Raw genomic sequence first — 55,101 nt, 5'->3', positions numbered from 1 at the left:
GGCCGTCGGCCAGCAGGAAGATCGCATTGCCGTTGTCGAAGATGTACTTGTCGACCTGCGGCTTGATGTTGATCTTCTGCACGCCGGCCAGCGCGTTCAGCGCATCGACCTGGATCTCGTTGTCGAAGTGGCCGATGTTGCAGACGATGGCCTGGTCCTTCATCGCGCTCAGGTGCTCGATGCGGATGATGTCCTTGTTGCCGGTGGTGGTGACGTAGATGTCGCCACGGCCCAGGGTGGATTCCAGGGTGTTGACCTCGAAGCCTTCCATCGCGGCCTGCAGGGCGCAGATCGGATCGATCTCGGTGACCACGACGCGCGCGCCGTAAGCGCGCAGCGAAGCGGCGCAGCCCTTGCCCACGTCACCGTAGCCGCAGACCACGGCGACCTTGCCGGCCAGCATCACGTCCATCGCGCGCTTGAGGCCATCGGCCAGCGACTCGCGGCAGCCGTACAGGTTGTCGAACTTGCTCTTGGTGACCGAGTCGTTGACGTTGATCGCCGGGATCAGCAGGGTGCCGGCCTGGGCCAGCTGGTACAGGCGGTGCACGCCGGTGGTGGTCTCTTCGGAGACGCCCTTCCAGTCCTTGACCACACGGGCCCAGTAACCCGGACGCTCCTTGGCTACGCGCTTGAGCAGGTTCTTGATGACCTGCTCTTCGTGCGAGGCGGCCTTTTCATCGACCCAGGTGCTGCCGTTTTCGAGCTCATAGCCCTTGTGGATCAGCAGGGTCACGTCGCCGCCGTCGTCCACCACCAGCTCCGGGCCGGTCAGGGTGCCGTCGGGCAGGGTGAAGGTCAGCGCGTCCAAGGTGCAGTCCCAGTACTCTTCCAGGGTCTCGCCCTTCCAGGCGAACACCGGGGTGCCCGAGGCGGCGATCGCCGCAGCCGCGTGGTCCTGGGTCGAGAAGATGTTGCACGAGGCCCAGCGCACGTCGGCGCCGATGTCCTTCAGGGTCTCGATCAGCACCGCAGTCTGGATGGTCATGTGCAGCGAGCCGGTCACGCGAACGCCCTTCAGCGGCAGGGTGGCGGCGTGCTTGCGACGGATCGACATCAGGCCCGGCATCTCATGCTCGGCGATGTCCAGCTCCTTGCGGCCCCAATCGGCCAGGGAGATATCGGCAATCTTGTAATCGCCTTCGGTGGAGAAGGTCTTGGCAACAGCGTTCATTCAAAGCTCCGGTGTAATGACGAGTCGATACTCGTGTTCGCCGGGCGCCGTTGGAACCAATCCTGGCCACCGAGCCTGGCCGCCCCCGGACAAGGTCCGGCACGGTCGCAGCGCCCCTCGGTGGAGGGTCACCCATTATATCGCGGCCGGTTGCATTGGCATGAATCGGTTCCTGCCCCCAACCATCGGCAGGGGGGCGATCGGCGCGCGGCTGTTAAGGTCGGGGGTTCGTATCAGCACAGGCACAGAACATGACACGCACCCCCGGTCGACGCGCTCCACAGTGGCGCCATACCTTGATCCTCGGCCTGGCCCTGCTGGCGGTGCCGCCGTTGGCGCTGGCCGCGGCGCCGGCCGTGAAGACCACTGCGCCGACCGCAGCCGCCGCCAAGGGCGATCAGGGCGGCTACCAGCTGCCTTCGCCGGCCCTGCAGGCTGTGGTCGATGCACCGCGTGCGCCGACGCTGAGCCTGTCCCCGCGCCGTGACCTGGCCGCGCTGCTGCAGACGCCGCCGCTGCCGTCGATCAACGACGTTGCCCAGCCCGAACTGAAGCTGGCCGGCCTGCGCATCAACCCGGCCACGCATTCGGCCAGCCGCTTCAGCTTCGCCGACAAGCTGTGGCTGATGAGCGTGGCCGATGGCAAGGAGCGCCAGATCAGCGGGCTGCCGCAGCCGTTGTCGATCGCCACCTTTGCCTGGTCGCCGGACCAGAAGTACATCGCCTTCAATCAGGTGCACGCGGCCACCCACACCAATGAACTGTGGATCGTCGATGTCGACGCCGGTTCGGCGCGCCGCTTGGTCGGTGATCTGAACACGGTGATGGGCGATGGCTACAGCTGGCAGCCCGACAGCCGTGGCCTGCTGGTGATGCAGCAGCTCAAGGGCCAGGGTGCGGCACCGGCCGCTGGCGGCATTCCGACCGGCCCGGCGATCCAGCAGACCGAGGCCGACGCCGGTGTGCGCACGATCCGCACCTACCAGGACATGCTCAAGAACGAGGCCGATGCCCGCCTCTTCGACTACTACGCCAGCGCGCAGCCGGCCAAGGTCGCGCTCAACGGGGTGACCACGCCGCTGTCCACCGGTGGGGTGTACTGGGATGTCACCCTCTCCCCGGATGGCCGTTACCTGCTGAGCGAGCGGGTGGTGCGTCCGTACTCCTACCTGGTGCCGGCCAGCGCGTTCGCGCGTCGCATCGAAGTGCTGTCCGCGGTGGACGGCAAGCTCGAACACACCGTCGCCGACCTGCCGCTGAAGGAAGGCCTGCCGACCGGCAACGATGCGGTGGCCACCGGCGTGCGCCGGATCGACTGGCGCGCCGATGCCCCGGCGACCCTGGTCTGGGCCGAAGCGCAGGATGGCGGCGACCCGAACCGCGAGGCCAAGGTGCGCGACGCGGTGCTGATGCAGGCGGCCCCGTTCGATAAGCCGCCGGTCACGCTGGCGCAGCTGGGCAGCCGTTATGCGGGCATCCAGTGGGGCCGTGGCGATCTGGCGCTGCTCAACGAATCGTGGTGGAAGAACCGCGAGGTCAAGCAGTGGCGGATCGCGCCTGACCAGCCGGAGAAGGCGGCCGAGCTGTTGTCGGCGCGTTCCTCGCAGGACCGCTACAACGACCCGGGCCGCCCGGGCCTGGTGCGCGACGTCAACGGTCGCTCGCGCCTGCAGGTCAGCGCAGATGGCCGCAGCATCTTCCTGTACGGGCTGGGCGCCTCGCCGGAAGGCGACCGTCCGTTCGTGGATCGCCTTGATCTGGACAGCAAGCAGACCACCCGCCTGTTCCACTCGCAGGCGCCGTCCTACGCCGCGCCGGTGGCGCTGCTCGACCAGGAAGGCACCTCGCTGCTGTTGACCCGCGAGTCGCCCGATGAGCCGGCCAACTTCTACGTGCAGTCGCTGGCCGATGCCACCGCCGCCCCGACGGCGTTGACCCACTTCCAGCACCCGCTGCCGCAGCTGCGTGGGGTGAGCAAGGAGCAGATCCGCTACAAGCGCAACGATGGCGTCGACCTGACCGCCACGCTGATGCTGCCGCCGGGCTACAACGCGAAGAAGGACGGTCCGTTGCCGCTGCTGATGTGGGCCTACCCGGGCGAGTTCAAGACCGCCGAAGCGGCCAGCCAGGTCACCGATTCCCCGTACCGCTTCAACGCGATCAGCTACTGGGGCCCGCAGGCGTTCCTGGCCAAGGGCTACGCGGTGCTGGTCAGCCCCTCGATGCCGATCATCGGCGAGGGTGACAAGGAGCCGAACGACACCTACCTGCCGCAGCTGATCGCCAATGCCGAGGCGGCCGTGAATGAAGTGGTGCGGCGTGGCGTGACCGACCGTGAGCACATCGCGATCGGCGGCCACTCCTACGGTGCGTTCATGACCGCCAACCTGCTCGCGCATACCCGCCTGTTCAAGGCCGGCATCGCGCGCAGCGGTGCGTACAACCGCACGCTGACCCCGTTCGGCTTCCAGGCCGAAGAGCGCAACTACTGGCAGGCGCAGGACGTCTACCAGAAGATGTCGCCGTTCAACTACGCCGACAAGATCAAGGACCCGATCCTCTTCATCCACGGCGTGGACGACAACAACTCCGGCACGTTCCCGATCCAGAGCGAGCGCATGTTCGCCGCGGTGAAGGGGCTGGGCGGTACCTCGCGCCTGGTGATGCTGCCCAATGAATCGCATGCTTACCGTGCACGCGAATCGATCATGACCATGCTGGCCGAGAGCGAGCGCTGGCTGGAGCAGACCGTCGGTCCGGGCAAGCCGATCAAGAAGCAGCGCTGAGGCGGGAGGTACCGGCCGTTGGCCGGTACGGGAAAGGATGGGGAGTGCCGGCCGTTGGCGGCCGGCACTACCAGATGTAACTATTTGCGCGACGCAGCAATGACCCCATTGTGGGTTAGGCTTGAGCGGATTCCGTTCCCGAGGCCAGTGCGTCGCAGATGAACGAGTACCGTAGCAGCATCGTTTTTGCCACTCCCGATATTCCCCTGCGTGACGATGTACGCCGACTCGGCGCACTGGTCGGCGACCTGCTCGCCGAGCAGGTCTCCACGCAGTTTTTCGATGATGTGGAACAGGTGCGTACGCGCGCCATCGCCCGCCGCGAAAGCGACGCCCCGCTGTCCGATCTCAACGACGTCCTGACCGGCCTGCCGCCGGCGCGCGCCGAAGCGATGGTGCGTGCCTTCAGCACCTACTTCCAGGTGGTGAACATCGCCGAGCGCGTGCACCGCATCCGCCGCCGCCGCGACTACCAGCGTGCCGGTACGGCCACGCCGCAGCCGGATGGCCTGCAGGACGCACTGGTCAATCTCAAAGCGCAGGGCGTGACCCTGGCCGAGCTGGCGCAGTGGCTGCCGCGCATCGATATCGAGCCGGTGTTCACCGCGCATCCGACCGAAGCGGTCCGCCGCGCGCTGCTGGAAAAAGAGCAGTTGATGGTCGCCAGCCTGGTCGACAACCTCGACGGCCAGCGCACGCCGGGTGAAGCCGCCGCCGACGCTGCGCGTTTCCGCATGGCCCTGACGGCGTCGTGGCAGACCACCGATTCCTCGCCCGTGCGCCCCACCGTGGATGACGAGCGGGAGCATGTCGGCTTCTATCTGGTGCAGGTGCTGTACCGGGTGATTCCGGTGCTGTACGAATCGCTGCAGCAGGCGCTGCTGGATACCTACGGCGAAGCACTGCCGCTGCCCCGCCTGCTGCGCTTCGGCACGTGGGTGGGCGGCGACATGGACGGCAATCCGAACGTGGATGCCGGCACCATCCGCAACACGCTCGATGCGCAGCGCCAGGCCGTACTCGGTCGCTACCAGAAAGACCTGCTGCAGCTGGCCAGCCTGCTCAGCCAGTCCACCGAGCGGGTGGCGGTCAGCGATGCGCTGCAGGCGCGCGTGGATCATTACAAGGCATTGCTGCCCAAGGTCACCTCGCGGCCGCGTCACGCCGATATGCCCTATCGCCTGCTCAACGACCGCATGCGCGCACGCGTGCAGGCGACGATGGACGATGCGGACGGTGCGTATGCGTCCCCACAGGAGCTGACCGACGACATCGAGCTGATCCTGCGCAGCCTGCACGACAACAAGGGCGACCATGCCGGCGGTTTCGCGGTGCGTCGCCTGTTGTGGCGGGTACGCACCTTCGGCTTCCACCTGGCGAGGTTGGATGTGCGCCAAGAGTCCAGCGTGCACGGCCGGGCGCTGGCCAGCGTGCTGGATGGGCAGGAGGCCTGGGACGGCGCTGATGCGGTCACCCGCGCGGCGCGCCTGGCCCCGTTCGCCAGTGGCGAGCAGGCGCTGCCCGCGAGCAACGAAGAAGGCGGCGAACGCCTCGATGCAGTGTTCGCGGCGCTGGCCGATGCCCGTCACCGGCACGGCGCCGACGCGTTGGGCAGCTACATCATCTCGATGGCGCATGACCGCAGCGATGTGCTCGCCGTGCTTGCACTGGCGCGTCGCGGGGGGCTGGTGGATGACGCCGGCGCGGTGCCGCTGGACATCGCGCCGCTGTTCGAAACGGTGGACGATCTCAAGCGCGGGACCGACACCCTGCGCGATCTGCTGGCCGACCCGGTCTACCGCACCCATCTGGCCTCGCGCGGCGATGTGCAGATGGTGATGCTCGGCTATTCGGACAGTGGCAAGGACGGCGGTATCGCGGCCTCGCGCTGGGGCCTGCAACGTGCCCAGGTGGAACTGCTGGACGTCGCCGCCGAGAACGACATCCGGCTGACCTTCTTCCACGGCCGTGGCGGCTCGATCAGCCGCGGCGGCGGCAAGACCACGCACGCCGTGGATGCCTCGCCGCGTGGCAGCATCGACGGCCGTCTGCGCGTGACCGAGCAGGGCGAAGTGATCCATCGCAAGTACGGCATCCGTGCACTGGCGCTGCGCTCGCTGGAACAGTCCACCGGTGCGGTGCTGCGCTCCAGCCTGCGCCCGCGCGCAGCGGAACCGCGCGAGGAACAGTGGCGCCCGGTGATGGACCTGATCGCGCAGAAGAGTTCGGAGGCGTACCGCGCCTTCGTCGGCCAGAAAGACTTCATGCAGTACTTCCGCCTGGCCACGCCCATCGACGTGATCGAGCGGATGACCTTGGGCTCACGCCCTTCGCGCCGTCTGGGCGAGGATGCCGCACTGACCAACCTGCGCGCGATTCCGTGGGTGTTCGCGTGGAGCCAGGCGCGGGCCGTGATCCCGGGCTGGTATGGCGTCGGCAGTGGCCTGCAGGCGGCGATCGACGCTGGTCACGAAGGCCTCCTGAAAGAGATGGCGCGCGACTGGCCGTTCTTCAGCACCTTCCTGGACGACATCGCGATGGTGCTGTCCAAGGGCGACCTGACCATCGCCGAACAGTTCTCGCAGCTGTCCGGTGCGTTGCATGGCCGCTTCTTCCCGCAGATCCAGGGCGAGCTGGAGCTCACCTCGCAGTGGATCCTGGCGTTGACCGGGCAGGATGAACTGCTGCAGCACGATCAGCGCCTGGCACTGTCGATCCGCCTGCGTAACCCCTACATCGATCCGATCAGCGTGTTGCAGGTGGACCTGCTGCGCCGCTGGCGTGAAAGCGGGGGCGAAGACGATGACGTACTGCGCGCGCTGGTGGCGTGTGTGAACGGTGTTTCTCAGGGCGTACAGAACACCGGGTAGGCCATGACGGGGTAGTGCCGGCCGCTGGCCGGCAGCGCGCGCCATCCGGCAGGCCATGACCGTGGGTCATGGCGCAGGGTTCAGACCTGCTCGACCAGATCGCCCGGTGCGGGCGGATTGGATGCCAGCAGCTCCAGGTGGCGCTGCTCCATCTCCTCGCGCAGCTGGCGGCGGATCAACGCGGCGGCATGCCGGCGGCGTTCGTCGGCAGTTTCCAGCACCAATGGCGGCACCGGGGTCGGCTTGCCGTCGTCGTCTACCGCGACCATGGTGAAGAAGCAGCTGTTGGCGTGGCGCACGCTGCGCTTGAGGATGTCCTCGGCCACCACCTTGACCCCGATTTCCATCGAGGAGGTGCCGGTGTAGTTCACCGAGGCCAGGAAGGTGACCAGCTCGCCGACCGCGATCGGCTGGCGGAACATCACCTGGTCCACCGACAGGGTGACCACGTAGCTGCCGGCATAGCGGCTGGCGCACGCGTAGGCGACCTGGTCGAGCAGGCGCAGCACCGCGCCGCCGTGCACCTTGCCGGAGAAATTGGCCATGTCCGGCGACATCAGCACCGTCATGGACAGCTGGTTGGATTTGAATTCGGGCATGGGTCGATTGTAGCGGGCGATGGCAGGCCCGGTAGTGCCGGCCGCTGGCCGGCAGGCTGAAACGACGACGGGCCGCTGTCGCGGCCCGTCGTTGCTTCTTCGATAGTTGCCGCGCTGCGCGCGGCCAGCCGGCCAGCGGCCGGCACTACCTACAAAGTGAAAGGGCCGCTTTCGCGGCCCTTTCGAGGTCTTACTTCAACTTCGCATCCGCGCGCAGGGCGGCGGCGCGATCGGTCTTCTCCCAGGAGAAGGCGGTCGCGTTGACCTGTTCGCCAGCACCGTTGGTGTAGCTGAACTCCTTGGCCTTGCGGCCGAAGTGGCCGTAGGCCGCGGTCTGCTGGTACATCGGGTGGATCAGGTCCAGCATCTGGATGATGCCGTACGGGCGCAGGTCGAAATGCTTGCGGATCAGCTTCTCGATCTTGTCATCGCTGATCTTGCCGGTGCCGAAGGTGGTGACCGAGATCGAGGTCGGCTCGGCCACGCCGATGGCGTAGGAGACCTGCACTTCGCAACGGTCGGCCAGGCCGGCGGCAACGACGTTCTTGGCGACGTAACGGGCCGCGTAAGCCGCCGAACGGTCGACCTTGGACGGATCCTTGCCCGAGAACGCGCCACCACCGTGACGGGCCCAGCCGCCGTAGGTGTCGACGATGATCTTGCGGCCGGTCAGGCCACAGTCGCCCACCGGGCCGCCGATCTCGAACTTGCCGGTCGGGTTGATGTGGAACTTGGTGCCCTTGTGCAGCCACTTGGCCGGCAGCACCGGCTTGATGATCTCTTCGCGGACGGCCTCGATGAGGTCCTTCTGCTTCACGCCCGGGGCGTGCTGGGTCGACAGCACCACCGCGTCGATGGCCGAGACGGCGCCGTTTTCATAGCGCAGGGTGACCTGGCTCTTGGCATCCGGACGCAGCCAGGACAGCGGCGAGTTCTTCTTCTTGCGGATCTTGGCCTGCTGCTCGACCAGACGGTGCGACAGGTGGATCGCGGCCGGCATGTAGCTGTCGGTCTCGTTGGTGGCATAACCGAACATCAGGCCCTGGTCGCCAGCGCCCATTTCTTCGGGCTTCTTGCGGTCCACGCCCTGGGCGATGTGCGGCGACTGCTTGCCGATCAGGTTCAACACGCCGCAGGTCGCGCCGTCGAAGCCGACGTCGGAGCTGTCGTAGCCGATGTCCAGGATCACCTTGCGGGTCAAGGCTTCCAGGTCGATCCAGGCGCTGGTGGTGATTTCACCGGCGACGATGGCCACGCCAGTCTTGACCATGGTTTCGCAGGCCACGCGCGCACGCTTGTCCTGGGTCAGGATCGCGTCCAGCACCGCATCGGAGATCTGGTCGGCAATCTTGTCCGGATGGCCTTCGGAGACCGATTCGGAGGTGAACAGGTAGCTGGACATCAGGCGTAATATCCTTTGATTCGGATGGAAAGATGGCCGCGAATGATACACGGCAAGTCGCGCACTTGCATTGTGCGTCAGCACGGGTTGCCCGTGGTTAAGCCCGCGTGCCCGTCGCAGGGCCCTGTGTGACGGGATTGGGGCCCAGCGTCGCCGCCCAGTGTTCCACGGGCGTGACAAATGGCCTGCCGCCAATGCCGATGCGCGGGCGCCCGGATGCTGGCGAGGCCGGGGGCGTGTCACCGGCCCGTCGTCAAACCGCCATCGGGCTGTCGCCGGGGCCGTGCAGGCTTCGGCGCATCCGGCCGCCGGACCTGAGGAGCACGCCATGCACGCATTCGAGCAGCGCGACGCGCGGGAGGCCGCCACGCGGCCCGTGACAACCCTGGCGCCCCATCGGCGGGCCGTCTTCCTGTCTGACGTGCACCTGGGCTCACGCCACTGCCATGCCGCCGAACTGGCCCGGTTCCTGGCCGAGCTGCGTTGCGAACGCCTGTATCTGGTGGGCGACATCATCGACCTGTGGTGGATGGCGCACCGCCGGGCCGCCTGGCGGCCGGCCCACAGCGAGGTGATCCAGGCGCTGCACGCGCTGCAGCGCACCGGCACCGAGATCATCTACATCCCGGGCAACCACGATGCCTCGCTGCGCAAGGTCTGCGGGCTGATGCTGCCGGCCATGCAGGTGCGTCGGCGGGCGATCCACGTGACCGCGGACGGGCGCCGGCTGCTGGTCGTGCACGGCGATGACTACGACGGTGTCACCCACTTCGGTGGTCTGCAGGAGAAGTTCGGGGACTGGCTGTACTACCGCATCCTCACCGGCAACCACCTGCTCAACGCCGCGCGACGACGGCTCGGCCAGCGCTACTGGTCGCTCTCCGAATTCCTCAAGAAGCGCAGCGGCGCGGCCGAGCGTTACATCGAACGTTTCGTCCAGGCCGGGCTTGCGGATGTGCGGCGGCGCGGACTGGACGGGATCGTCTGCGGGCATATCCACCGCGCCGCGCTGGTCGAACGCGACGGGCTGATCTATGCCAACGACGGCGACTGGGTGGAAAGCCTGACCGCGTTGGCCGAAGAGCCGGATGGGAGCCTGCGGCTGCTGGATCACACCGGGCAGACCCTGGCGGCGCTTCCCGGCAGCGCCGCACTGGCCAGAGCGGCCTGAGCAGAAGGGCAGAGGCGCAGGGCCAGTCCCGGCTGCTAGCATCGGCCGATGGACTCCTTTACCCAGATCGTTCTCGGCGGCGCGGTCGCCGCCGCCATCGCCCCGGCCGGCCATCGCCGCGCTGCCCTGTTGGCCGGTGCCGCACTCGGCACCCTGCCGGACCTGGATGCGCTGGTCTTGGCCTTCACGGCTGCCGATCCCGTGGCGCTGATGGTCGAACACCGCAGCTACAGTCACTCGCTGCTGGTGCTGCCGTGGGTGGCCGCGCTGATCTGGTGGCTGTTCAAACGGTTCGGTCACGGCCGCGTGGCGCAGGCGCCGGGGCGCTGGTTCTGGGCGATCCTGCTGGCGCTGATCACCCATCCGCTGCTGGATGCCTTCACCGTTTACGGCACCCAGCTGTGGTGGCCGTTCACCCCGCACCCGACGATGTGGGCCAGCGTCTTCATCATCGACCCGCTGTACACCGTGTGGCTGCTGCTCGCCTGCGCAGTGGCGTGGTTCGCGCGGGCGCGCCCGCTGGCGCAGAAGGCGCTGGTGGCCGGGCTGGTGCTCAGCAGTGGCTACCTGGGCTGGTCGTTGCTGGCCAAGCACAGCGTCGATCGCGAAGCCGACCGCGCACTGGCGGCGATGGGGCTGGGCGATGCGCCGCGCTTCTCGGTGGCGATGCCGTTCAACACGCTGCTCTGGCAGGTGGTGGCGATGACGCCCAACGGCTACGTGATCGGCGAGCGTTCGCTGATCGCCGACCACGGCCCGATGACCTTCGAGGGCCATCCCTCCCATGTGCAGGCCCTGCGCCAGGCGGCCGAGCTGCCGGCCGTGCAGCGGCTGAACTGGTTCAACCGCGGCTTCATGCGTGCCCAGGTGGTCGATGGCGAACTGCGGCTCAGCGATCTGCGCATGGGCCTGGAGCCGGAGTACACCTTCACCTTCGCGGTCGCGCGGGCCGAGGGCGAGGGCTGGGCCGCGATCACACCGCGACAGCTGCGCCCGGCGTATGAAGGGGAGCAGGGCAGGACGATGCTGAAGCGCCGGTTCGCGGCCCTGTGGCAGCGCATCTGGCATGCGCCGCCGGGCACCGATGTGATGGCACCGAAGGCAGGTTGGACGGAGGCACCGTGACCGAGCGGTTCGACATGGAAATCAATGGAACGCGCTACACCCGGCTGGCCGATGTGCCGCCGGAGTATCGCGCGCTGCTGCTGGAGCTGGCCCCGGGCCGCTCCGCCGAGCAGCCGGCGGTGCCGTTGCGCGAGATCATGCGCAAGGCCAAGGCGCAGCCGGACCGCGAACGCCAGCAGCAGGTGCTGCTGGACGAGCTGCGCAAGGTCGATCCCGAGCGCGCGCGACGCATGCAGAACAAACTCACCGAGCGCAGCCAGCGGCCGGGCACCGGCACTCTGGAAGTGGGCAACACACCCACCGCACGCCCGCGCGAAGGCGCCCGCAACACCGCCGGTGGCAGCACGGTGGCCCCGGGGGATCGGGGCGGACTGGGTATCTGGGTGTTGCTGGCGGCAGCGGTCGTGGTGACCCTGGTCGCCTGGGCAACGCGCTAGCGCCGCGCCGCGATCAATACACCGTTGCGCGGGCCTGCACGAAGGAGAAGAAGAACACCGCGTTCGGATCGTTCTGGACCAGGCTGAATTCGCGGCGCATGCCGTCCACCGTTTCCTGGTCGACCAGGCCGGCCTCCAGCAGCGGATCGGCGGCCGACAACAGCAGCTGCTCCCAGAACGCGATCATGGTCTTGCGACGGGCCGGTTCGCGGTTGTCCAGGTGGATGGTCTTGATCTCGGTGTGCACATCGCGGAAGCCACCGGCCAGCAGCAGATTGCCGAGCTTGGCGCCGACGAACGGATCGCCACCGTGGTCGTACTGGAAATCGTTGAAGGCCATCCAGTAGCGCCAGATATGCGGCGAGTACGGGTCGAGCAGGAACGAGGCGTTCATCACTTCGGTGACATACACCGGCGAACCCGGCACCAGCACGCGGCGCACTTCGTTGAGCACCCGCGCCGGTGACGGCACATGCTCCAGCACCCAGCACAGGAAGGCCGAATCGAACTCGCGCGCGCCGAACGGCAGGTTGCCGGCATCGGCCTGCAGCAGCGTGTAGCGCTCGCGGCACCACGGCGTCCTGGCCAGGTTGGTGGCGGCGGTGGCCAGCTGCGCCTCGCTCAGGTCCACGCCGGTGACGTGCAGCTCCGGGAACCGCCGCAGCAGGATGTCCGTCTGTGCGCCCACGCCGCTGCCGACTTCCAGCAGGCGCGTGGCACCGCCGTAATCGATGCCGCTGAAGATGCTCGATTCGAACAGGCGCGACTGGGTGACCAGGCGGTGCTGCTCGGTATCGGAGAAGCCGTGGAGATAGGTCGGTGCAGTGATGGGCGGGGTCATGGCGAAGGCTCAGGCAGCGGACGACAACGATTCGCCGGCGGCGAGGGCGTCGAAATATTCGGTGGTCAGGGCGACCTGGCTGGCGGCATCCTCGGCGCGGTTGACCACCGCACGGAAGGCGGCGTTTTCCGGCCGGTCCTTGGCGTACCAGCCCAGGTGCTTGCGTGCGATGCGCACGCCCTGCTGCTCGCCATAGAAATCATGCAGCGCATGCAGGTGGCCCAGCAGCAGATCGCGTACCTCGGCGACCGACGGCGGCGCCAGCAGCGCGCCGGTGGCCAGGTAATGCGCCACCTCGCGGAAGATCCACGGGCGGCCCTGCGCGGCGCGGCCGATCATCACCGCATCCACGCCGGTCTGCTTGAGCACCTGCGCGGCCTTCTGCGGCGAATCGATGTCGCCGTTGGCGATCACCGGAATGCGCAGCGCCGCCTTGATCGCGGCGATGGTCTCGTACTCGGCGGTGCCGGTGTAATGCTGGTCGCGAGTACGGCCGTGCACGGCCAGCGCAGCGATGCCGCTGTCTTCGGCGATGCGGGCGATCCGCGGGCCATTGCGGTGGTCGCAGTCCCAGCCGGTGCGGATCTTCAGGGTGACCGGCACGTCCACCGCGTTGACCACCGCGGTCAGGATGCGCGCGACCAGATCCTCATCGCGCATCAGCGCCGAACCGGCCCAGGCGTTGCACACCTTCTTGGCCGGGCAGCCCATGTTGATGTCGATGATCTGCGCGCCGTGGTCCACGTTGTAGCGCGCCGCCTCGGCCAGCTGCTGCGGCTCGGTACCGGCGATCTGCACGCTGATCGGGTCCGGTTCGCCGGCATGGTCCATGCGGTGGAGCGATTTGCGGGTGTTCCAGAAGCGCGGATCGGAGATGGTCATCTCCGAGGCAGCCAAGCCTGCACCCAGCTGTTTGCACAGCAGGCGGAAGGGCTTGTCGGTGACACCGGCCATCGGCGCCAGCACCACGTTGGGCTGGATGTTGTAGGGGCCAATCTGCATGCGCCCATTGTAGAGCGCTGCGCCGGTGCCGGCCGCCCCCACCGCGCGCCTGTTCAGGCCGATCCGGAAGGGCCTGATGCGCACCGGTCATGAGCATATGCTTGACGATTGCTTCCGTCGTCCCCAGCGGCGGCGGATGCTGGCCGGTTACCGGTAGCGCCGGCCGCTGGCCGGCCATCGCGTGCTCAGGGGCTGCCGGCGGGTACTACCGCGTCAGGGTGCCGGCGACGTACAGGGCGGCCAGCGCCAGGCAGGTCAGGGAACTGGCATACCAGAAGCGCGCACCGTTGTAGCCCGGGCGGACCCGGCCAATGATCAGCCCGGCCAGGCCCCGGCCGCCGAGGATGCCGATGATCCCCAGCAGCACCCAGCGGGTGCCGGGCAGCGGGCGGACCCAGCCGGCGGCCGACAAGGCGTACAGCGTCCAGATGCCCAGCACGAGGGTGATCGCGGCCGTGATCACGGCGGGTTCGGCACGCCCGGCCCGGGCCAGTCGCACCATGCGTTGGCCGGCGCCGAAAAATTCATACCACGGCGCGCCGAAGGCGATGCAGCCAATGTGCAGCAGCACGGCAAGCGCGGTGCCGGTGGCGGCCAGCAGCATCCAGAAGGGGGTGTCGGTCATAACGTGCGTCGTCCGTGAGCGGGGGAGCTCATGGTCGAGTGGCTGCAGCATCGGGGCAATCCAGCCAGCGGCCATTCGCTGGCAATTTCCGGTCGTGGTCGCACGCGGGAAGGCACAGCGACCAACAGTCGATACGCAGCGCAGACGGTCCGGCCACGGCCGTCAACGCTCTCCGCGATTCCGGCGATCGTTCAGGGCGCCGGACCACACGCATAGGCCAACACCGCCAGATGCCGCCGCGGGTCGAGCCCGAGCAGGGCCAGCACGGCGGCATCCTCGAACGAGCCGATCGCGCAGCCGGCGGCATTCATCGCCGCCACTTCCTGCCCCAGCGCCCCCAGCCAGACCCCGGCCTCGATCAACACGAAGCGGCCACCACGCTCGACGTACTTGGCCAGCGTGCCGGCCGGCTCGGCGATCAGGAACAGCACGACTGCAGGGCGTTCGGGCCAGTCCACGCCCAGCAGCCTGGACAGCGCCGGCCATGCGGGGCAGGGCGCTACCGGCACCAGCGCGTGCTCGAGCGGGTCGTACCAATGGATGCCCGGCGCTGCCGCGGTCGCATCGTCGTTGCCGTACAGCGCGGCATAGGCCTGGATCGGGTACTTGGCCCCACCGGATGGCAGACGCCGCGTGTCACTGTCGCCGGGCCGGGCCCGCAGCGGGGCCAGCACGCGCCCCAGTTCCTTGGCGCCCCAGCGCGCGTCACCGAAGCGGCGGCCACTGCGGCGCTGCGCGAGGGCATCGCCGGGGTGTACCGGGTCCGGCAAGGCGACGCCGGCGGCTGCATGCAACGGCCGTGGCGGCGACCAGGCGCGTGCGACATCTTCGGCGATCCGCGCGCGCATCACGTCCGCGCGCGCGGGATTGAGTTCGCCGTTGTGCCAGAACAGATGGAACAGCGGGGCATCGTCCCAGGGGGAAGGCGGTGACGGCATGCGGTCCTCGGGGGTCAGCCCAATGGATGCGGAAAGGGGTTGGGAAACGCGCCGCCGTGCGGCACGCCGGGATAACGCCAGGCCACGTCCCGGCAGCGGCCACCAAGGAACGGCGCACGCTCGTCGGCGTGCAGGCCGCTGAGCTGCGGCGACACCACCCGCATCACCCGCAGGCCGGCCGCGGCCACATCGGCGGTGGTCAACTCGCGGTAGTACAGCGCGATGCCGGCACGGCCCAGCCGGCCCCGCAGCAGATCCAGCTCGGCGATGGCGCGCGGTGCGGCGGGCCGGAGCGCTGCGCTTGGCGGGGGCAGCTGCAAGGTGCTGTCGCCCGCCTCCCCGAACAGCGGCAGCTGCGGCCATAGCTCGGGGCGCAGGGTGTAGAACGCGGCATGTTCATCGAAACTGCACAGTGCTGCGGCATCGCGCGGCAGCCGGGCGCTTTCGCGGCCACACAGATGCGCGGCAAAGGTCAGCGCCTGCTGCCATTCCAGCAGCGCTTTGTGCAGCGCCTCGCCCGGCTCGGCGCGGCAGGCGATGCCCAGCACATGGCGGGGGCGGCCTTCGAACGGGATGCCGCCCGCGACGGCGATCACCGGGTGCGGGTTCCAGTGCTGGGTCAGATCGAAGGCCTGCAGTTCGCCACCGCGCTCGTGCGCGAAGGCCTGCCATTGGGCCGGCAACGCGATCCGCCGGCCGGCCACGCCATTGAGCCATGTCACCGCCAGTGCATCGCGCTCCAGCAGCTCCTGGGCGGCCCGCAACAGCGCCAGCCAGGCGCCATCGCGGCCATCGCGCCACGCTGCCAGCCCACTGGACGTCGACGGCAGACGCGCCAGGCCGCGGCGCGGCCCCAGTCCGACCAGTTCCTGCGGCACCCAGACCCTGCGGTTGTCATCCAGCGCATGCACCGCCGCGAACAGATCGTCATCGTGTTCGGGCATCGGCCACGGGAAGCCCGGCGTGGCGCGTTGGCGCGCCGAGAACAGCGCGAACGCCGATTCGTCCAGACGTTGTGCGGGCGTCAGCGCATCGCGGCGACGCACTTCCACGCTCGCCTGCGCCGCCGCCAGCCGCTCCAGTGCCTCGGCGACCGCGCCATCGGCGGCCGCCTCGGCATCCAGGGCGACCGCGCCCGAAACCCCCTGCCAGGGATTGGCCGGGTCGGCCGGCGCGGCGGCATTGTGCACGCGCCGTCCCTGGAACAACGGCCCGGTTGCATCGCAGGGACTGGCCTCGATCGGCTGCGCCGGGCGTACCAGACCACAGCGCGCACGCGCCGCGCCATGCAGCAGGTGCGAGGACAGCGTGGGCGTTTCCGGCTGCGCCGCCTGCACGGCGGCGCGGCTCATTTCATCACGCTCAGCCAGAGCATCATCTCGAGGGCGCCGACGGCGAACAGGCCCAGCAGCAGGGCGATGCCGATCCCGATGCCGCGCCCGAGCGACCGCCCCGAGCGCTCGTAGACGAGGGCGTAAATCCCGACATACAGCCCGACGGCAACGAACAGGCCGAAGATCGGGTTGGCGGTGCTCATGAAAATGCCGCCGCCGATCGCGGCCAGCGGCAAGGCGAACAGCCCCAGCAACACCCGGCTGGTGCGGCTCAACCCGGCCACCGGCACGACAGCAACGGGTGTCTGCGGACGCTCCGGCGTCGCAGCGCTGATCGGTGCCTGCGGCAACGCAGGTGGCTGGGGGTGGAGGTCCGTACGGGTGTCGACGCTGGCGACCGTGGCGTGTGCGTCGCTGCTGACGGCGGCAGGCGTTACGGGGTCCAGCTTGCCAAGCACCACCGCCGACAGCACCGAGGTACCGAGCAGGGTGACGATGCAGGAACTGCAGGTGGTCGACGTCGAGCCGCCGCCTGCCGCGGCAAGGTCCTGGCGTGAGGCACTGGCATCGAACTGGGTCGGCAGGCGATACATGAGGTCACTCCATTGACCGGGGCGGAAACGCCCGGCGCGTGGCGCACATTATCACGGGCGCCCGGTGTCCCAAGGCAAGGACAGCGGTGGCGGCAGCGACACTTCGCCGCCCTGGCAGGCGGGGCACCACGGCAGCCGCAGCACCCGGTCGCGCTCGCCGTGCAGGCGATGCAGGTCGAGCCAGACGCTGCGTTCGAGATAGCCCAGCAGCAGCGGCGGCTGATCCAGCAACGGCGCGACCAGCGCCGCGATCCGTGCCGGCTGCGCTGCGACGGTCGGCATCGCCGGCACGGGTGCTTCGCCCCAGCGGCGCAGCACCCGGTTGCCCAGGCAATACACACAGGCGCTCTGGCCGGGCACCACATAGGGGCCCAGCGCAAGCGTGTGGTGATAGCTGAGGTCGAGCAGCAGATGCGGTTGTGCCGGCATCTGCGTGCGGTAGCGGGCCAAGGCCTGTTCCCAGCCCAGCCCGTGCCGGACCAGCACAAGGAGGTCGGCATCGGCGACCGCATCGACGCGCTGCAGATCCGCGCTGGCATGCTGGTCGAAAGCGTCGGCCAACCCGGGCAGCGGTTCGCCGAGCCAGTCGAGTGCGTAGCGCTTCACTCTGCGCGCGGCGCGCAACGGCACCAGCACACCGAGACGTATCAGCTGGCGGACCGCCGGGCCGCACTCGGCATCGTCCTGCAGGATCGCCAGGGTGTCGTTTTCCCAGTGGCCGAGGGTCCGTTCGATGACCGTCGGGGTATCGGCCTCATCGACCACATACAGTTCGTCGGCGCCACCGGACACCAGCAGCAGCTGGCGCTGCGCATGGGTCTGCGCAAACAGCGCCCACGCCGGATTGCGCGTCCAGCGTGGTTCGCCCGCGTGTGGGCGTGCGTGTTGCTGACTGCCTGCTGCTGCCACTGCGTACAGTCCGTGTATCCGCGAAAACGCAAGGATAGCGGCAAACAGGCGGGCCACGTTCTGCTACGGTGCGCGCGTGCCCACGCCGCCTGTTGCCACCGCGTCCGTCCCCCAGCCGCCCTGGCGCGAGGCGATGCTGTGGATGCTGCTGCTCGGCGCGATGTTCATCCATGGCTACAGTTGGACCAACCATTGGGCCGCCAGCCAGGCCCAGACCTGCAGCCTGCATGGTCGCTGGGACGAGGCGATCCCGTTCTGGGCGTGGACGATCTGGCCGTACCTGGCGCTGAACCTGCTGTACCCGCTGACGTTCTTCCTCTGCCCGACCCGATCCGCCCTGCGCCGCCATGCGCTGGCCATCGCGCTGGTGCAGGCTGCCTGCATGCTCGCGTTCGTGTGCTGGCCGACCGGCAATGTGCGTGTGCTGCCGCAGCCGGAGGGCGCGAGCGGCCTGCTGTTCGCACAACTGCGCGCGTTCGAAGCGCCCTTCAACATGGCGCCGTCGCTGCACGCTGCGGTACTGGTGGTGGTCTGGCAGACATGGCGGCAGTCGCTGCAGGCGAATGCGGCAGCGGTGCGCTGGCTGTGGCACGGCGCCTGTGGCCTGATCCTGGTCTCGACGCTCACTACCTGGCAGCACGATCTGCTGGATGTGCTTGCCGGGCTGCTGGTCGGCGCGCTGGCGCTGTGGATCACGCGCTGCATGCCGCCCACGTTGGGGCGTACCGGCTGACTGCAGGCGACTGCGATTCCGGGTGCGGCGGCGGCCGGTGGGTCGAGCGCTGGGGCGCGATGCCCTTGCCGGCGAATGTCCCCCGGTGCCGGCCTGCGGCCGACCCCTCCTCCTTGATTTCGCCCACAAGGACATCGCGCCCCACGTGTCCAGACCACTGGCGCTGCAGGGAGAGCGTCGGTTTCCCTTCGGCTCGCGGCAGACCCCAGCGGAGACACGCCCAGATCCACAGCGAGATGCTGGGAGAAAAACCAAAAAAAAGGCCAGCGCGAACGCTGGCCTCTTGGTATCCACACCGGTGACGCTTACTTGTTCTCGGCATCACCCGGGGTGAAGTGCGGCATCGCCGCGGCGGCGCCTTCCTTCTCGGTCGAACGACCGGCGAACTGATTGGCGAAACGCACGTGGCGGGCAAACGCCGCGTCCGGATCCTGCGCGATCGAGGCCACCAGCGCACCGTTGAACGCATCGCCCGCACCGGTCGTGTCCAGCACCTGCACCTGCTCTGCGCCGACGCGGTAGTACGGCTGGGTATCGCCACGCAGGTTCTCTTCGGCGTGCGACACGAACACACCGACCGAACCCAGCGTCACCACCACGGTGCCGTTGCCGACCAGCTTGCGGCACAGCGCATGCAGGCTGGCGCCATCCAGCGCGGCGACGTCGTTGGCATCCACGCGCTCGCCGACATGACGGCCGAGCAGGGCAGCGAACTCGGTCTCGTTCGGGGTCAGCACATCGGCCAGCTTGAGCAGGCCGATGCTGGACGGCGCATCGGCAGGCGCCACGTTGAGCACGGTGGTGGCACCGGCCTCACGCGCGATCGCCAGCGCCGCTTCGATGGTTTCCACCGGCGATTCCAGCTGCGCCAGCACCACCTTGGCGCCGGCCAGCAGCGCGCGCTGCTGTTCGACGAAGTCCAGGCTCAACGCGGCGTTGGCGCCCGGGCCGATCACGATGGTGTTGCGGCCGCGGCTGTCGACATAGATGCCGCCGGTGCCGGTCGGCTCGCTGCTGGCCTCGGCGGTCAGCGCGAAGCCGTCCTGCTCGGCCAGGCCGCGGGCCATCGCACCGCCGGCGTCATCGCCCAGCGCGCACAGGAACGTGGTCGGCGCGCCGGCACGGCGGGCGGCCACGGCCTGGTTGAAGCCCTTGCCGCCGGGACCGGTGCTGTAGCGGCCGGCGATGGTCGCACCCGGGGCCGGGAGCGACTCACAACGCCAGACATGATCCACATTGAAGGAACCGATTACGACGACACTGCTACTCATAAAGACTGTTTCTCAGGGAACGGATATCAGCTGAAATGCGTCAGCACGCCGGCGATGGTCGCCGTCATGAAGGTGGCAATGGTACCGCCGAGCACGGCACGCAGGCCGAACTTGGCCAGATCGTGGCGACGCTCCGGCGCCAGCCCACCAATACCACCGATCTGGATCGCGATGGAGCTGAAGTTGGCAAAACCGCACAGCGCGTAGGTGGCGACCAGGCGGCCCTCGGCCGACAGCACCGTGCCCGGTACCTCGCCTCGGATGATCTTGGCCAGTTCCGAATACGCCACGAACTCATTGATCACGACCTTCTGGCCGATCAGCGAGCCCACGGTGGTGGCATCGGCCCACGGGGTACCGATCACCCAGGCGATCGGGGCCAGCAGGAAGCCGAACAGGGTGGACAGGTCGGTCGGGCGGCCGATGAGCGCGGCCAGGCCGGTGATGTCACCCAGCCAGGTCAACGGGGCGTTGATCAGGGCGATCAGGGCGATGAAGGCCAGCAGCATCGCACCGATGTTCAGTGCCAGCTTGAGGCCGTCGCCGGCACCGGCGGCAGCCGCGTCGATGATGTTGCTGGAGGTCTTCTCCACTTCCATCTTGACCGTGCCGCGGGTCAGCGGGGTACCGGTCTCGGGCACCAGCAGCTTGGCCACCACCAGGGTCGCCGGGGCGGCCATGATGCTCGCGGCCAGCAGATGCTTGGCGTAGAAGGCCTGCTCGACCGGATCGCCGGCGCCAAGCATGCCCACATACGCGGCCAGCACGCCGCCGGCAATGTGCGCCATGCCGCCGATCATCATGGTGATCAGCTCGGACTGGGTCATCTTGGCGATGTAGGGGCGCACCGTCAGCGGCGCTTCGGTCTGGCCGATGAACACGCTGGCGCAGACGCTGGTGGTTTCAGCACCGGACACGCGCATGATCTTGGTGATCGCCCAGGCCATGCCGCGCACGATCATCTGCATCACGTTGAGGTGGTACATGACCCCCATCAGCGCTGAGAAGAAGATGATGGTCGGCAGCACCTGGAAGGCGAAGATGAAACCGAACTGGCTGGTGTCCATCAGGCTGCCGAAGATGAAGCCCGAGCCGGCGTTGACGAACTCCAGGATCTTGACGAAGCCCTTGCCCAGCGCGTCGAACACATCACGGCCACCCGGGACCAGCAGCACCACCGCCGCGAAGGCGATCTGCAGTGCGATACCGGTGACGACCAGGCGCCAGTCGACAGCCCGCTTGTTGTTCGAGAACAACCAGGCAATGCCGATCAGCACTGCCAACCCGAACAGGCCGAAGCCAATCCTGCCCAAACCTTCGACCATGAGACTTCCCTTGGGGCGCCGCGAAAAACGGGAAGCCTAGAGCAGCGGCAGGGGCGGGGCAAGGAAAAGCAGCGTCCGCGAGCCGATCGGTCGTGATCGGGCCTGTATCGGCAAGGCATGGCGTGCTTTCCGTGCGGCGTGTCATGGGCCGTGAGACCGCTGCCGCGGTAAGCCGCGCGGAACTGTGCCGCCCCGCTCTACACTTACCGGCATCAATCCGGCCCGGTCGCGGGCCCGCAGCAGGAGAACCACATGCTCTATCGCCGTCTTGGCTCCACCGGCCTGAAGCTCTCGGCCCTGTCCTTCGGCGCCTGGGTGACCTTCGGCGACCAGATCGGCCGCGATGAGGCCCGCAAGCTGATCGCCACCGCCTGGGATGCCGGGGTCAACTTCTTCGACAACGCCGAAGGCTATGCCCGCGGCCGCGCCGAGCAGGTGATGGGCGATGTGATCGCCGACCTGCGCCTGCCGCGCGATGGCTTCTGCGTCTCCAGCAAGGTGTTCTTCGGCGCCGTCGACGACCCGCGCCCGACCCAGCACGGATTGTCGCGCAAGCATGTCACCGACGCCTGCCACGCTGCGCTCAAGCGCCTGCGGGTGGAGTATCTGGACCTTTACTATTGCCATCGCCCGGACCCGGATACCCCGATCGCCGAAACCGTGCAGGCCATGGATACCCTGATCCGCCAGGGCAAGGTGCTGTACTGGGGCACGTCGGAGTGGTCGGCCGCGCAGATCCAGGAGGCGGTGGACATCGCCGGCGCGCGCAACCTGCATGCGCCCTCGATGGAGCAGCCGCAGTACAACCTGCTGCACCGCGAGCGGGTGGAACGCGAGTACGCGCCGCTGTATGCCGAGGCTGGCCTGGGCACCACCATCTGGTCGCCGCTGGCCTCGGGCCTGCTGACCGGCAAGTACAACGCCGGCGTGGACCCGCAGTCGCGGCTGGGCCAGGAACAGCTGGGCTGGCTGAAGGCGCAGGTGCTGGACGATGGCAGCGACCGCCTGGAGCGGGTCCGTCGCTATACCGCTCTGGCTGCGCAGCTGGGCGTCTCGCCGGCGCAGCTGGCGATCGCCTGGTGCCTGCGCAATCCCAACGTCTCCAGCGTGATCCTCGGCGCCAGCCGGGTCAGCCAGCTGGAAGAAAACCTGGGCGCACTGGCGCTGTTCGAGCAGCTTGATGAGAGCATCTGGCAGCAGGTGGAAGCGGTCTTTGCCTGATCCCGTCTGCCGGGATCCGGGGAGCCGGCCAGCGGCCGGCACTACCGATCCTGCGGCGGCGGTAGATAGAACGGGACCCCAGCAGCGCCCGGATGGCTGGCAGAACGGGACACGGCGCTTGGAACAGGCGCCGTCCATCCAGAGTAGTGCCGGCCGCTGGCCGGCTCTGCAGCCCTCGCGCCGGACGCGAGCGCACTATGCGATTGATGGTAACTATCGAAAGCGGATGTTCGATCATTAATGTCATCTATCAAAGTGAGAATGGTTGTTGATTGTCAACTGAGAATCATTATCATTTGACTCGCCCCTCGCAACGAGTCCAGACGATGAACACTCAAGCTGCTGTACTGCTGCGCCCCGAAACGCTGACCCTCCGCGACCGTCCGGTCCGCGTGGTCCCGCCGGAAGAAGTGATCGACAGCGAAGCCCTGCTCAAGGGGCGCCGCGAAATCCTGATCCAGCACGGCGATCGTTTCTATCGCCTGCGTCATACCAGCAACGACAAGCTGATCCTGACCAAGTAACGGCCTTTCCTCCCCCAGCTCTCTCCCCCTCGACACTCCGCCGTCGACTCCGGTCCACGGCGTGGGTCGAGGGTCTCCCCTCGCAACCGTCGATTGCAGGTAGACCGCCATGAGCCGTGCCCTTTCCGTCGGCCGCCCACCGGGCCGCCATCCCATCGCCGGCCTGCCATCGGCCGCGCAACTGGCCTCGCTGGGTACCGTGCTGTGCCTGTACCGCCCGGACAGCAGTGAACTCGGTGGCTGGAAACACGCTGTCTCCGCGCATGCCTGCCAGGGCATGGACAGCGAAGGCATCCGCGAAAGCCTCTGCTTCGTCGACGCCCGCGGCCGCTGCTGCTGGCGCCTGTATCTGCTGCCCGACAGCGATTTCCTCGCTTGGGATCGCCTCGTGTCCGCGTTTCCCGCACGGCCCGAACCGGTCAACGACGCCGGTGTCGCCGAGCGCCTGTGGCGACGCCTCGCCGTGCGCCTGGGCAACGACGCGTGGCGCATGTGCGCGCTGCGCCTGCAGGTCGGCGAAGGCCGCGAACTGGCCGCCAGCCTGGCCTCGTTGTCGTCCCTGGGCGCCACCACCGCGCGCCGGATCGGCAACGTTGAAGGTGCCGAAGGCGAGCTCTGGGTCGACGACTGCTGCTGCGCCGCCGCGGCCCGCCGCAGCGGACCATGGACGGCCGACGGCATGCCGGTGATCCAGCTGTAATGACACACTCGCTCGCCCTGGCAGCGCTGCTGCTCGCGCTCACCGCCAGTGCGCATGCCACACCGGCCGACCCCGCGCGCGACCGCGCCAGCATCCTGGCCATGCAGGGCGAATACACCGTCGATTTCGCCTTCGACGAGACCGTCCTGCTCAAACCCGGCTACGAACGCGCCCCGGCCGTGCGCACCGGTGGCAACGAAGTGGTGATCGTGGTCGAAGACACCCCGAAGCGGGTGGTGCTGCAGCACCTGCTGGTCGAACCGAAGAGCGGCCACGTCACCAAGCACTGGCGCCAGGACTGGGTCTACCAGGCACCGACACGGTTCGAGTTCAGCGCCGACCAGACCTGGCAGGTGCGTCCGATACCGGCAGCGCTCACCACCGGCGCCTGGACCCAATGCGTCTACGAAGTCAGCGACGCACCGCGTTACTGCGGCACCGGCGCCTGGCGCTACGACAACGGCATCGCCGCGTGGACCAGCGACCTCAGCTGGCGCCCCCTGCCGCGCCGCGAATACACCCGCCGCAGCGACTACAACGCCCTGGCCGTGATCAACCGGCACACGCGCACGCCCAACGGTTGGACCCACGAGCAGTTCAACACCAAGATCCAGCGGCGCCCCGACGGCACGCAGACACCGATCGCGCGCGAATTCGGCTTCAACGAGTACAACAAAACCACCGAGGTGGACTTCACCCCCGCCTACGCCTACTGGACCGCCACCGCGGGTTACTGGGCGAAGGTGCGCCAGCGCTGGGACGACTTCCTCGGGCAGGCACCGGGCGTGCACCTGAAAACCAAACCCGACGGCATGGCCATGATCATCCCGCTGTTCACCCAGGCCCAGGACATCCAGGACGGCAAGACCGTGGTGGACACCGAGATCGACGCCGTCTTCCAGCAGTGGGTAGAAAAAGCACCGCCAGAAAGAGCGCGCTGACACCGACGCCATCGGTAGCGCACGCGTCCATCGTCAAACCTCGAAGCAGCACAGTGCCTCATCGATGGTCGTGCCAACTGCAGATGAGCTGCTCTCCCATCCGGCCAAGGCCATCCCTCGAGAAGGATGGCGGGTAGCCCTGCCCGGGACCGTCAGGGCGCCAAGGATGGCGCCCACGAGCCCCCAGGGATGGGTTTACGGCGCGTCCTGGGCAGGGCTGCCCGCCAGCCTTCAGGCCATGAACACCAAGACGCCGTCGCTGTCGCTTTCGCTTTCAATGCAACGGCGCCCCAAACTCACGCCTCCCGAAGCGCCAACGCAGGCGGCGTATGCAGAATCCGTCGCGTCCCCCACCAGCCGGCCGCCATGCTCAACAGCACACCCAACCCACCGCCCACCAACAACGGGCCCCACGGCGGACTCAGCGTCAACTCGAACACCTGCCGCGCCACCACCGAGCCCAGCAGCGCCGCCGCACCCACCGCCAGCAACGCCGACAACAGCCCCAGCGCACCGAACTCCACCAGCACCGCACCGCGCAGCTGACGGCGCGTTGCCCCCAGCGTACGCAGCACCGCACTGTCGTAGCGCCGCTCACCGGCGGTGGCCTGCAACGCCGCCAGCAGCACCAGCAGCCCGGCCAGCAGACTGAAGCCCATCACCAGCTGCACCGCCTGGCTCACCCGGTCCACCACCTCGCGCACCCGTTCCAGGATGCCGTCGATATCCAACAGTGAAATGTTCGGGTACTCCCGCGTCAGCCCGGCCAGCGCCGGCGCCTGCGCGCGTGGCAGATGGAAGGCGGTGATCAGGTTGTACGGCGCATCGGCCACCGCGCCTTCGTTGAGCAGCAGGAAGAAGTTGACCCGGAACGAATCCCAGTCCGCCTTGCGGATGCTGGTGATCGTGAAGCTGCGCTCCTGATCGCCCATCTGCAGCGTCACCGTGTCGCCCAGCGTCATCCCGTAGCGCTCGGCCCAGCCCTGCTCGATCGAGGCCTCTGCCGCCGTGCTGCCCGCCTTCCAGAACGTCCCGCTGAGCAGCGTATTGGCCGGCGGGAAATCATGCCGCCACGAGAAATTGACCGGCCGGTTGGCATCGTCATCCTCGTTGCTGTTGTCCTCGCGCGCCTGCCGCTGCGGCGGCCGATCATTGACCGCCAGCAGGCGGCCGGTACTGAACGGTTCGATGCCCGGCGAAGCCACGCCCAGCCCACCCAGCGTGGCCAGCACGGCATCGCGCTGCTCGGGCTGGATGTTCATCAGGAAGTAGTTCGGCGTATCGGTCGGCAAGCGATCGCGCCACTGCGCCAACAGCCCCGGACCGATCACCGACAGCAGCAGCAGCGAACACAGCGACAGCGACAGGCCGACCAGCTGCATCACCGCCAGACCGCGGCGGCGCGTCAACGAGGCGAGCCCCAGCTTCCAGCGCCCGCGCAGGCGCGGCTGCAGCCCGCGCAGCAGCCACAGCAGCAGCGCACCGAGCGCGCCGGCCAGGGCGGCCAGTGCAGCCAGCCCGCCGAGCACCCACGCGGCCAGCTTTACATCGCCGGTGGCCTGCACGGTGAGTGCCACGGTGGCCGCCAATGCTGCGGCATAGACCAGCATCGAACTCGGCGGCAGCGCGGCGAAGCTGCGGTTGAGCACGCGCATCGGCGGCACGCTGCGCAGGCGCAGCAGCGGCGGCAGACCAAAGCCCAGCAGCAGCACCAGCCCGATGCCGGCTCCACTCAGTGCCGGCGTGGCTTGCGGCAGGGGCAGGCGGTTCGGGATCAATCCCCCCAGCGCCTGCACCAGCCCGGCCTGCGCGGCCATGCCCAGCCCGATACCGACCAGGCAGGCCGGTATCGCCAGCATCACCAGCTGCAGTGCCATCGCAGTGAGGATGTCGCGCTGGCGCGCGCCCAGGCAGCGCAGGATCGCGACCTGATCGATGCGTCGCATCGCGAAGCGGTTGGCGGCCAGCGCGGTGGCGACACCGGCCAGCAACACCGCCAGCAGCGCGGCCAGCGACAGGAAGCGACCGGCCAGATCGAACGCGCCACGCACACCGCGCTGGGCATCGGCGATGCCGACAATGCGGTAGCCCTTGGCCTGCGGCGTGAGCCATTCGCGGAACGCCTCGATCTGCGCCGGCGCACCGGCGAACATCATCCGGTATGACGCGCGGCTGCCCGGCCCGAGCAGGCCGGCGCGATCCACATCGATGCGGTTCACCAGCAGCGGCGGCGACAGCTGCATCAGCTCACCGGAGGTGTCCGGCTCGGCCTGCAGCACGCGGGTCACGTTCAACGTGCCCGCGCCGAATTCCAGTGCATCGCCCACCTGCAGGCCCAGCGCCTGCATCAGGCGGGGATCGGCATACGCTTCGCCCGGCGGCGGCGTTCCCGCGGTTTCGCTGGCGCTGTCATGCAGCGTGCGGCTGACCTGCAGTTCACCGCGCAGCGGGTAGCCATCGGCCACCGCCTTGATGTTGGCCATCTGGCTGTCATCGCCATGGAACAGCACGCTGGGGAAGCTGACCATGCGCGTGTTGGCCAAGCCGCGCTCGCGCGCTGCATCGGCGAAGGTCTGCGGGATGTCTTCACGGCCGCTCAGGCCCAGATCACCGCCAAGCATCTCCGCCGCGCTGCCGGTCAGTGCCAGGGTCACGCGGTTGACCAATGTCCCGACGGCGGTCATCACCGCCACGCCCAATACCAGCGCGGCGAACACGGTCAGCAGATCGCCAGCCAGGAATTCGCGACGCAGCGCACGCGCCGCATGGCGCACGACATTCATGCGCCTGCACCTGCACCGGCAACGGCAACGGTGTCGGCCAGGCGGCCACCGTCGAGCTGGTAGATGCGCTCGCAGCGCTGCGCCAGGCGCAGGTCATGGGTGACCAGCACCAGGGTGGTATCGCTGGTGGCGTTGAGCGCGAACAGCAGGTCACTGATCTGCTGCCCGGTGGTCTGGTCCAGGCTGCCGGTGGGCTCATCGGCGAACAGGATGCGCGGCCGCGCCACGAACGCACGCGCGAGTGCGACACGCTGCTGCTCGCCACCGGAAAGCTGGCGCGGGTAGTGACGTGCACGATGGCCCAGGCCGACCTGTTCCAGCACCTCGCGCACCCGCGCGGGATCCTCGCGGCCGGCCAGTTCCAGCGGCAGCGCGATGTTCTCTTCGGCGGTCAGTGCCGGCAGCAGGTGGAAGCTCTGGAACACGAAGCCGACCTCGCGTGCGCGCAGCTGCGCGCGGGCTTCCTCATCGAGCGTGTTGAGCTCGGCACCGGCCAGCGCGATGGTGCCGTGGCTGGGCAGGTCCAGCCCGGCGAGCAGGCCGAGCAGGGTGGTCTTGCCCGAACCTGAAGCGCCGACGATGGCCACGCTCTCGCCTTCATGGACGGTCATGTCAATGTTGTCCAGTATGTGGACTTCACCCTCCGGGCCACGTGCGGACTTTCCCACGTTGTGGGCGGCGATGGCGACGGGCGCGCTGCGGGGGGACAGGCTGTCGATGAGGATTCTCCAATGAACCAAGCAAGTGGAATGGGCCGCGTGGCCTCGATGGGCTGGCTGCTGGCAGGGTTGCTGCTGATGCCGATGCTGGCCTGTGCCAAAGCTCCGGACACCCGTGCGGCGGTGCTGGTGGTCGGCGACAGCCTCAGTGCCGCCCACAATATCCCGGCCGCGTCGGGCTGGGTAAACCTGCTTCAGCAGCGGGTCAAACAACAGATCAAGGCGCCGCCGGCGATCATCAACGCCAGCATCAGCGGCGAAACCACCGCCGGCGCGCTGACTCGCCTGCCAGGGCTGCTGGAGAAGCACCGGCCCTCCGTGGTGGTGATCGAACTGGGCGGCAACGATGCGTTGCGCGGGCTGACCCCGGCGCAACTGCGCGGCAACCTGGAAAAGATGATCGTGGCCAGCCAGAAGGCGGGCGCCAAGGTGCTGCTGCTGGGCATCGACGTGCCGCCCAACTATGGCCCGGCCTACCGCCAGCGCCTGCGCCAGACCTATGCGGCGCTGGCCAAACAGTACAACGTGCCGCTGCTGCCGTTCCTGCTTGAGGGGGTGGCCTTGAAGCCGAACCTGATGCAGGCCGACGGGCTGCACCCCACCGCCGCTGCGCAGCCGCAGGTGCTGGACAACGTCTGGCCGTTGCTAAAACCCTTGCTTTGATCGGTGTGTGAGGAACTTCACGCCGCGTCCACTGGCGATGCGGCATGTTTCACAAAGCTGAAGAAAGAGGGAATCCCATGCGTCAGACAAAGGAGACCTCCGGCCTGGTGCTGGTGGTCGAAGACAACCGTAATATTTCCGAGATGATCGGCGAGTACCTGGAAGGGCGCGGCTTCGAAGTCGACTACGCCCAGGATGGGCTGGACGGTTATCGTCTGGCGGCCGAGAACAGCTACGACGTGGTCGTGCTGGACCTGATGCTGCCGCGTCTGGACGGCATCGAAGTCTGTCGCCGCCTGCGCAACGACGCCCGCAAGTCCACGCCGGTGCTGATGCTGACCGCGCGCGACACGCTGGACGACAAGCTCACCGGCCTGGGGTTCGGCGCCGATGACTACCTGACCAAGCCGTTCGCGATCCAGGAACTGGAAGCCCGCCTGCGCGCGCTGATCCGCCGCGAGCGTCGCCAGGTCGGCTCGGAAGTGCTCAAGGTCGCCGACCTCGTGCTCGATCCGGTCAGCATGCGCGCGACGCGTGCCGGCACCGAACTGCAGCTCTCGCCGATCGGCCTGCGCCTGCTGACGATCCTCATGCGCGAATCGCCGCGTGTGGTGACCCGGCAGGAAATCGAACGCGAGATCTGGGGCAATGGCCTGCCCGACTCGGACACCCTGCGCAGCCATCTGTACAACCTGCGCAAGATCATCGACAAGCCGTTCGACCGCCCGCTGCTGCACACCGTGCAGAGCGCCGGCTACCGTATTGCCGATATCGCCCAGCCGATGAGCTGATGGGCGGTCGATCGCCGCTCGGCCGCCTGCGGGCGGCATGAGCGATCCGATCCTCCGGTACCCTCTGGAGCATGACGGCCCGGCCTCTGCCGGGCCGTTGTCATGGTTTGCACGATGGACTCACGGCAAGCTTTCCTATAATCGCCGCGAACCGCCCTGGACCCCGTAATGCCGCACGGTCTGCCGCGCAAGATCCGCATCGTCTTCATCCTCCAAGCCGTGCTCGCCAGCCTGGGCATCCTGCTGGGCGCCTGGCTGGTGTCGTTGGTGATCAAGCACAGCCTGGTCAGCAGCGCGCTGCAGGAGGAGGCCGGCTACTACTGGCAACTGCACGAGGCCTCGCCGGTGCAGCCCCCGCCCAATACCCAGAACATCCGCGGTTACCTGCTCGAGACCGGGCAGTCGCCGCTGAGCCTGCCGGCCAACCTGCGCACGCTCCCCCCCGGCTTCCATGAGCTCAAGGACGACGACCAGCTGGTGCTGGTCGATGCGCGTCCGGAAGGCCGCCTCTATCTGGTGTTCCTGCGTTCGCGCGCGGAGATGCTGGCGTTCTGGTTCGGCATCGTGCCGGTGCTGCTGACCCTGCTGGCCGTCTACGGCGCCTCATGGATCACCTACCGCGCCTCCAAACGCCTGGTATCACCGGTGAACTGGCTGGCCCGGCGCGTCTCGCGCTGGGACCCCGGGCATCCGGAAGCGGCCGATCTGGCCCCGGCCAAGCTGCCGGCCGACATGCAGGGCGAGACCCGCCAGCTGGCCGCCGCGCTGCACTCTCTGGCCACCAAGGTCACCGCGCACGTCGCGCGCGAGCGCAACTTCACCCGCGATGCCAGCCATGAGCTGCGCACCCCGCTGACCGTGATCCGGGTGGCCAGCGACATGGCGCTGGGCGACCAGGACATGACCCCGCGCCTGCGCCGCGGCCTGCAGCGCATCCAGCGCGCCGGGCGTGACATGGAGGCGGTGATCGATGCCTTCCTGATCCTCGCCCGCGAGGCCGATGTCGAGCCGCAGGTCGAGCTGTTCGACGTCAACGAGATCGTCCGCTACGAGGTCGACAACGCCCGCGAGCTGATCGCCGGGCGGCCCGTGGAGATCCACCTGCACAGCAATGGCCCGGTGATGCTGCACGCGCCACCGCGGGTGCTGCAGGTGGTGGTCAGCAACCTGCTGCGCAATGCCTGCAGCTATACCGACGAAGGCCGGATCGACGTCGATGTCGAAGACGATCGCGTGGTCGTGCGCGATACCGGCATCGGCATGTCCGCCGAAGCACTCGGGCGCGCGTTCGAGCCGTTCTATCGTGCCGAGCCCAGCCGCCCACAGGGCACCGGGCTGGGGCTGTCGATCGTGCGCCGGCTGTGCGACCGCTTCGGCTGGAAGATCGCCCTGACCAGCGAGCCCGGGCAGGGTACCCAGGCCACGATCCACTACCGCTGAGTCGGGGAGGCGCTGCGCCTCCCGGCGTGGCTCAGTTGCACTGCACCTTGGGTGCCAGCGCTTTGCGCCAGATCGCATAGCCTTCCGGCGTCATGTGCAGCATGTCCTCGCGGAACAGCGCGGCGCGCGGCTGGCCGTCGGCACCGAGCATCGGCGTGTAGACATCGGTGTAGCCGGTGTTGGGCAGCGTGGCCAGCGTGGCCTTGATCATCGCGTTGGCCTCGTTGATCGCCGGCAGCAGGTTGGCGCGTGAGGGGCTGGGCTTGATCGAGATGTACTCCACCGTGGTCCTGGGCAGATCGCGGTGCACGCGCTTGACGAAGGCGACCACGTCGTCGTGGACCTGGGCCGGGCTGCGGCCGCTGTTGAGGTCGTTGTCGCCGGCGTAGAAGAACACCTTGCACGGCGCATACGGGATCACGATGCGATCGGCATACCAGGTGCTGTCGCGCACCTCCGAGCCGCCGAAGCCGCGGTTGAACACCGGCTGGCCCGGGAAATCAGCTGCCAGGCTCTCCCACATGCGGATCGAGGAGCTGCCGATGAATTCGATGCCACCGCGCGGCGGCGGGTTGGCCGCATCCTGGGCCGCGAACTGCGCCATGTCGCCGGCCCAGGCCACGTTGGAGACCTGGGTGGGTACCTGCGGCGCAGCGGGGCCCGGGGTACGGGCCAACGCGGGCAAGGCGGCGCCCAGGGCAAGGGCGAGCAGAACGGGGCGGGCGCAGCGATGCAGCATGGGCAACTCCTGGGGTGGGGCACCCGCTCGGGTGCCCGGACGGGCAGGCGTCCATCATAAAAGCTGCCGCCGGGCCGCGCTTTACCACGGACGGGCGTTGGCCGCCTTCGACAATGCCTTGGCCGGCTTATGGCAAAATGAGCGATTGCCTGCCCCATTCAGCGATGCCCATGACTGTCTGCCGTGTGCTGTTCCTGCCGTTCCGGCCCGCGTTGCCGACCGGGGTGCCTGCCCATGGCGGATGAAATCGGCCACCTGCCGCGCGGCCCCAAGCGCATCTTCAAGGCCGCGGTCTGGTCCTGGCAGGGGCTGCGTGCGGCCTGGCTGCACGAGTCCTCGTTCCGGCTGGAGGTCTACCTGCTGATCGTGCTCGCCCCGCTGGCGCTCTGGCTCGGCCAGACTCCGGTGGAGCGTGCGCTGATGATCGGCTCGGTGTTGCTGGTGCTGGCCATGGAACTGGCCAACTCGGCGATCGAGGCGGTGATCGAACGCTACGGCGCCGAGTTCCATGAGCTCGCCGGGCGTGCCAAGGACATGGGCTCGGCCGCCGTGTTCGTGCTGATGATGAACGTACTGGTGTGCTGGGTCCTGATCCTGCTGCCGCAGATCTTCTGACGTAACACTTCTGGCGCGTCACGCGCGTCATCCCCCCTGTAAGGATGGAAGTCAATGTTCCTTGAGTTGTTGTCCGACCCCAATGTCTGGTTGACCCTGTTTACGCTGAGCGCGCTGGAAATCGTGCTGGGCATCGACAACCTGGTGTTCATCTCGATCGCGGTGAGCAAGCTGCCCGAGGCGCGCCGTCCGTTCGCGCGCAAGCTCGGCATCGCGGTGGCCTGCATCACCCGCATCCTGCTGCTGGTCTCGCTGGCCTATCTGGCCCACATGGAAGCCAACCTGTTCACCATCGCCGGCATGGGCATCTCCATCCGCGACCTGGTGCTGATCCTCGGTGGCCTGTTCCTGATCATCAAGGGCACCATGGAGATCCGCGAGCTGATCACCGGCGGCGAAGACGAAGACCCCACCACCACCAAGGCCTCGGCCGTGTTCGGCATGGTGATCGCGCAGATCGCCGTGATCGACATCGTGTTCTCGCTGGATTCGGTGATCACCGCCGTGGGCATCGCCGACCACATCCCGGTGATGGTCGCTGCGATCCTGCTGTCGGTCGCCGTGATGCTGCTGGCCGCCAACCCGCTGGGCCGCTTCATCGATGCCAACCCCACCGTGAAGATGCTGGCCCTGGCCTTCATCCTGCTGATCGGCGTGGTGCTGATCCTGGACGGCCTGAGCGTGCACGTGCCCAAGCCCTACATCTACGCCGCGATGGGCTTCTCGGTGCTGGTGGAATGGCTGAACCTGCTGATGCGCCGCCGCGCCGTGGCGCACAACGTGCCGGGTGCCGGCAACTGGTAAGGGAGAGGTGCCGACCGTTGGTCGGTACCCACATCCGCTTTACCCGGAACATGGCATGCTCCGGATCCCGTTCATCGAGATCCGGAGCCGGCCATGCGATCGTTCTCCCGTTTGTTGTGCCTGGCCGTGCTGGCCTCCCTGTTGTCCGGTTGTGGCTACAACGCCATCCAGCAGAAGGATGAGCAGGTCAAGGCCGGTTGGGCCGAGGTGCTCAACCAGTACAAGCGCCGCGCCGATCTGATCCCCAACCTGGTGCAGACCGTGGAAGGCTATGCCAACCAGGAACGCCAGGTGCTGACCGATGTCACCAACGCCCGTGCGCGCGTGGGGCAGGTCAACGTCAATGCCGACGATGCCGACTCCCTCAAGCAGTTCCAGCAGGCCCAGGGCGAGCTGAGCGGTGCGCTGTCGCGCCTGCTGGTGGTCACCGAGAACTACCCGAACCTGAAGTCCGACCAGGGCTTCCGCGATCTGCAGGCACAGCTGGAAGGCACCGAGAACCGCATCACCGTGGCGCGCGGCCGCTATATCCAGATGGTGCAGGACTACAACACCTACATCCGCCAGTTCCCGCAGGTGATCACCGCCAAGCTGTTCGGCTATGCGACCAAGCCGAACTTCACGGTGGAGAACGAAGCGCAGATCTCGCAGCCGCCGGCGGTCAAGTTCGGTTCGCAGCCACCGGCCCCGGCCCCGGCACCCGCACCGCAGGCGCCGCCGCAGCAGCCGCAGCCGCAGCCGGCGAACTGAGCCCGTGACCACGCGCCTGCTGCGTTGCCTGCTGCTGTTCTGCCTGGCGCTGGCGCTGGCGCTGCCGGCCTGGGCGCAGACCCAGGCCGCGATCCCGGCGATGTCCTCGCCGGTGGTGGATACCACCGGCACCCTGGATGCCGCGCAGACCCAGGCGCTGGAGGCGCAGGCGTTGGCGTTGCAGCAGCGCAAGGGCAGCCAGCTGCAGATCCTGATGGTGCCGACCACCGCGCCGGAAACCATCGAGCAGTACACCCAGCGGGTGTTCGAGCAGTGGTCCATCGGCCGCAAGGGCGTGGATGACGGCGTGCTGCTGGTGGTGGCCAAGGACGATCGCCGGGTCCGCATCGAGCCGGGCTATGGTCTGGAAGGCGCGATTCCGGATGCGATCGCCAACCGGGTGATCCAGGAGTACCTGGCCCCGCGTTTCCGCACCAATGACTATGCCGGTGGCCTCACCGACGCCAGCGCCGCGCTGGTCAAGCTGATCGACGGCGAGGCGCTGCCCGCGCCGGTCAGTACACATCGCGCCCAGGACACCCCGGCCGGTGGCAACTGGACGATGGCGCTGGGCATCGGCCTGTTTGCCGGTCTGTTCCTGCGCGGCATCCTGGGCTGGCTGCCGCGACCGCTGCGCGCGCTGGCGAGCGGTGCCGGGGCCGGGGTGGCCGCGTTCCTGTTCACCTCGCTGGTGGTCGCCAGTGGCGCGGCCGCCGTGGTGGGCCTGCTGGTCGGCCTGACGTCGGCCGGTCGCGGCGGCGTGTTCGCGCGCAGTGGCGGCTGGGGTGGGGGTGGCTGGGGCGGTGGCGGGTTCGGTGGCGGCGGCGGGGGCTTCGGCGGCGGTGGAGGCGGCTGGGGTGGAGGGGGTGGACGTTCGGGAGGCGGTGGCGCCTCGGGAGGCTGGTGATGCGCTGGCTCCGGCACGTGTTTTCCCCGTCGGTGCGGCGCGCCTTCCCACCCGCACATCTGCAGGCGATCACCGATGCGATCACTGCCGGCGAGCGGCGCCACGGTGGCCAGGTGATGTTCGCGGTGGAAGCGGCTCTGCCGCTGGCCGCGTTGTGGCAGGGCATCACCGCACAGCAGCGCGCACAGCAGGCCTTCGCACAGCTGCACACCTGGGATACCGAACACAACAACGGCGTGCTGATCTACCTGCTGCTGGCCGACCATGCCATCGAGCTGGTCGCCGACCGCGGGCTGCGTGGGCGCATCGGTGAGGCGCAGTGGCAGGCGATCTGCGCGCACATGCAGCAGCGGCTGCGCGAGGGCGCGCTGCAGGAGGGCGTGCTGCTGGCGATCGAAGAGGTTTCCGACCTGCTGGCCGGGCACTATCCGCCCGTTCCGGGGTCACAGGATGACGGCCTGCCGGACACGCCGCAGATGCTGGGCTGAAGCCCGGCAATCGCGTGATCGGGGCCACCGCGAGGCCGCTCCCGGGCGGCGCTAGAATATCGGCATCCCTGCAAGGCATCGCCCATGATCTATTTCCACGACATCGACCCCATCGCCATCTCGCTTGGGCCGATCAAGGTGCATTGGTACGGCATCATGTACCTGCTCGGCTTCACTGCCGCCTGGTGGCTGGGGCGCAAGCGGATCGCGGCCGGGCGCCTGCCCGGGGTCGATGCCAACGGCTTCTCCGATCTGCTGTTCTACGCGATGCTCGGCGTGGTCGTCGGTGGCCGCGTGGGCTACATGCTGTTCTACGCCACCTCGGAATTCCTGCACAACCCGCTGCTGCTGTTCAAGGTCTGGGACGGCGGCATGAGCTTCCACGGTGGCCTGCTCGGCGTGCTGTTCGCCGCGTGGTGGTGGTCGCGCAAGCATCGCCTGCACCTGTTCGATACCCTCGATTTCATGTCCCCGCTGGTGCCGCTGGGCCTGGGTTTCGGCCGCATCGGCAACTTCATCGGCGCCGAGCTGTGGGGCAAGTACACCGATGGCACCTGGGGCGTGGTGTTCCCGAGCGGCCTGCCGGCGCCGTTGAACGGGCTGGACCTGGCCACGCTCAAGGCCGAGTTCGCCACCGGCGCGCTCAACCCGTACGCCCGCCATCCCTCGCAGCTGTATGAAGCGCTGCTGGAAGGCCTGGTGATGTTCGTGGTGCTGTGGGCGGTATCGGCCAAGCCGCGCCATCGCTATGTGATCGCCGGCCTGTTCGCGCTGATGTACGGCATCTTCCGCTTCGCGGTGGAGTTCGTGCGCATGCCCGACAACGGCGTCTACCTCGCCTTCGACTGGTTCACCCGTGGCCAGCTGCTCAGCCTGCCGCTGGTGGCCTTCGGCCTGGTGTTGCTGGCGCTGTCGCGCCGTGCGCCGGTGCTGCAGCCGGTCCTGCCGGTCGCTACCGCGGGCGCCAAGGCATGAAGGCCTACCTGGAGCTGCTTGAGCATGTGCTGGAGCACGGCACGGAAAAGTCCGATCGCACCGGCACCGGCACGCGCAGCGTGTTCGGCTGGCAGATGCGCTTCAATCTCAATGACGGCTTCCCGTTGGTCACCACCAAGAAGCTGCACCTGCGCTCGATCATCCATGAGCTGCTGTGGTTCCTGAAGGGGGATACCAACATCGGGTATCTCAAGGAGCACCAGGTGCGGATCTGGGACGAATGGGCCGATGCCAACGGCGACCTCGGCCCGATCTACGGCAAGCAGTGGCGCAGCTGGGCCACCGCCGATGGCGGGGCGATCGACCAGATGCAGTGGCTGGTGGACGAGATCAAGCGCAACCCGGATTCGCGCCGGCTGGTGGTCAGTGCCTGGAACGTGGGCGAGCTGTCGCAGATGGCGTTGATGCCGTGCCACAATCTGTTTCAGTTCTATGTGGTGGACGGCAAGCTCAGCTGCCAGCTGTACCAGCGCAGCGGCGACATCTTCCTCGGCGTGCCGTTCAACATCGCCAGCTACGCGCTGCTGACCCACATGGTGGCGCAGGCGACCGGGCTGGGCGTCGGCGATTTCGTGCACACCCTGGGCGATGCGCACCTGTACTCGAACCATTTCGAGCAGGCCCGCGAACAGCTCGCACGTGAGCCGCGCGCGCTGCCGAAACTCTGGTTGAACCCCGACGTGACCGATCTGTTCGGTTTCCAGTTCGATGACATCCGCATCGATGGTTACGACCCGCACCCGGCGATCAAGGCCCCGGTGGCGGTGTGAGCAACACGCGCATGAGGCTCTCCCTGATCGCCGCGCTGGACACCGACCACGGCATCGGCCGTGACAACGACCTGCCATGGAAGCTGCCGGACGATCTCAAGCGCTTCAAAGCGCTGACCGTCGGCAAGCCGATCCTGATGGGGCGCAAGACCGCGCAGTCGCTCGGCCGTGCCTTGCCGGGCCGGTTGAATCTGGTGCTGACCCGCAGTGGGCAGGTGCCGTTCGACGGCATGCAGGCGGTGGCCTCGATCGAGCAGGCGCTGCAGGCAGCGGGCGCTGCGGGGGCCGAAGAGCTGTGCGTCATCGGTGGCGGCGAGATCTATCGCCTGGCCATGGCCCAGGCCACCGATCTGCACCTGACGTGGGTACAGACCACTGTACCGGCCGATACCCATTTCCCGCCGGTCGATCCGGCGCTGTGGGTGGAGGTGGCGCGCGAACACCACGCGGCCGACGAGCGGCACGCGTTCGCGTTCGATTTCGTGGATTACCGCCGCGCCTGAGCGCGCGCTGCAGGCAGGCCGGTCGTACTGACCGGCCTGCGGCTCATTCGGCGTCGCTGGTGACGTCGTTGTTCTGCGGCTGTTGCTGTTGCTCGGTGTTCTGCGCGGGCTTCGCACCACCGCCCTGTCGGCCCTGGCCGCCCCGGCCACGGTCGCGCCCCTGGCCTTGGCCCTGGCGCGGTGGACGCCCATTCGGCTGCGCACCCTCGGCAGCCGGCCGGCGAGCCGGCGGACGCGGCGCGGACACCGGCTTGGGCACATCGCGGCCCGGCACCTGCACCACGCGCAGTTCTTCGGTATCCAGCTGCAGTGCGGTGAGCTTGCCACCCCAGACCGCGCCGGTATCGATCGCATGCACCCCCTGGGTGATGGTCAGGCCGAGGGCGGACCAATGCCCGCAGACGATCTTCAGATCGCGCTCGGCGCGGCCCGGCACTTCGAACCAGGGGTACAGGCCCTGTTCCTGCGTACCCGGCGTGCCCTTGTCTTCGATCCCGATCCGGCCCCGCGGGGTGCAGTAACGCATCCGGGTGAACAGATTGATGATCGCGCGGGAGCGGTCGTAGCCGGCCAGCCCGGGGGACCAGCTGGGCTTGTCGCCATACATGTTGCGGAACAGCTTGCGGTAGCCGCTGCCGTGCAGCTGCTGCTCGACCTCGCGGGCATGCTTTTCGGCCAGCTGGGTGGTCCACTTCGGGGCCAGCCCGGCGTGGATCATCATCCAGCCCAGCTCGCGGTCCACATGGGCCAGCTTCTGCAGACGCAGCCAGTCCAGCAGCTCGTCGCGGTCCTCGGCCTGCACGATGCGCAGCAGATCCGGGTTGACCTTGCGCTGCTCTTCCTCGGTGCGTGCACCGACCGCGAGCAGGGACAGGTCGTGGTTGCCCAGCACGATCACGCTGCTCTCGCGCAGCGAATGGACCAGGCGCAGGGTTTCCAGCGACTGCCCCCCGCGGTTGACCAGATCGCCGCAGAACCACAGCGTGTCGACCGCGGGGTCGAAGTTGATTTTTTCCAGCAACCGCTGGGTGACGTCGTAGCAGCCCTGCAGGTCGCCGATGGCCCAGACACTCATGCGTGCGCCTCCATCAGTGCAGTGTGCGCGGAACGGTCAGGACGAACGGCGCGATGGGGGCGGCGAACTCGGTGCCGTCGTCGGCCACCATGTCGTAGTGCCCCTGCATCGTGCCGTGCTCGGTCTCCAGCATGACACCGGAGGTGTAACGGAAGTCTTCACCGGGGCGCAGCCGCGGCTGTTCGCCGATCACCCCATCGCCATCGACATGCTCGATGCGGCCATTGGCATCGGTGATCCGCCAGTGGCGGGCCACCAGCCGTGCCGCGACGCGGCCCCGGTTGAGGATGCGGATCGTATAGGCGAACGCGTAGCGGCCGTCCTCCGGGGTGGACTGGTCATCGAGGAAGCGGGGGGCGACCTCGACGGAGATCGCGTAGTTTGCAGCGTCGTTCATGCAGGCAGTTTAGTGAATGTTGTGCACGATGAGATGAGTGCTGCCCAAGCTGGCAGCGCCCCCGTCATGGATGTCAGGCGGTTCCACGTGCGCGCGGCCGGTGCTGGCCACGAGGTGGCGCGCTCAACCTTGCGGCGCGTCAGCCTCGTACGGGACGTTGGCCAGCGCGATGAACTGCGCCACGTCCAGCTGCTCGGCGCGGGCATCGCTGCGCACGCCGGCCGCTTCGAACTGCTCGGGCGTGCACACGTTCTGCAGCGCGTTGCGCAGGGTCTTGCGGCGCTGCCCGAAGGCGGCCTTGACCACATGGGCAAAGCGTTTGCGGTCCAGGATGCCGACCGTGGCCGGATCGCGCGGGACCAGCCGCACCACCGCTGAATCGACCTTGGGCGGCGGGCGGAACGCACCCGGCGGCACCACGAACAGCGAGGTCACCTTGCAGAACGCCTGCAGCATCACGCTCAGCCGGCCATACACCTTGCTGCCCGGATCGGCGGCCATGCGGTCGACCACTTCCTTCTGCAGCATGAAGTGCATGTCGGTGATCACCGCGGCGTGGTCCAGCGCATGGAACAGGATCGGCGAGGAGATGTTGTAGGGCAGGTTGCCGACCAGGCGGATCGGGCTGCCGGCAGCCAGCTCGGTGAAATCCACCTGCAGCACGTCGCGGTGGATGATGGTCATCTCGCCCAGCGGTTCGGCGGCGGCGGCCAGCGGGCCGACCAGATCCCGATCGAACTCGATCACGGTCAGCTTCGGGTGGCGGCGCAGCAGCGGCAAGGTGATCGCGCCCTGGCCCGGGCCGATCTCGACCAGTCGGTCGCCGTCTTTCGGGCTGACCGCCAGCACGATCTTGTCGATGTAGCTGCGGTCGGCGAGGAAGTGCTGGCCGAGCTGCTTCTTGGCGGGGCCGGAAAAACCGGGCGCGCCGGAGGAGGAATACGAAGAAGTCATGGCACCAGTGTACGTTGGCGCGCCAGCCGGGCACACAGCGCGGTGGCAGCGAGGAGGCTGGACGGGTCGGCCAGGCCGCGGCCGGCCAGATCCAGGGCGGTGCCATGGTCGACCGCGACGCGCGGGTAGGGCAGGCCCAGGGTGATGTTGACGGCCTGCTCGAAGCCGCTGTACTTGAGCACCGGCAGGCCCTGGTCGTGGTACATGGCCAGCACCGTGTCGAACCCGGCCAGCTTGGCCGGCAGGAAGGCGGTGTCGGCCGGCAGCGGCCCGGCCAGGTCCATGCCCTGGGCGCGCAGGCGCGCCAGCAGCGGGATGATCAGGTCCAGTTCTTCGCGCCCCAGATGACCGTCTTCGCCGGCGTGCGGGTTGAGCCCGAGCACGGCGATGCGCGGCGAGGCCAGCCCGAAATCGCGCTGCAGGGCGTCGTGGATGATCTTCAGGGTGAGTGCCAGGCCATCGGCCGTGATCGCATCGGCCACCGCGCGCAACGGCAGGTGGGTGGTGGCCAGGGCGACCCGGACGATGTCATTGGCGAGCATCATCACCACCGGGGTGCGGGCCTGGTCGGCCAGCAGTTCGGTGGTGCCGCTGTAGGCGATGCCGCCCTCGTTGATGACCGCCTTGTGCACCGGGCCGGTGACCACGCCAGCAAGTTCACCGGACAGGCAGGCCTGCCCGGCCTGGCGCAGTGCGCCGATCACGGCCCCGGCGTTGGCCGGATCCGGCGTGCCGAAGCGCGAGGGCACGGCATTGGGGACCGCGCGCAACGGCAGATCGCCCGGCTGACGGGCGATGGTGTCTTCAGGCAGGAGCTGCAGGGGCAGCGACAGCGCAGCGGCGGCAGCCTGCAGCGTGTCCGGGTCGGCGAAGGCCAGCAGCCGGCAATCGGTGCGCGGCTGCTGGATCAGACGGAGGCAGAGCTCCGGGCCGATCCCCGCCGGCTCGCCCGGTACCAGCGCGAGCTGCGGGAGCATGGATCAGGACTGCGGCGGCGTGGTCGCCGCGGCACCCGGGGCATAGCCGCGCATATCCACGTAGGCTTCGCCACGCAGTTCCTGCAGGAAGCGGTTGTACTCTTCCTCCAGCTTGCGGCGGCCGATCGTTTCACGGATCTGGGCGCGCTGGTTGTCGGTGGTGGCATCGGTCTGGCGCGTGGCGACGCGCTGGACGATGTGCCAGCCGGCATCGGTACGGAACGGCGGGCTCACGCCGCCGTCGGTGATGCCCTCAACCTGCTTGCCGAAATCCGGGCCGAAGGCATCGGCCGGGAACCAGCCCAGATCGCCGCCCTGGCCCTTGCTGTTGTTGTCTTCCGAGGATTCCTTGGCCACTGCATCGAACTCGGCGCCGCCGGCGATGCGGGCACGCAGGGTGTCGATCTTGGCCTTGGCCGCGGCATTGTCCTGCTGGTCGGTGATGCGGACCAGGATATGACGGGCGTGGTATTCGGTGATGGTGTGACCGCCGTCAGCGGCCGCGCTGGCATCACGCACCTCGACCAGCTTCAGTAGCTGGAAGCCACTGGGGCCACGCAGCGGGCCGACCACGTCGCCGGACTTCATCTCTTTCATCATCTGCGCGAAGGCATTCGGGATTTCATCCAGCGAACGCCAGCCCAGGTCGCCGCCTTCCAGCGCGTTGGGGCTGTCCGAATAACGGACGGCGGCGGCGTTGAAGTCGATCTCGCCCTTGTCCAGCAGCGCCTTGACGCCATCGGCCTTCTTCTGGCCGGTGGTGATCTGCTCGGCGGTGGCGCCTTCCGGCAGGCCGATCAGGATGTGGGCCAGGTGGTACTGGGTGCCCACGGTGGCCTGCTGCTTGAGCGCGCCATCCACTTCGCCTTCGCTGACGGTGATGCGGCTCTGCGCGAAGCTCTGGCGCAGGCGCTGGACGGTGATCTCGTCACGCACCGAATCGCGGAAATCGTTGAAATCCAGGCCATCGCTGGCCAGACGCTGGCGCAGGGCATCCAGGGTGGAGCCGTTCTGCTGGGCGATGGCGTTGATGGCCTGGTTCAGTTCCTGATCGCTGACCTTGATGCCACTGCTCTCGGCACGCGCCACCTGCAGCTTCACCAGCACCAGGCGCTCGAGCACCTGGCGGCTGAGCACATCATCGGGCGGCAGCTGGTTTTCACGACCGGCGTACTGGGCCTTGATGTTCTGGACGGCGCGGTCCAGTTCGCTCTGCAGCACGACGTCCTCATCGACGATCGCCGCGATGCGGTCCAGCGGCTGACCCTGCTGGGCCAGCACCTGCAACGGGGCCGTCGCGGAGGAGACCGCCAGCAGGGAGGCGAGGAGTACGGGAAGGGTCTTGGTCATGGGATCTGATTCGGATCGTAGTCGTCGCGGGCTGCACCGGTGTTGCTGGGCGGCACCAGATAGAGGTCGTCTCGGTAGTACCCGAGAATAGCACGGCGCAAGGTGCGGTCCGTGTTCTGGCCGATGGAGCTCAGGCCCTTGAGCACGAACTCGATCTGGAAGGAGTTGTTGAGTTCACCTTCGCGATTGCGCACGTAGCGGCGGGCGATGGCGCGAACGGCCAGACAGCAGCTGTCCCACTGCACGCCACCGATGATTTCCAGCGGGGCGCGGTCCTGGATGGAGTAGTAATAGCGTCCGACCAGGCTCCAGCGCTCGTTCAGCGGGTACAGGAAGGACAGGTCGGCCTGCTCCAGCAGCGTCCGGTCGCGGCGGGTCGCCGTGGTCGAGGCCTGGGGATTCAAGCGGCTGCGGTAGGTCAGGTTGACGATGCCGTCGTTGGACATGAGGTAGCGCGCGCGCACGCTGGCCAGATCCTCACGCTTGTACTTGGGATCCCACTGATAGGTGGCACCCAGGGTCCAGCGGTCGTTGATCATGTAGTTCGTATCGGCGATCCAGGCCGACTTGCCCTGCTCGACCGGCGTTTCACTGCTGTTGAGCGTGACCCGCGAATCATCGAAGTACAGGATCTGGCCGAGGCTCCCCGAGAAGCGCTCTTTGCCGGTGTCCTGGTCGATGAAGCGGGTGCTCACCGCCATGGTCAGCTGGTTGGCGTCGTTCTGGCGATCGGCGCCGGAGTAGCGCGAATCGCGGAACAACTGGCCCCAGCTGAAGGTGAAGTCACGCGTATCGAACACCGGCAGGTCGCTCTGGTCGCGGTAAGGCGTACGCAGGTAGAACAGGCGCGGTTCCAGCGTGTGCAGGAAGCGGGTGTCGCCGATGGTGGTCTCGCGGTCGAAGAACAGGCCGGCGTCGATGGTGCCGATCGGCAGGCTGCGGCTCGGCGAGGTGTTGCCGCGCAGCTGGTCCGGGGTCGCGGTGGCCGGATCGATACCGGCCGCGATCAGGTTCTGCCGGCGGATGTCATCGGCCAGCCCGCGCTCCAGGTCATACCCGGTGTAGCGGTAGGCCAGGGTCGGGGTGACATACCAGGCCGCGCCGCTGAACGGCATCGAGACATACGGCTTGACGTCCAGGCGTGAGCCGCCATCCACGGCGCGTGACACGCCGGTGCGCTCGTATTCCTGTTCCACGCCGAACTTCTCGTGCACGTCCAGATGGGTGAAGTTCACCGCTTCGGCATACACGCCGGTTTCCAGCCACGGCAGCAGCGGCTTGTCCCAGTTGACGAACAGGCGCGGCTGGCGGGCATACGGCAGGGACGTTTCGGTCAGCGTGTAATCGGTGAGCTGCCAATAGTCGGCCATCAGGCCGCCCGTCCAGTTCTCGCCGGTGCCGTAGATGCCGATCTGGCTCTGCAGGTTGGAGGTGGTCACGCCGAGCAGCCGGTTGGAGAAATCCTCCAGATAGCGCTCATCGCTGACCCAGGCCAGGCTGGCACGGGCCTGCCAGTTGGCGTTGATGTTGTGGTACCCGCTGAATTCCACGCGGCCGCGATCTTTGTCGCGCAGCTTGTCGTTGGGCAGGTAGGCGGTCAGCAGCTCGCCGCGGCCGCCGTCGTAGAGATAGCGGAATTCGTTGTCCAGCATGAAACCGCGCTTGCTCATGTAGCGCGGCATAAGCGTGTCGTCGAAGTTCGGCGCCAGATTCAGATAGATCGGCTGGGTGTAGTCGAAGCCGTTGCGGCCGGACAGGCCGATCTGCGGGTAGAGCAGGCCGGTCTGGCGGCGGTCGTCGATCGGGAACTTGAAGTACGGCGCCCACAGCACCGGCACCTTGCCGATGCGCAGCACCGCGTTGCGCGCCGTGCCGAAGCCGGCGTCGTTATCGACCTCGATCTGCGGTGCCGAGAGCTTCCACACCGGCTGCGAGGGATCGCAGGTGGTGTAGGTGGAGCGATGCATCTGGCCCACCGCGCCCTGCAGGTCGATTGACTCGGCACCGCCATTGCCCCGGCGGGACACCAGCTGGTACTGGATGTCGCTGATCTTGTGGGTATCGCTTTCCTGGTTGCCCTCGGCACGACGGGCCTTCATCCGGATCGAGGAGTCCTGGTAGCGGACGTTGCCCTCGGCGACGTAATTGCCGCTCTCGGTATCGAAGCTCAGGTTGTCGGTCCCCAGGAACTGGTCGCCACGCTTGAGCGCGACATTGCCCTGGTAGTTGGGCACCACGGAGGTACCGGAAAGTTGGTCACCCTCGATATCGGTCGGCTGCTGGCCACGCGTGGCGGCCGCGGCTTTGTCGGCCTTGGGCGCATCGTCGAACACGGGCAGCACGTCGGTTACCGGGCACAGGCCCCAGTTGACCGGCTTGTCGTCGGCCAGGGCCGGCAAGCAGATGGCGATACTGAGGGGGAGAGGCAGCAGGCGGAGGGCTCGGCGCACGCGGTATCGGATTCGGGAGAAAACGGATCGTAGCTTGCCCCATCCCTTGCATAGGGGCAATGAAGGTCGCGCCGATGCAGGGGGCCGGGTTCATTCGCAACCCGGGCCGGGCCGCCTCAGCGCAGCTCGCCGACGTGCGCCACGCTGCACTCGGCCAAGGCCTGCAGGTCGTATCCGCCCTCGAGCATGGAGACGATCCGGCCGGCGCCGTGGCGGCGGGCGAGCCCGCGCAGCTCGGCGGTGATCCAGGCGAAATCCTCGGTTTCCAGCATCAGGTCGGCCTGCGGGTCGCGCATGTGCGCATCGAAGCCGGCCGAGATCAGCAGCAGCTGCGGGCGGAAATCATCGATGGCCGGCAGCATCTCGTCGGCCCAGGTGTTGCGGAAGCGGAAGCCGCCGCTGCCCGGGGGCAGCAGGATGTTCATCAGGTTGCCGGCCCCACGGTCGCGGCGAAGGCCGGAATTGGGGAACAACCCGGCCTGGTGGGTGCTGTAGTAGGCCACCCCGGGATCGGCGATGAAGATGTCCTGGGTGCCGTTGCCGTGGTGCACGTCGAAATCGACGATGGCGATCCGCTCCAGTCCATAGCGGTCGCGGGCATAGGCCGCGGCGATGGCGATGTTGTTGAACAGGCAGAAGCCCATCGCCGTGTTGGCGCTGGCATGGTGGCCCGGCGGGCGCACGGCGCAGAACGCGACCGGGTCTTCGCCGAGCATCACCGCATCGACCGCCGCCACGCCGGCACCGGCCGCGTGAAGGGCCGCACTGGCCGAGCCGGGCGAGGTCATGGTGTCCATGTCGATCAGCCGCAGCGGCTCGGTCTGCGGCGTGAGGACCAGGTCGATCAGTTCGCTGTCATGGACCCGGGCCAGCTCACCGAGCTTGGCCGGGGGCGCCTGCCGCCAGTCCAGCTGGTCCGGATAGGCCGCCTTGAGCGCATCGAGCACGCCCTGCAGGCGCGCCGGGCATTCGGGGTGGCCCCGGCCGGGATCGTGTTGCAGACAGGCGGGGTGGGTGAAAACCAGCATGCGGGCAGGATATCCGGGTGGGGCGGCAGGGCCGCTCAGGCGTGGCGGCGCTCGTGGCGCCAGAGCACCTCGCCGTGGCCGTCGGCGCGGGCCAGCACGCGCGCGAGCACGAACAGCAGGTCCGACAGGCGGTTGAGGTAGTGCAGCGCTTCCGGGCGGACCGTCTCCCGGCGCGCCAGCGTGACCGTCTCACGCTCGGCCCGGCGCACGATGGTGCGGGCCAGGTGGCAGCGGGCGGCCGCTTCGCCACCGGCCGGCAGGATGAATTCCTTCAACACCGGTAGATCGGCGTTGTAGTGGTCCAGCTGCTGCTCCAGCGCCTGGATGTCGGCGGCGTGGATGGCGGCATGGCCGGGAATGCACAGCTCGCCGCCCAGATCGAACAGCTGGTGCTGGATCACCGTCAGCAGGGCGCGGACGTCGTCGGGCAGCGGTGCCGCGAGCAGCACCCCGAGCGCAGAGTTGGCCTCATCGACCGTACCGTAGGCGGCGACGCGGGCGTCGTCCTTGGCCACGCGGCTGCCATCGCCCAGCCCGGTACTGCCATCGTCACCGGTGCGCGTATAGATACGGGAAAGGCGGTTGCCCATCGGGGAGCCCTGCCGCGCTCAGTGCAGCACGTCGCGGCGCGCCTGCAGCAGCTTGCCGACCTGTTCGGTCGCCAGCTGCAGGGCGGCGGCCAGGCCGACGTAGACCGCGGCGGTGCGCAGGTAGGGCAGGAACCAGTCGCTGTAGTTTTTCGCCCAGCCATCGAGGGTGGGGGCGGCCACGTTGTCACTGGTCCAGTAGAAGCCGCCCTGGGCGAACAGATGGCAGACCGCCACCGCCGCGACCAGCAACAGCGCGCCCTTGCCCAGCGCGGCCCAGGTGGCACCGTGATAGCCGCCGCGCAGCAGCATGCCGCCGCCCCACATGGCGAAGTACGCCGGCAGCAGCATCCAGTAGCCGGGGGAGACGCAGTAGTGCTGCCAGAAATCCAGGCCACTGCGGCGGATCACGATCCAGTCGACCACTACCGCCAACGCCATCAGCAGCGGGAACGCCCAGCGGGTCCACTGGCGCAGGTAGAAGCCGCCGATGAAGAACACCGCCCAGGACGCATCCGGAATCGCCGCGAAATGATTGACCCGGGTCGCCGCCATCAGCAGCACGAGCACGGACAGGACGAAGGCGCGTTGGGCAGTGGAGGTCATGGCGGTGACGGGTAAGGGCAGGCATTCATTCTAGCGCCTGCTGCGGCAGCCCGCCGCACGCCGCCGGAACGGGCGAACCCTTATCATGGCGGGCATGAGTGAACGACATGATGTAGTGATCGTAGGTGGCGGGCTGGTCGGTGCCAGCCTGGCCATTGCCCTGGACCGTGCCGGCCGCGATGTCGGCCTGGTCGAGGCCTCGCCGCTGGGTACGCTGCCGGCGGTGTTCGACCAGCGCAACCTCAGCTTTGCTGCGGCCACCGTCAATGCGCTGACCGCGCTGGGCGTGATGCAGGCGCTGGCCGCTGCGCCGGGCGCGATCACCCGTATCCATGTCAGCCGTGCCGGCGATTTCGGCCGGGTGCAGATGGAGGCCGCGCAGTACCAGCGCCCGTGGTTCGGCCAGGTGGTCGTGGCCCGCGATTTCGGCCAGGCGCTGGAGGCGCGGCTGCAGACGCTGACCCATCTGACCCGCTATCGTCCGGCCCGGTTCGTGCGCCTGGGCGCCACGGTGGACGGCTACCGCCAGGTGTTCATCGCCGATGACAGCGGTGAGCGCTGCCTGTCGGCCCGCCTGGTGGTGGGTGCCGATGGCACCCGCAGTGGCGTGCGCGACGCGCTGGGCATCGGCGTGGACGAGCATGATTTCCGACAGACCCTGTTTGTGTCGCGGGTGCGTGCCGCCCGTGCGCCGGACGGCACCGCGTACGAGCGCTTCACCGACACCGGCCCGACCGCGTTGCTGCCACGGGGTGATCGTCACTTCGGCGCGGTGCACGGCGTTGCCCGCGATCAGGCCGAGGCGGTGATGGCGCTGGACGATGCCGGCTGGGTGAGCCGCCTGCAGAGCGCGATCGGCTGGCGTGCCGGCCGCCTGCTGGAGAGCGGGCCGCGCAGCGCGTATCCGTTGATCCAAGTGTTGTCGCAGGCGTTGGTCGGCGAGCGCGCCGTCCTGCTTGGCAATGCCGCGCAGACCATCCATCCGCTGGGCGCACAGGGCTTCAACCTGGGCCTGCGCGATGCGCTGACCCTGGCCGAGCTGGTCGCCGGGGCTGACGATGCCGGCAGCGATGCGTTGCTGCGCGAACATGTGGCACGACGTCTGGAAGACCGCGAGCAGACCATCGCCTTCTCCGGCGGTCTGGCACGCCTGACCAGCAACCCGGCGCCACTGATGCGGCCCTTGCGGTCGCTCGGCTTGCTGGCTGCGCAGGCGACGCCGATGCAGTCGATGCTGGTCGGCGGCGCGATGGGCTTCCGTGGCCAGGTGCCGGCGCTGTGCCGCGGAGCCGGCCTGTGAGCCGGCGCCCGCAGGATGTCGTGGTGGTCGGCGGCGGCGTGGTCGGCGCGGCCTGTGCCTTGGCGTTGGCCGATGCCGGGTTGACGGTGACGCTGGTCGAAGGTCGCGAGCCAGCCGCCTGGCAGCCGCAGCAACCGGATCTGCGCGTGTATGCGTTCGCGCCGGACAACGCCCAGCTGCTGGCCGCGCTCGGCGTGTGGCCGGCGGTGACTGCCGCACGCGCCTGTGCCTACCGCCGCATGCGGGTCTGGGATGCGGCCGGCGGCGATGAACTGCGTTTCGATGCCGATACGCTCGGCCGCGAACACCTGGGCTGGATCGTCGAGAACGATCTGCTGGTGGACCGCCTGTGGGCGGCACTGCCCGCGGCCGGCGTGCAGCTGTGCTGCCCGGCGCGGGTGGAAGCGCTGGAGCAGGACGCCAACGGGGTACGCCTGCGCCTGGACGACGGCCGTCGGCTCGACGCGTCGCTGGCGATCGCCGCCGACGGGGCCGAATCCACCCTGCGCCGCCTGGCCGGGCTGGAGGTGACCCGCCAGGATTACGGCCAGCGTGGCGTGGTTGCCTACGTGGATACCGAAAAGAACAATGAAGCCACGGCGTGGCAGCGCTTCCTGGTGACCGGCCCGCTGGCGGTCCTGCCGATCAGCGCGCAGCGCAGTTCGATCGTGTGGACGCTGCCCGAGGCCGAGGCCGAGCGCGTGCTGGCACTCGACGAGGCCGCCTTCGGCCGTGAGCTCACCCATGCCTTTGCCGGGCGGCTGGGGGCGATGACCCTGGCCTCCAGGCGCGCGGCCTTCCCGCTGCGCCGCCAATTGGCGACCGGCTACGTCGCTGGCCGCGTGCTCGCGCTCGGCGATGCGGCGCATGTGGTGCATCCGTTGGCCGGGCAGGGCGTCAATCTGGGCCTGCGCGATGTCGCCGCGTTGCGGACGATGGTGCTGGCCGCACAGCAGCGCCGCCAGGATTGGATGTCACCGCACCGGCTGCAGCGCTGGGCACGCGAGCGCCGCAGTGAAAACACCGTCGCTGCGTACAGCTTCGATGCGATCAACACGGTGTTCTCCAATGATGAGATGCACCTGACCCTGGCGCGCGGTCGCGCGCTGGGCTGCGCCGGAAAGCTGCCGCCGCTGGTATCGATGTTCTGGAAACGCGCGGCGGGGCTGTGACCGGCGCGCTCAGTCGATCAGCCAGCCGGCCAGATCGGCGCGGTCCAGCGTGCCGCGTCGCTTCACGTCCAGCGCGTTGAATTCATCGGCCAGCGCCGGGTTGGCCTGCGCCTCGGCGCGGCTGATGAAGCCATCGCCGTCGACATCCAGCGCCGCGAACGCGATGCGGTATTGACCGACCACGCTCACCGGCTGCACCGAACGCACCGTCACCGCGGCTTCGCCGGCCGGTGCGGCCAGCGTCACCTGATGGGTCACCTCTCCCTGCGAGAGCGGCTGCGCGCGCACGCTGGCCGGCACCTCGCGCAGCGGTTCGCTGACCGCCGGCGGCGGGGTGCGGACCTGGGCCAAGGCGAGCGTGGGCAGCAGGGACAGCAGCACGGTGAGGCTGGATATGCGTCGCATGGGAACTCCGTATATCTGAAGTGGGGGCGCCGGGTGCCCGGCGCGTGCTTCGATCATTGCCGCGCGTTGCGCGGCCAGCCGGGCATGGCCCGGCGCTACCGGTGGTGCGCGTGCGTCAGCGCAGCGGCGAAGCCAGCACCGTGATTTCTTCGCGGTCGTGATACAGCTGCTTGGCGCGCAGGTGCAGCGGTTTGCCGGCCTGCTCCTGGAACAGCTCCAGGCACAGGCGGGTTTCATCCCAGCGCTTTTTCATCGGCAGCTTGAGGTTGAAGATCGCATGCTTGCACCAGCCCTCGCGGAACCAGGTGGCCATGCGCTCGGCCACGCGGCGCGGCTGTTCGACCATGTCGCAGACCATCCAGTCCAGCGGGGTCTCCGGCTGCCAGTGGAAGCCATCGGCGCGCAGATGTTCAACCAGGCCGGTCTCCAGCACATGCTCGCGCAACGGGCCGTTGTCCACGCTGATCACCTTCACGTGCTGGCGGGTCAACACCCACGTCCAGCCACCCGGTGCAGCGCCCAGATCGGCCGCGCGCATGCCCGGCTTGACCAGCAGCTCGCGCTCTTCCGGCGTCATCAGGGTGAGCAGGGCTTCATCCAGCTTCAGCGCCGAGCGCGAAGGCGCATCGGGCAGCAGCTTCAGGCGCGGGATGCCCAGCGGCCACGGCGCGCTGTCGCGGGTATCGGCCACGCACACAAACGCATGGCGACCATCGACGAACACGATGTGCAGGCGCGGCAGGCCGGTGTTCGGCTTGTCGGTCAGCAGGCCGGCCTTGCGCAGCGCCGGGCGCAGTGCATTGCCGAATGCGCGGGCCAGGCCGGCCAGCGGCTTGCCTTCATCCGAGTCCGGATGCTCGACCCACATGTCGCCGAAGCGTTGCTGCCCCTGAAGCGCGGCAATGATCGGGGTGATGCGGTCGGCGGCATCGAGCTGCGGCAGCTCGGCCAGCACCTGCAGCTTCTGCCGGGCGAAGATCAGCGAGCGCCAGGACAAGGCCTTGGACAACGCCGCACCTTCCTCGGTGACGAACACCACGTAGCCGTCATTGCGCTGGGTGCGCGCATAGCCGGCGACGTTGGCATACGCCGCGCGCTCGGACAGCTCGGCGGCCAGTTCCGGTTCAAAGCCCTGGCGGCACAGACACAGCAGGCCGCTCATCGCATCGCGCCCGAAGCGCGGATATCAGTAATGGGCACCGTTGATCTCTCCGTACTGGCGCAGGACCGCGCGTGCAGCGTCGCGCTCGATGTCGCGCACGACCTCGATGCCACGCGTGTTGAGTTCGCCGATCCAGTCCGCCGGCAGCGGACCCTCGTCGAACGGGGTCAGTTCTTCCACGTCCTGCGCGCTGGCACCGATCAGCAGCCGATCGATACCGGCCCAGATGGTGGCGCCGTAACACTGGCAGCACGGCTGGGAGGAGGTCGCCAGTGTGATCGGCGACAGCACATCGTTCAGGCGTGGCGTCTGCAGGCGTTGCTGGGCCAGCATGTAGGCCATGTTCTCGGCGTGCGCCAGCGAGGTCGTATGCGGGACCACGCGGTTCACGCCGGCGGCGATCACACGATGGTCCGGCCCAAACACCACGGCGCCGAACGGGCCACCGGTCTGCGCCTCGACATTCAGGCGCGACAATTCGATCGCCAGCGCGACCTTGTCGGCATCCTCGGGATAGACACGGCCCAGATCGATCTGGTCGTGGATCCAGGCGGGCAGGGTGAGATGGACTTGCGCGTACAGCATCGGGACATGAACCTCTTCAAAGATGGCGCAGCGGCAGTGTATCGGGCCGCGCGTAGGGATGCCGTGCCCGCGCTGAACACGGCCACGCGCACGCCGGCGCAGGGCTGCGCCGGTCGCAGGGGAGCTGGAGCGCAGGCCCTGCCATGGCAGGGCTGCGCAGGTGACATCGGGCGGCCGGTGCCTGGCACCGGCCGGGTGCAGCTTACGCCGACCAGGTATCGCGCAGGGTCACGCTGCGGTTGAACACCGGCGTGGCCGCGGTGTGATCGCGGCGATCGGCGACGAAGTAGCCGGTCCGCTCGAACTGGAACGACTGCTCCGGGGCCGCAGTGGCTGCGGCCGGCTCGACATAGCCGGTGACGGTGCGGCGCGAGTCCGGATTGAGGTAATCGCGGTAGGTCTTGCCCTCGGATTCGTCGTCCGGGTTGGCCACCGAGAACAGACGGTCGTACAGGCGGATCTCGGCCGGCACCGCGTGCACGGCGCTGACCCAATGGATGGTGCCCTTGACCTTGCGGTTGGCGCCTTCCATGCCCGGGCGCGATTCCGGATCCAGCCAGCCGCGCAGTTCGGTGATGGTGCCGTCGGCATCCTTGATCACTTCATCGCAGCGGATGATGCCGGCCCCGCGCAGGCGCACTTCGCCGCCCGGCACCAGGCGCTTCCAGCCCTTTGGCGGGACTTCAGCGAAATCCTCGCGCTCGATCCACAGCTCACGTGCGAACGGTACTTCGCGGGTCCCGAACGCCTCGTCCTTGGGGTGGTTGGAGAAGGTCAGGGTCTCTTCGTGACCCTCGGGCAGGTTGGTCAGCACCAGCTTGACCGGATCGACCACCGCCATGCGGCGTGCGGCAGCACTGTCGAGGTCTTCGCGCAGCGCGCCTTCGAGCACGCTGAAATCGATCAGCGAGTTCTGCTTGCTGATGCCCACGCGCTCGGCGAACAGGCGCATCGCGGCCGGGGTATAGCCACGACGACGCAGGCCCTGCAGGGTCGGCATGCGCGGATCTTCCCAGCCATCCACCAGCTGCTCGGTGACCAGCGCCATCAGCTTGCGCTTGCTCATCACCGTGTAGTTGATGTTCAACCGCGAGAATTCGATCTGGCGCGGCTTGGCGGCTTCACGCGGCAGGCCGCGATCGACCAGCGGCTGGGTCAGTGCATCGTGATGGGCGAAATCGACGTTGTCCACGCACCAGTCGTACAGCGGGCGGTGATCTTCGAACTCCAGCGTGCACAGCGAATGGGTGATGCCTTCGATGGAATCGCCCAGCGCGTGCGCGAAGTCGTACATCGGGTAGATCGGCCACGCAGTGCCGGTGTTCTGGTGTTCGACATGCTTGATCCGGTACAGCGCCGGGTCGCGCAGGTTGATGTTGCCGCTGGCCATGTCGATCTTGGCGCGCACGGTGCGCGCACCATCCGGGAACTCGCCCGCGCGCATGCGGCGGAACAGATCCAGGTTCTCTTCGACGCTACGGTCGCGGAACGGCGACGGACGGCCCGGCTCGGTGAGCGTGCCGCGGTAGGCGCGCACTTCCTCGGCCGACAGGTCGCACACATACGCCTTGCCATCGGTGATCAGCTTCTGCGCGGCCAGGTAGTAGGCATCGAAGTAATCCGAGGCATGGCGCAGCTCGTTCCATTCAAAACCCAGCCAGCGCACGTCATCCTGGATCGCGGCCACGTACTCCGGATCTTCCTTGGCCGGGTTGGTGTCGTCGAAGCGCAGGTTGCACACGCCGTTGAACTCACCGGCAATGCCGAAGTTCAGGCAGATCGACTTGGCGTGGCCGATGTGCAGGTAGCCGTTGGGCTCGGGCGGGAAGCGCGTCTTGATCGCGGCATGCTTGCCGGCGGCCAGGTCCTCGCGGACGATCTGACGGATGAAATCCCGTTTTTCCTGGGCTTCCGGAAGGGCGTCGGTGGGGGCGGCGGTAGGCTCGGACATGATGCGCGGTCGCAGTTAAAAGGCAGAAAGACCAACAGTTTAGCCTGTCGCAAGGCGACAGGCTAAACGGGTAGGTGCCGACCGTTGGTCGGCACGCCTTTCGCAGGCCGGCACCACCCGGCTCCTTCGCTGGGTCGGCACGCCTTCAGCCCCCGGGCGTATGCTGGGCCCATGCCCTCCGGAGCCCATCCATGCACGTGATCTACCAGGCCGATAACCTGTTCGACGCCCATCTGGTCAAACACGCCCTGGAGGACGCCGGCATCCCCGCCTTCGTCTTCGGTGAATCGCTGCTGGGTGGCATGGGCGAGCTCCCGCTGTTCGGCGTCCTGCGCGTGTGTGTCCCCGATCTGGCCCGTCCCGAAGCGGAAGACATCGTCGCCCGGCTGGACTTGGGCGCGGCCCCGGACGACCCCATATTCGACGGAGACGAAAGCGCCGGCCTGTTGCCGGCCTAGGAGAACGCCATGTTGGGTATTGGAAACGGTCTGTTGGGCATCGGCGCCTTCAAGCAGCGCCTGCCGCGCCCGGAAGAAGCGTTGCCCGGCCGCGAGCAGCCCCTGCCGTTGCTGCACAACCAGCATTACGTCAACAGCCACCCGCTGAAAGACAGCTTCACCGGCCTGGAGCGCATCCGCTTCGCTATGGGCTGTTTCTGGGGCGCGGAGCGCAAATTCTGGACCATCCCGGGCGTCTACTCGACCTCGGTCGGCTACGCCGGCGGCGTCACCCCGAACCCCACCTACGAAGAAGTCTGCTCCGGCCTCACCGGGCACACCGAAATCGTCGAGGTCGTCTACGACCCCGCCATCGTCACCCTCGAACGCCTTCTCCAGGTCTTCTGGGAAAGCCACGACCCCACCCAGGGCATGCGCCAGGGCAACGACACCGGCACCCAGTACCGCTCCGCCATCCACGCCACCACCCAGGCCCAGCACGACGCTGCCCTCACCAGCCGCGACGCCTACCAGCAGCGCCTCAACGACAGCGGTTACGGCCCCATCACCACCGATATCGTTTTCCCCGCGCCCGCGTACTACTACGCCGAGGACTACCACCAGCAGTACCTGGCCAAGAACCCCAACGGCTACTGCGGCATCGGCGGCACTGGCGTCAGCTGCCCCATCGGCGTGGACGCCTGATACCCCAGAGCCGACCAACGGTCGGCTCTACCAGGTCCAGCAGACAGCCCTAGGCTCGCCGCGCTACTGCTCTCCCCAACGCACCAGCCATGTGTCGACGGCGCGTCCAGCAAACCCACCCACACCGCGCCAACCCCAACGAGAGTGAGCCGTTGCCGTTGCCGTTGCCGTTGCCGTACGCGCCAAAAACAAAAGGCCCCGCATGAGCGGGGCCTTTTGTCGTGCAGCCATCCAACCGCCCGCGCTTACAACCGCGCGCGGATCGTCTGCCGCAACGCCTCCAGATCCTTGGCGAACGCATCGATACCGCTCGCCAGCTTCCCCGTCGCCATCGGATCGGCCGCCAGATCCGCCGCAAACCGCGCACCATCGATCGGCGTCACCTGCACAGACTCGGCCGCACCGGCCACCAGCCTGCGCGGCAACTCACCGTGATCGGCGTCCAGCTTTTCCAGCAGATCCGGTGAAATC

At 68.0% G+C, this 55,101-nt stretch carries 53 protein-coding genes, 1 pseudogene and 1 riboswitch (1 of these 55 only partly in view); of the genes and pseudogenes, 25 read left to right on the top strand and 29 right to left on the bottom strand.

Features of this window, described 5'->3' with window-relative positions; all coding sequences use genetic code 11:
* A protein-coding gene (gene ahcY, locus AC1DIQ_RS14075) for an adenosylhomocysteinase (protein WP_152152356.1) crosses the window boundary here: on the bottom strand, window positions 1-1,174 show its 5' portion. It extends 272 nt beyond the left edge of the window; only the first 1,174 of its 1,446 coding nucleotides appear in the window; it begins with the start codon at window positions 1,172-1,174; its stop codon lies beyond the left edge, outside the window.
* 35 nt (window positions 1,175-1,209) lie between these two features.
* A riboswitch (S-adenosyl-L-homocysteine riboswitch) is annotated at window positions 1,210-1,299 on the bottom strand.
* Window positions 1,300-1,425: 126 nt separating this feature from the next.
* Here ahcY and AC1DIQ_RS14070 point away from each other — a divergent pair.
* Together AC1DIQ_RS14070 and ppc are read left to right on the top strand one after the other, a co-directional pair.
* A complete protein-coding gene (locus AC1DIQ_RS14070; protein WP_478050259.1) occupies window positions 1,426-3,960 on the top strand; it encodes an alpha/beta hydrolase family protein in 2,535 nt (844 codons plus the stop codon).
* Between the two features lie 158 nt (window positions 3,961-4,118).
* On the top strand, window positions 4,119-6,830 hold the full coding sequence (gene ppc / locus AC1DIQ_RS14065) for a phosphoenolpyruvate carboxylase (protein WP_478050258.1): 2,712 nt from the start codon (window positions 4,119-4,121) through the stop codon (window positions 6,828-6,830).
* Window positions 6,831-6,910: 80 nt separating this feature from the next.
* Here the strand turns inward: ppc and AC1DIQ_RS14060 are convergent, their stop codons facing one another.
* Both AC1DIQ_RS14060 and metK read right to left on the bottom strand, forming a co-directional pair.
* Entirely contained in the window at window positions 6,911-7,429 is a 519-nt protein-coding gene (locus tag AC1DIQ_RS14060) for an acyl-CoA thioesterase (RefSeq protein WP_121042740.1), read from the bottom strand.
* Between the two features lie 190 nt (window positions 7,430-7,619).
* Entirely contained in the window at window positions 7,620-8,831 is a 1,212-nt protein-coding gene (gene metK / locus AC1DIQ_RS14055; protein WP_019182462.1) for a methionine adenosyltransferase, read from the bottom strand.
* Between the two features lie 328 nt (window positions 8,832-9,159).
* On the opposite strand from metK, the gene AC1DIQ_RS14050 reads away from it, so the two are divergent.
* Genes AC1DIQ_RS14050 through AC1DIQ_RS14040 form a run of 3 tightly spaced genes read left to right on the top strand, consistent with a single transcriptional unit; the run spans window position 9,160 to window position 11,564 of the window.
* Window positions 9,160-10,002 (top strand): UDP-2,3-diacylglucosamine diphosphatase, encoded by an 843-nt coding sequence (locus tag AC1DIQ_RS14050; RefSeq protein ID WP_121042742.1) that lies wholly within the window; start codon window positions 9,160-9,162, stop codon window positions 10,000-10,002.
* Between the two features lie 48 nt (window positions 10,003-10,050).
* The gene (locus tag AC1DIQ_RS14045) at window positions 10,051-11,127 is read left to right on the top strand and encodes a metal-dependent hydrolase (protein ID WP_478050257.1); all 1,077 of its coding nucleotides are present in this window, start codon (window positions 10,051-10,053) and stop codon (window positions 11,125-11,127) included.
* The gene (locus tag AC1DIQ_RS14040; protein ID WP_478050256.1) at window positions 11,124-11,564 is read left to right on the top strand and encodes a hypothetical protein; all 441 of its coding nucleotides are present in this window, start codon (window positions 11,124-11,126) and stop codon (window positions 11,562-11,564) included. Before AC1DIQ_RS14045 ends, AC1DIQ_RS14040 begins: the two co-directional genes overlap by 4 nt.
* A 13-nt stretch (window positions 11,565-11,577) precedes the next feature.
* Here the strand turns inward: AC1DIQ_RS14040 and AC1DIQ_RS14035 are convergent, their stop codons facing one another.
* The 7 genes from AC1DIQ_RS14035 to AC1DIQ_RS14005 form a co-directional block, all read right to left on the bottom strand.
* Window positions 11,578-12,405, bottom strand: a complete 828-nt coding sequence (locus AC1DIQ_RS14035; RefSeq protein ID WP_121042748.1) for a methyltransferase domain-containing protein — start codon at window positions 12,403-12,405, stop codon at window positions 11,578-11,580.
* Between the two features lie 9 nt (window positions 12,406-12,414).
* The gene (gene dusB, locus AC1DIQ_RS14030; protein WP_121042867.1) at window positions 12,415-13,407 is read right to left on the bottom strand and encodes a tRNA dihydrouridine synthase DusB; all 993 of its coding nucleotides are present in this window, start codon (window positions 13,405-13,407) and stop codon (window positions 12,415-12,417) included.
* 205 nt (window positions 13,408-13,612) lie between these two features.
* Complete coding sequence (locus AC1DIQ_RS14025; RefSeq protein WP_461770629.1) at window positions 13,613-14,032, bottom strand: hypothetical protein; 420 nt, start codon at window positions 14,030-14,032, stop codon at window positions 13,613-13,615.
* 191 nt (window positions 14,033-14,223) lie between these two features.
* Window positions 14,224-14,970, bottom strand: coding sequence for a SagB/ThcOx family dehydrogenase (locus AC1DIQ_RS14020; protein ID WP_478050255.1), 747 nt, complete (start codon window positions 14,968-14,970; stop codon window positions 14,224-14,226).
* 14 nt (window positions 14,971-14,984) lie between these two features.
* A complete protein-coding gene (locus AC1DIQ_RS14015; RefSeq protein ID WP_478050254.1) occupies window positions 14,985-16,322 on the bottom strand; it encodes a YcaO-like family protein in 1,338 nt (445 codons plus the stop codon).
* Window positions 16,319-16,897, bottom strand: a complete 579-nt coding sequence (locus AC1DIQ_RS14010) for a hypothetical protein (protein ID WP_478050253.1) — start codon at window positions 16,895-16,897, stop codon at window positions 16,319-16,321. The genes AC1DIQ_RS14015 and AC1DIQ_RS14010 overlap by 4 nt, the downstream gene beginning before the upstream one ends.
* A gap of 51 nt (window positions 16,898-16,948) precedes the next feature.
* Window positions 16,949-17,806, bottom strand: coding sequence for a hypothetical protein (locus AC1DIQ_RS14005; RefSeq protein WP_478050252.1), 858 nt, complete (start codon window positions 17,804-17,806; stop codon window positions 16,949-16,951).
* A 76-nt stretch (window positions 17,807-17,882) separates the two neighbouring features.
* Between AC1DIQ_RS14005 and AC1DIQ_RS14000 the strand changes: the two genes are divergently transcribed.
* Window positions 17,883-18,539 (top strand): phosphatase PAP2 family protein, encoded by a 657-nt coding sequence (locus AC1DIQ_RS14000; RefSeq protein ID WP_147433916.1) that lies wholly within the window; start codon window positions 17,883-17,885, stop codon window positions 18,537-18,539.
* Window positions 18,540-18,844: 305 nt separating this feature from the next.
* Here the strand turns inward: AC1DIQ_RS14000 and AC1DIQ_RS13995 are convergent, their stop codons facing one another.
* Both AC1DIQ_RS13995 and AC1DIQ_RS13990 read right to left on the bottom strand, forming a co-directional pair.
* Window positions 18,845-19,810, bottom strand: coding sequence for a ribokinase (locus AC1DIQ_RS13995; RefSeq protein WP_088433986.1), 966 nt, complete (start codon window positions 19,808-19,810; stop codon window positions 18,845-18,847).
* A 26-nt stretch (window positions 19,811-19,836) separates the two neighbouring features.
* A complete protein-coding gene (locus AC1DIQ_RS13990; protein ID WP_121042760.1) occupies window positions 19,837-21,135 on the bottom strand; it encodes a NupC/NupG family nucleoside CNT transporter in 1,299 nt (432 codons plus the stop codon).
* Window positions 21,136-21,387: 252 nt separating this feature from the next.
* On the opposite strand from AC1DIQ_RS13990, the gene AC1DIQ_RS13985 reads away from it, so the two are divergent.
* The 4 genes from AC1DIQ_RS13985 to AC1DIQ_RS13970 all read left to right on the top strand — a co-directional run bounded on the left by AC1DIQ_RS13985 (window position 21,388) and on the right by AC1DIQ_RS13970 (window position 24,521).
* Window positions 21,388-22,356, top strand: coding sequence for a potassium channel beta subunit family protein (locus AC1DIQ_RS13985; protein ID WP_121042762.1), 969 nt, complete (start codon window positions 21,388-21,390; stop codon window positions 22,354-22,356).
* 326 nt (window positions 22,357-22,682) lie between these two features.
* A complete protein-coding gene (hemP, locus tag AC1DIQ_RS13980; RefSeq protein ID WP_019182448.1) occupies window positions 22,683-22,880 on the top strand; it encodes a hemin uptake protein HemP in 198 nt (65 codons plus the stop codon).
* A 109-nt stretch (window positions 22,881-22,989) separates the two neighbouring features.
* On the top strand, window positions 22,990-23,580 hold the full coding sequence (locus AC1DIQ_RS13975) for a ChuX/HutX family heme-like substrate-binding protein (RefSeq protein ID WP_121042764.1): 591 nt from the start codon (window positions 22,990-22,992) through the stop codon (window positions 23,578-23,580).
* Entirely contained in the window at window positions 23,580-24,521 is a 942-nt protein-coding gene (locus AC1DIQ_RS13970) for a DUF6607 family protein (RefSeq protein WP_478050251.1), read from the top strand. The genes AC1DIQ_RS13975 and AC1DIQ_RS13970 overlap by 1 nt, the downstream gene beginning before the upstream one ends.
* Before the next feature lie 296 nt (window positions 24,522-24,817).
* Here AC1DIQ_RS13970 and AC1DIQ_RS13965 read toward each other — a convergent pair whose 3' ends face one another.
* Window positions 24,818-27,304 carry an ABC transporter permease gene (locus AC1DIQ_RS13965; protein ID WP_478050250.1) on the bottom strand — a complete coding sequence of 829 codons (2,487 nt, stop codon included), beginning with the start codon at window positions 27,302-27,304 and terminating at the stop codon, window positions 24,818-24,820.
* Window positions 27,301-27,915 (bottom strand): ABC transporter ATP-binding protein, encoded by a 615-nt coding sequence (locus tag AC1DIQ_RS13960; RefSeq protein ID WP_478050249.1) that lies wholly within the window; start codon window positions 27,913-27,915, stop codon window positions 27,301-27,303. The genes AC1DIQ_RS13965 and AC1DIQ_RS13960 overlap by 4 nt, the downstream gene beginning before the upstream one ends.
* A gap of 120 nt (window positions 27,916-28,035) precedes the next feature.
* On the opposite strand from AC1DIQ_RS13960, the gene AC1DIQ_RS13955 reads away from it, so the two are divergent.
* The 3 genes from AC1DIQ_RS13955 (at window position 28,036) to AC1DIQ_RS13945 (ending at window position 30,917) form a co-directional block, all read left to right on the top strand.
* Window positions 28,036-28,686, top strand: coding sequence for an arylesterase (locus AC1DIQ_RS13955; protein WP_478050248.1), 651 nt, complete (start codon window positions 28,036-28,038; stop codon window positions 28,684-28,686).
* 77 nt (window positions 28,687-28,763) lie between these two features.
* Window positions 28,764-29,477, top strand: a complete 714-nt coding sequence (locus AC1DIQ_RS13950) for a response regulator transcription factor (protein ID WP_019182442.1) — start codon at window positions 28,764-28,766, stop codon at window positions 29,475-29,477.
* A gap of 168 nt (window positions 29,478-29,645) precedes the next feature.
* Window positions 29,646-30,917, top strand: coding sequence for a sensor histidine kinase (locus tag AC1DIQ_RS13945; RefSeq protein ID WP_121042774.1), 1,272 nt, complete (start codon window positions 29,646-29,648; stop codon window positions 30,915-30,917).
* Between the two features lie 31 nt (window positions 30,918-30,948).
* Here the strand turns inward: AC1DIQ_RS13945 and AC1DIQ_RS13940 are convergent, their stop codons facing one another.
* Window positions 30,949-31,656 carry an SGNH/GDSL hydrolase family protein gene (locus AC1DIQ_RS13940; protein ID WP_478050247.1) on the bottom strand — a complete coding sequence of 236 codons (708 nt, stop codon included), beginning with the start codon at window positions 31,654-31,656 and terminating at the stop codon, window positions 30,949-30,951.
* A gap of 234 nt (window positions 31,657-31,890) precedes the next feature.
* Between AC1DIQ_RS13940 and AC1DIQ_RS13935 the strand changes: the two genes are divergently transcribed.
* From AC1DIQ_RS13935 to AC1DIQ_RS13900, 8 genes are all read left to right on the top strand, one after another.
* Window positions 31,891-32,271: a diacylglycerol kinase gene (locus AC1DIQ_RS13935; protein ID WP_019182439.1), complete on the top strand. Its 381-nt coding sequence runs from the start codon at window positions 31,891-31,893 to the stop codon at window positions 32,269-32,271.
* Between the two features lie 54 nt (window positions 32,272-32,325).
* Window positions 32,326-33,075, top strand: coding sequence for a TerC family protein (locus AC1DIQ_RS13930; protein ID WP_088433998.1), 750 nt, complete (start codon window positions 32,326-32,328; stop codon window positions 33,073-33,075).
* A 93-nt stretch (window positions 33,076-33,168) separates the two neighbouring features.
* Window positions 33,169-33,825, top strand: coding sequence for a LemA family protein (locus AC1DIQ_RS13925; protein ID WP_478050246.1), 657 nt, complete (start codon window positions 33,169-33,171; stop codon window positions 33,823-33,825).
* Window positions 33,826-33,925: 100 nt separating this feature from the next.
* On the top strand, window positions 33,926-34,732 hold the full coding sequence (locus AC1DIQ_RS13920) for a TPM domain-containing protein (RefSeq protein ID WP_478050348.1): 807 nt from the start codon (window positions 33,926-33,928) through the stop codon (window positions 34,730-34,732).
* Window positions 34,732-35,220, top strand: coding sequence for a TPM domain-containing protein (locus AC1DIQ_RS13915; protein ID WP_282263113.1), 489 nt, complete (start codon window positions 34,732-34,734; stop codon window positions 35,218-35,220). Before AC1DIQ_RS13920 ends, AC1DIQ_RS13915 begins: the two co-directional genes overlap by 1 nt.
* Before the next feature lie 84 nt (window positions 35,221-35,304).
* Entirely contained in the window at window positions 35,305-36,195 is an 891-nt protein-coding gene (lgt, locus tag AC1DIQ_RS13910) for a prolipoprotein diacylglyceryl transferase (protein WP_121042784.1), read from the top strand.
* Entirely contained in the window at window positions 36,192-36,986 is a 795-nt protein-coding gene (locus AC1DIQ_RS13905; RefSeq protein WP_478050245.1) for a thymidylate synthase, read from the top strand. Before lgt ends, AC1DIQ_RS13905 begins: the two co-directional genes overlap by 4 nt.
* Before the next feature lie 11 nt (window positions 36,987-36,997).
* Window positions 36,998-37,489 (top strand): dihydrofolate reductase, encoded by a 492-nt coding sequence (locus tag AC1DIQ_RS13900; RefSeq protein ID WP_121042788.1) that lies wholly within the window; start codon window positions 36,998-37,000, stop codon window positions 37,487-37,489.
* Window positions 37,490-37,532: 43 nt separating this feature from the next.
* Here the strand turns inward: AC1DIQ_RS13900 and AC1DIQ_RS13895 are convergent, their stop codons facing one another.
* From AC1DIQ_RS13895 to AC1DIQ_RS13855, 9 genes are all read right to left on the bottom strand, one after another.
* Window positions 37,533-38,564 carry a symmetrical bis(5'-nucleosyl)-tetraphosphatase gene (locus tag AC1DIQ_RS13895; protein ID WP_282263119.1) on the bottom strand — a complete coding sequence of 344 codons (1,032 nt, stop codon included), beginning with the start codon at window positions 38,562-38,564 and terminating at the stop codon, window positions 37,533-37,535.
* Between the two features lie 13 nt (window positions 38,565-38,577).
* Entirely contained in the window at window positions 38,578-38,961 is a 384-nt protein-coding gene (gene apaG / locus AC1DIQ_RS13890; protein ID WP_121042792.1) for a Co2+/Mg2+ efflux protein ApaG, read from the bottom strand.
* A 123-nt stretch (window positions 38,962-39,084) separates the two neighbouring features.
* The gene (rsmA, locus tag AC1DIQ_RS13885) at window positions 39,085-39,915 is read right to left on the bottom strand and encodes a 16S rRNA (adenine(1518)-N(6)/adenine(1519)-N(6))-dimethyltransferase RsmA (protein WP_152154483.1); all 831 of its coding nucleotides are present in this window, start codon (window positions 39,913-39,915) and stop codon (window positions 39,085-39,087) included.
* Window positions 39,912-40,892 (bottom strand): 4-hydroxythreonine-4-phosphate dehydrogenase PdxA, encoded by a 981-nt coding sequence (gene pdxA / locus AC1DIQ_RS13880; protein WP_121042796.1) that lies wholly within the window; start codon window positions 40,890-40,892, stop codon window positions 39,912-39,914. The genes rsmA and pdxA overlap by 4 nt, the downstream gene beginning before the upstream one ends.
* 3 nt (window positions 40,893-40,895) lie before the next feature.
* Window positions 40,896-42,242, bottom strand: coding sequence for a peptidylprolyl isomerase (locus tag AC1DIQ_RS13875; protein ID WP_121042798.1), 1,347 nt, complete (start codon window positions 42,240-42,242; stop codon window positions 40,896-40,898).
* On the bottom strand, window positions 42,239-44,692 hold the full coding sequence (gene lptD, locus AC1DIQ_RS13870) for an LPS-assembly protein LptD (protein WP_121042800.1): 2,454 nt from the start codon (window positions 44,690-44,692) through the stop codon (window positions 42,239-42,241). The genes AC1DIQ_RS13875 and lptD overlap by 4 nt, the downstream gene beginning before the upstream one ends.
* Before the next feature lie 116 nt (window positions 44,693-44,808).
* Complete coding sequence (locus AC1DIQ_RS13865; protein WP_152154479.1) at window positions 44,809-45,720, bottom strand: histone deacetylase family protein; 912 nt, start codon at window positions 45,718-45,720, stop codon at window positions 44,809-44,811.
* A 35-nt stretch (window positions 45,721-45,755) separates the two neighbouring features.
* The gene (locus AC1DIQ_RS13860) at window positions 45,756-46,310 is read right to left on the bottom strand and encodes a cob(I)yrinic acid a,c-diamide adenosyltransferase (RefSeq protein ID WP_152154477.1); all 555 of its coding nucleotides are present in this window, start codon (window positions 46,308-46,310) and stop codon (window positions 45,756-45,758) included.
* A gap of 18 nt (window positions 46,311-46,328) precedes the next feature.
* Window positions 46,329-46,913 (bottom strand): hypothetical protein, encoded by a 585-nt coding sequence (locus AC1DIQ_RS13855; RefSeq protein WP_478050244.1) that lies wholly within the window; start codon window positions 46,911-46,913, stop codon window positions 46,329-46,331.
* A gap of 94 nt (window positions 46,914-47,007) precedes the next feature.
* Between AC1DIQ_RS13855 and ubiH the strand changes: the two genes are divergently transcribed.
* Entirely contained in the window at window positions 47,008-48,213 is a 1,206-nt protein-coding gene (ubiH, locus tag AC1DIQ_RS13850) for a 2-octaprenyl-6-methoxyphenyl hydroxylase (protein ID WP_121042807.1), read from the top strand.
* The gene (locus AC1DIQ_RS13845; RefSeq protein WP_121042809.1) at window positions 48,210-49,385 is read left to right on the top strand and encodes a UbiH/UbiF family hydroxylase; all 1,176 of its coding nucleotides are present in this window, start codon (window positions 48,210-48,212) and stop codon (window positions 49,383-49,385) included. The genes ubiH and AC1DIQ_RS13845 overlap by 4 nt, the downstream gene beginning before the upstream one ends.
* A gap of 9 nt (window positions 49,386-49,394) precedes the next feature.
* On the opposite strand, the gene AC1DIQ_RS13840 is transcribed toward AC1DIQ_RS13845, so the two are convergent.
* The 4 genes from AC1DIQ_RS13840 to AC1DIQ_RS13825 form a co-directional block, all read right to left on the bottom strand.
* The gene (locus AC1DIQ_RS13840) at window positions 49,395-49,790 is read right to left on the bottom strand and encodes an EF-hand domain-containing protein (protein ID WP_121042811.1); all 396 of its coding nucleotides are present in this window, start codon (window positions 49,788-49,790) and stop codon (window positions 49,395-49,397) included.
* Between the two features lie 115 nt (window positions 49,791-49,905).
* Window positions 49,906-50,952 carry a 23S rRNA (cytidine(2498)-2'-O)-methyltransferase RlmM gene (gene rlmM, locus AC1DIQ_RS13835; RefSeq protein ID WP_121042813.1) on the bottom strand — a complete coding sequence of 349 codons (1,047 nt, stop codon included), beginning with the start codon at window positions 50,950-50,952 and terminating at the stop codon, window positions 49,906-49,908.
* Between the two features lie 24 nt (window positions 50,953-50,976).
* Window positions 50,977-51,537 carry a nucleoside deaminase gene (locus AC1DIQ_RS13830; RefSeq protein ID WP_282263133.1) on the bottom strand — a complete coding sequence of 187 codons (561 nt, stop codon included), beginning with the start codon at window positions 51,535-51,537 and terminating at the stop codon, window positions 50,977-50,979.
* A 202-nt stretch (window positions 51,538-51,739) separates the two neighbouring features.
* Window positions 51,740-53,488: a glutamine--tRNA ligase/YqeY domain fusion protein gene (locus AC1DIQ_RS13825; RefSeq protein ID WP_152154473.1), complete on the bottom strand. Its 1,749-nt coding sequence runs from the start codon at window positions 53,486-53,488 to the stop codon at window positions 51,740-51,742.
* 191 nt (window positions 53,489-53,679) lie between these two features.
* On the opposite strand from AC1DIQ_RS13825, the gene AC1DIQ_RS13820 reads away from it, so the two are divergent.
* Together AC1DIQ_RS13820 and msrA are read left to right on the top strand one after the other, a co-directional pair.
* On the top strand, window positions 53,680-53,946 hold the full coding sequence (locus AC1DIQ_RS13820; RefSeq protein ID WP_121042819.1) for a putative signal transducing protein: 267 nt from the start codon (window positions 53,680-53,682) through the stop codon (window positions 53,944-53,946).
* Window positions 53,947-53,976: 30 nt separating this feature from the next.
* Window positions 53,977-54,630, top strand: a complete 654-nt coding sequence (gene msrA / locus AC1DIQ_RS13815; protein ID WP_183073807.1) for a peptide-methionine (S)-S-oxide reductase MsrA — start codon at window positions 53,977-53,979, stop codon at window positions 54,628-54,630.
* 245 nt (window positions 54,631-54,875) lie between these two features.
* Here the strand turns inward: msrA and AC1DIQ_RS13810 are convergent.
* Window positions 54,876-55,101: pseudogene (locus tag AC1DIQ_RS13810) on the bottom strand (transaldolase); the annotation flags it as partial.

The organism is Stenotrophomonas sp. 05L413, assembly GCF_056397945.1.
Note: the sequence above shows the minus strand (reverse complement) of the source record. Positions and strands in the feature narration are given on the sequence as shown.

Excerpts from the sequence above, each read along its gene's own strand:
- AC1DIQ_RS13920 (WP_478050348.1), top strand. The coding sequence starts at position 33,926 with ATGTCCTCGCCGGTGGTGGATACCACCGGCACCCTGGATGCCGCGCAG.
- AC1DIQ_RS13955 (WP_478050248.1), top strand. The coding sequence starts at position 28,036 with ATGAACCAAGCAAGTGGAATGGGCCGCGTGGCCTCGATGGGCTGGCTG.
- AC1DIQ_RS13905 (WP_478050245.1), top strand. The coding sequence starts at position 36,192 with ATGAAGGCCTACCTGGAGCTGCTTGAGCATGTGCTGGAGCACGGCACG.
- AC1DIQ_RS13990 (WP_121042760.1), bottom strand. The coding sequence starts at position 21,135 with ATGGTCGAAGGTTTGGGCAGGATTGGCTTCGGCCTGTTCGGGTTGGCA.
- AC1DIQ_RS13840 (WP_121042811.1), bottom strand. The coding sequence starts at position 49,790 with ATGCGACGCATATCCAGCCTCACCGTGCTGCTGTCCCTGCTGCCCACG.
- AC1DIQ_RS13975 (WP_121042764.1), top strand. The coding sequence starts at position 22,990 with ATGAGCCGTGCCCTTTCCGTCGGCCGCCCACCGGGCCGCCATCCCATC.
- AC1DIQ_RS13970 (WP_478050251.1), top strand. The coding sequence starts at position 23,580 with ATGACACACTCGCTCGCCCTGGCAGCGCTGCTGCTCGCGCTCACCGCC.
- pdxA (WP_121042796.1), bottom strand. The coding sequence starts at position 40,892 with ATGCTCCCGCAGCTCGCGCTGGTACCGGGCGAGCCGGCGGGGATCGGC.
- AC1DIQ_RS13930 (WP_088433998.1), top strand. The coding sequence starts at position 32,326 with ATGTTCCTTGAGTTGTTGTCCGACCCCAATGTCTGGTTGACCCTGTTT.
- AC1DIQ_RS14070 (WP_478050259.1), top strand. The coding sequence starts at position 1,426 with ATGACACGCACCCCCGGTCGACGCGCTCCACAGTGGCGCCATACCTTG.
- AC1DIQ_RS13820 (WP_121042819.1), top strand. The coding sequence starts at position 53,680 with ATGCACGTGATCTACCAGGCCGATAACCTGTTCGACGCCCATCTGGTC.
- AC1DIQ_RS13825 (WP_152154473.1), bottom strand. The coding sequence starts at position 53,488 with ATGTCCGAGCCTACCGCCGCCCCCACCGACGCCCTTCCGGAAGCCCAG.
- AC1DIQ_RS13935 (WP_019182439.1), top strand. The coding sequence starts at position 31,891 with ATGGCGGATGAAATCGGCCACCTGCCGCGCGGCCCCAAGCGCATCTTC.
- AC1DIQ_RS13965 (WP_478050250.1), bottom strand. The coding sequence starts at position 27,304 with ATGAATGTCGTGCGCCATGCGGCGCGTGCGCTGCGTCGCGAATTCCTG.
- AC1DIQ_RS13915 (WP_282263113.1), top strand. The coding sequence starts at position 34,732 with ATGCGCTGGCTCCGGCACGTGTTTTCCCCGTCGGTGCGGCGCGCCTTC.
- AC1DIQ_RS14035 (WP_121042748.1), bottom strand. The coding sequence starts at position 12,405 with ATGACCCCGCCCATCACTGCACCGACCTATCTCCACGGCTTCTCCGAT.
- AC1DIQ_RS14025 (WP_461770629.1), bottom strand. The coding sequence starts at position 14,032 with ATGACCGACACCCCCTTCTGGATGCTGCTGGCCGCCACCGGCACCGCG.
- AC1DIQ_RS13925 (WP_478050246.1), top strand. The coding sequence starts at position 33,169 with ATGCGATCGTTCTCCCGTTTGTTGTGCCTGGCCGTGCTGGCCTCCCTG.
- AC1DIQ_RS13860 (WP_152154477.1), bottom strand. The coding sequence starts at position 46,310 with ATGGGCAACCGCCTTTCCCGTATCTATACGCGCACCGGTGACGATGGC.
- hemP (WP_019182448.1), top strand. The coding sequence starts at position 22,683 with ATGAACACTCAAGCTGCTGTACTGCTGCGCCCCGAAACGCTGACCCTC.
- lgt (WP_121042784.1), top strand. The coding sequence starts at position 35,305 with ATGATCTATTTCCACGACATCGACCCCATCGCCATCTCGCTTGGGCCG.
- AC1DIQ_RS14060 (WP_121042740.1), bottom strand. The coding sequence starts at position 7,429 with ATGCCCGAATTCAAATCCAACCAGCTGTCCATGACGGTGCTGATGTCG.
- dusB (WP_121042867.1), bottom strand. The coding sequence starts at position 13,407 with ATGCAGATTGGCCCCTACAACATCCAGCCCAACGTGGTGCTGGCGCCG.
- AC1DIQ_RS14020 (WP_478050255.1), bottom strand. The coding sequence starts at position 14,970 with ATGCCGTCACCGCCTTCCCCCTGGGACGATGCCCCGCTGTTCCATCTG.
- AC1DIQ_RS13995 (WP_088433986.1), bottom strand. The coding sequence starts at position 19,810 with ATGAGTAGCAGTGTCGTCGTAATCGGTTCCTTCAATGTGGATCATGTC.
- AC1DIQ_RS13855 (WP_478050244.1), bottom strand. The coding sequence starts at position 46,913 with ATGACCTCCACTGCCCAACGCGCCTTCGTCCTGTCCGTGCTCGTGCTG.
- AC1DIQ_RS14045 (WP_478050257.1), top strand. The coding sequence starts at position 10,051 with ATGGACTCCTTTACCCAGATCGTTCTCGGCGGCGCGGTCGCCGCCGCC.
- ppc (WP_478050258.1), top strand. The coding sequence starts at position 4,119 with ATGAACGAGTACCGTAGCAGCATCGTTTTTGCCACTCCCGATATTCCC.
- apaG (WP_121042792.1), bottom strand. The coding sequence starts at position 38,961 with ATGAACGACGCTGCAAACTACGCGATCTCCGTCGAGGTCGCCCCCCGC.
- AC1DIQ_RS13940 (WP_478050247.1), bottom strand. The coding sequence starts at position 31,656 with ATGCTGCATCGCTGCGCCCGCCCCGTTCTGCTCGCCCTTGCCCTGGGC.
- AC1DIQ_RS14010 (WP_478050253.1), bottom strand. The coding sequence starts at position 16,897 with ATGTATCGCCTGCCGACCCAGTTCGATGCCAGTGCCTCACGCCAGGAC.
- AC1DIQ_RS13960 (WP_478050249.1), bottom strand. The coding sequence starts at position 27,915 with ATGACCGTCCATGAAGGCGAGAGCGTGGCCATCGTCGGCGCTTCAGGT.
- AC1DIQ_RS14050 (WP_121042742.1), top strand. The coding sequence starts at position 9,160 with ATGCACGCATTCGAGCAGCGCGACGCGCGGGAGGCCGCCACGCGGCCC.
- rsmA (WP_152154483.1), bottom strand. The coding sequence starts at position 39,915 with ATGACTTCTTCGTATTCCTCCTCCGGCGCGCCCGGTTTTTCCGGCCCC.
- AC1DIQ_RS13895 (WP_282263119.1), bottom strand. The coding sequence starts at position 38,564 with ATGAGTGTCTGGGCCATCGGCGACCTGCAGGGCTGCTACGACGTCACC.
- AC1DIQ_RS14015 (WP_478050254.1), bottom strand. The coding sequence starts at position 16,322 with ATGAGCCGCGCCGCCGTGCAGGCGGCGCAGCCGGAAACGCCCACGCTG.
- AC1DIQ_RS13945 (WP_121042774.1), top strand. The coding sequence starts at position 29,646 with ATGCCGCACGGTCTGCCGCGCAAGATCCGCATCGTCTTCATCCTCCAA.
- AC1DIQ_RS13950 (WP_019182442.1), top strand. The coding sequence starts at position 28,764 with ATGCGTCAGACAAAGGAGACCTCCGGCCTGGTGCTGGTGGTCGAAGAC.
- AC1DIQ_RS13900 (WP_121042788.1), top strand. The coding sequence starts at position 36,998 with ATGAGGCTCTCCCTGATCGCCGCGCTGGACACCGACCACGGCATCGGC.
- AC1DIQ_RS13985 (WP_121042762.1), top strand. The coding sequence starts at position 21,388 with ATGCTCTATCGCCGTCTTGGCTCCACCGGCCTGAAGCTCTCGGCCCTG.
- rlmM (WP_121042813.1), bottom strand. The coding sequence starts at position 50,952 with ATGAGCGGCCTGCTGTGTCTGTGCCGCCAGGGCTTTGAACCGGAACTG.
- AC1DIQ_RS13830 (WP_282263133.1), bottom strand. The coding sequence starts at position 51,537 with ATGCTGTACGCGCAAGTCCATCTCACCCTGCCCGCCTGGATCCACGAC.
- ubiH (WP_121042807.1), top strand. The coding sequence starts at position 47,008 with ATGAGTGAACGACATGATGTAGTGATCGTAGGTGGCGGGCTGGTCGGT.
- AC1DIQ_RS13875 (WP_121042798.1), bottom strand. The coding sequence starts at position 42,242 with ATGACCAAGACCCTTCCCGTACTCCTCGCCTCCCTGCTGGCGGTCTCC.
- metK (WP_019182462.1), bottom strand. The coding sequence starts at position 8,831 with ATGTCCAGCTACCTGTTCACCTCCGAATCGGTCTCCGAAGGCCATCCG.
- AC1DIQ_RS13865 (WP_152154479.1), bottom strand. The coding sequence starts at position 45,720 with ATGCTGGTTTTCACCCACCCCGCCTGTCTGCAACACGATCCCGGCCGG.